Annotated in this window: 49 protein-coding genes (2 of these 49 only partly in view); 7 read left to right on the forward strand and 42 right to left on the reverse strand. The window is 48.8% G+C overall.

The annotated features are described in order from the left end of the window. A protein-coding gene (locus P8S54_RS04885) for an aminotransferase class I/II-fold pyridoxal phosphate-dependent enzyme (RefSeq protein WP_281443457.1) crosses the window boundary here: on the forward strand, window positions 1-754 show its 3' portion. It extends 581 nt beyond the left edge of the window; only the last 754 of its 1,335 coding nucleotides appear in the window; the start codon falls outside the window, past its left edge; the stop codon is at window positions 752-754. 5 nt (window positions 755-759) lie between these two features. Continuing rightward, entirely contained in the window at window positions 760-1,302 is a 543-nt protein-coding gene (rfaH, locus tag P8S54_RS04890; RefSeq protein ID WP_281443458.1) for a transcription/translation regulatory transformer protein RfaH, read from the forward strand. Between the two features lie 11 nt (window positions 1,303-1,313). Here rfaH and rnk read toward each other — a convergent pair whose 3' ends face one another. From rnk to P8S54_RS05015, 25 genes are all read right to left on the reverse strand, one after another. After that, window positions 1,314-1,727 carry a nucleoside diphosphate kinase regulator gene (gene rnk, locus P8S54_RS04895; RefSeq protein WP_009096064.1) on the reverse strand — a complete coding sequence of 138 codons (414 nt, stop codon included), beginning with the start codon at window positions 1,725-1,727 and terminating at the stop codon, window positions 1,314-1,316. 107 nt (window positions 1,728-1,834) lie between these two features. After that, entirely contained in the window at window positions 1,835-3,187 is a 1,353-nt protein-coding gene (gdhA, locus tag P8S54_RS04900; protein ID WP_281443459.1) for an NADP-specific glutamate dehydrogenase, read from the reverse strand. Between the two features lie 327 nt (window positions 3,188-3,514). Continuing rightward, window positions 3,515-4,273 (reverse strand): 3'(2'),5'-bisphosphate nucleotidase CysQ, encoded by a 759-nt coding sequence (gene cysQ / locus P8S54_RS04905; RefSeq protein WP_281443460.1) that lies wholly within the window; start codon window positions 4,271-4,273, stop codon window positions 3,515-3,517. A gap of 86 nt (window positions 4,274-4,359) precedes the next feature. Continuing rightward, on the reverse strand, window positions 4,360-5,214 hold the full coding sequence (locus P8S54_RS04910; RefSeq protein ID WP_281443461.1) for a UTP--glucose-1-phosphate uridylyltransferase: 855 nt from the start codon (window positions 5,212-5,214) through the stop codon (window positions 4,360-4,362). A gap of 23 nt (window positions 5,215-5,237) precedes the next feature. Continuing rightward, window positions 5,238-6,911, reverse strand: coding sequence for a glucose-6-phosphate isomerase (gene pgi, locus P8S54_RS04915; protein WP_281443462.1), 1,674 nt, complete (start codon window positions 6,909-6,911; stop codon window positions 5,238-5,240). Window positions 6,912-7,074: 163 nt separating this feature from the next. Then, window positions 7,075-8,676 carry a phosphoglucomutase (alpha-D-glucose-1,6-bisphosphate-dependent) gene (gene pgm / locus P8S54_RS04920; protein ID WP_281443463.1) on the reverse strand — a complete coding sequence of 534 codons (1,602 nt, stop codon included), beginning with the start codon at window positions 8,674-8,676 and terminating at the stop codon, window positions 7,075-7,077. 108 nt (window positions 8,677-8,784) lie between these two features. After that, the gene (galE, locus tag P8S54_RS04925; RefSeq protein WP_281443464.1) at window positions 8,785-9,780 is read right to left on the reverse strand and encodes a UDP-glucose 4-epimerase GalE; all 996 of its coding nucleotides are present in this window, start codon (window positions 9,778-9,780) and stop codon (window positions 8,785-8,787) included. A gap of 50 nt (window positions 9,781-9,830) precedes the next feature. Then, window positions 9,831-10,778 carry a KpsF/GutQ family sugar-phosphate isomerase gene (locus tag P8S54_RS04930; protein WP_281443465.1) on the reverse strand — a complete coding sequence of 316 codons (948 nt, stop codon included), beginning with the start codon at window positions 10,776-10,778 and terminating at the stop codon, window positions 9,831-9,833. A 223-nt stretch (window positions 10,779-11,001) separates the two neighbouring features. Next, window positions 11,002-12,351: a phosphoglucosamine mutase gene (gene glmM / locus P8S54_RS04935; protein WP_281443466.1), complete on the reverse strand. Its 1,350-nt coding sequence runs from the start codon at window positions 12,349-12,351 to the stop codon at window positions 11,002-11,004. A gap of 130 nt (window positions 12,352-12,481) precedes the next feature. Then, on the reverse strand, window positions 12,482-14,335 hold the full coding sequence (glmS, locus tag P8S54_RS04940) for a glutamine--fructose-6-phosphate transaminase (isomerizing) (protein WP_281443467.1): 1,854 nt from the start codon (window positions 14,333-14,335) through the stop codon (window positions 12,482-12,484). A gap of 10 nt (window positions 14,336-14,345) precedes the next feature. Further along, entirely contained in the window at window positions 14,346-15,401 is a 1,056-nt protein-coding gene (gene pseI / locus P8S54_RS04945) for a pseudaminic acid synthase (protein ID WP_281443468.1), read from the reverse strand. Further along, window positions 15,398-15,937, reverse strand: coding sequence for a UDP-4-amino-4,6-dideoxy-N-acetyl-beta-L-altrosamine N-acetyltransferase (pseH, locus tag P8S54_RS04950; RefSeq protein ID WP_281443469.1), 540 nt, complete (start codon window positions 15,935-15,937; stop codon window positions 15,398-15,400). Before pseH ends, pseI begins: the two co-directional genes overlap by 4 nt. Next, window positions 15,934-17,130, reverse strand: a complete 1,197-nt coding sequence (pseG, locus tag P8S54_RS04955; protein ID WP_281443470.1) for a UDP-2,4-diacetamido-2,4,6-trideoxy-beta-L-altropyranose hydrolase — start codon at window positions 17,128-17,130, stop codon at window positions 15,934-15,936. Before pseG ends, pseH begins: the two co-directional genes overlap by 4 nt. Window positions 17,131-17,141: 11 nt before the next feature. Continuing rightward, a complete protein-coding gene (pseF, locus tag P8S54_RS04960) occupies window positions 17,142-17,879 on the reverse strand; it encodes a pseudaminic acid cytidylyltransferase (protein ID WP_281443471.1) in 738 nt (245 codons plus the stop codon). Beyond that, a complete protein-coding gene (pseC, locus tag P8S54_RS04965; protein WP_281443472.1) occupies window positions 17,876-19,039 on the reverse strand; it encodes a UDP-4-amino-4,6-dideoxy-N-acetyl-beta-L-altrosamine transaminase in 1,164 nt (387 codons plus the stop codon). The genes pseF and pseC overlap by 4 nt, the downstream gene beginning before the upstream one ends. A gap of 1 nt (window position 19,040) precedes the next feature. Further along, window positions 19,041-20,039 (reverse strand): UDP-N-acetylglucosamine 4,6-dehydratase (inverting), encoded by a 999-nt coding sequence (gene pseB / locus P8S54_RS04970; protein ID WP_281443473.1) that lies wholly within the window; start codon window positions 20,037-20,039, stop codon window positions 19,041-19,043. A 10-nt stretch (window positions 20,040-20,049) separates the two neighbouring features. Further along, window positions 20,050-23,958, reverse strand: coding sequence for a hypothetical protein (locus P8S54_RS04975; RefSeq protein ID WP_281443474.1), 3,909 nt, complete (start codon window positions 23,956-23,958; stop codon window positions 20,050-20,052). A 60-nt stretch (window positions 23,959-24,018) separates the two neighbouring features. Then, a complete protein-coding gene (locus tag P8S54_RS04980; RefSeq protein ID WP_281443475.1) occupies window positions 24,019-24,681 on the reverse strand; it encodes an ABC transporter ATP-binding protein in 663 nt (220 codons plus the stop codon). A gap of 59 nt (window positions 24,682-24,740) precedes the next feature. Beyond that, on the reverse strand, window positions 24,741-26,153 hold the full coding sequence (locus P8S54_RS04985; RefSeq protein WP_281443476.1) for an MBL fold metallo-hydrolase: 1,413 nt from the start codon (window positions 26,151-26,153) through the stop codon (window positions 24,741-24,743). A 51-nt stretch (window positions 26,154-26,204) separates the two neighbouring features. After that, a complete protein-coding gene (locus P8S54_RS04990; protein WP_281443477.1) occupies window positions 26,205-26,396 on the reverse strand; it encodes a DUF2283 domain-containing protein in 192 nt (63 codons plus the stop codon). Then, window positions 26,396-26,653: a DUF4258 domain-containing protein gene (locus P8S54_RS04995; protein ID WP_281443478.1), complete on the reverse strand. Its 258-nt coding sequence runs from the start codon at window positions 26,651-26,653 to the stop codon at window positions 26,396-26,398. The genes P8S54_RS04990 and P8S54_RS04995 overlap by 1 nt, the downstream gene beginning before the upstream one ends. Before the next feature lie 124 nt (window positions 26,654-26,777). Next, complete coding sequence (locus P8S54_RS05000) at window positions 26,778-27,875, reverse strand: chain-length determining protein (RefSeq protein ID WP_281443479.1); 1,098 nt, start codon at window positions 27,873-27,875, stop codon at window positions 26,778-26,780. A gap of 3 nt (window positions 27,876-27,878) precedes the next feature. Continuing rightward, window positions 27,879-28,688: an ABC transporter permease gene (locus P8S54_RS05005; RefSeq protein WP_281443480.1), complete on the reverse strand. Its 810-nt coding sequence runs from the start codon at window positions 28,686-28,688 to the stop codon at window positions 27,879-27,881. A 169-nt stretch (window positions 28,689-28,857) separates the two neighbouring features. Beyond that, the gene (locus tag P8S54_RS05010) at window positions 28,858-30,594 is read right to left on the reverse strand and encodes a polysaccharide biosynthesis/export family protein (RefSeq protein WP_281443481.1); all 1,737 of its coding nucleotides are present in this window, start codon (window positions 30,592-30,594) and stop codon (window positions 28,858-28,860) included. After that, on the reverse strand, window positions 30,594-31,004 hold the full coding sequence (locus P8S54_RS05015; RefSeq protein WP_281443482.1) for a DVU3141 family protein: 411 nt from the start codon (window positions 31,002-31,004) through the stop codon (window positions 30,594-30,596). Before P8S54_RS05015 ends, P8S54_RS05010 begins: the two co-directional genes overlap by 1 nt. Window positions 31,005-31,316: 312 nt before the next feature. Between P8S54_RS05015 and P8S54_RS05020 the strand changes: the two genes are divergently transcribed. Beyond that, window positions 31,317-32,642, forward strand: a complete 1,326-nt coding sequence (locus tag P8S54_RS05020) for a UDP-glucose/GDP-mannose dehydrogenase family protein (RefSeq protein ID WP_281443483.1) — start codon at window positions 31,317-31,319, stop codon at window positions 32,640-32,642. Between the two features lie 189 nt (window positions 32,643-32,831). Here the strand turns inward: P8S54_RS05020 and P8S54_RS05025 are convergent, their stop codons facing one another. The 14 genes from P8S54_RS05025 to P8S54_RS05090 all read right to left on the reverse strand — a co-directional run bounded on the left by P8S54_RS05025 (window position 32,832) and on the right by P8S54_RS05090 (window position 48,959). Continuing rightward, on the reverse strand, window positions 32,832-34,040 hold the full coding sequence (locus P8S54_RS05025) for an O-antigen ligase (RefSeq protein ID WP_281443484.1): 1,209 nt from the start codon (window positions 34,038-34,040) through the stop codon (window positions 32,832-32,834). Window positions 34,041-34,265: 225 nt separating this feature from the next. Beyond that, window positions 34,266-35,642, reverse strand: coding sequence for an undecaprenyl-phosphate glucose phosphotransferase (locus P8S54_RS05030; protein ID WP_281443485.1), 1,377 nt, complete (start codon window positions 35,640-35,642; stop codon window positions 34,266-34,268). Between the two features lie 46 nt (window positions 35,643-35,688). Further along, entirely contained in the window at window positions 35,689-36,423 is a 735-nt protein-coding gene (locus P8S54_RS05035; protein ID WP_281443486.1) for a WecB/TagA/CpsF family glycosyltransferase, read from the reverse strand. A gap of 24 nt (window positions 36,424-36,447) precedes the next feature. Then, complete coding sequence (locus tag P8S54_RS05040; RefSeq protein ID WP_281443487.1) at window positions 36,448-37,683, reverse strand: hypothetical protein; 1,236 nt, start codon at window positions 37,681-37,683, stop codon at window positions 36,448-36,450. Beyond that, window positions 37,667-38,695, reverse strand: coding sequence for a polysialyltransferase family glycosyltransferase (locus tag P8S54_RS05045; RefSeq protein ID WP_281443488.1), 1,029 nt, complete (start codon window positions 38,693-38,695; stop codon window positions 37,667-37,669). Before P8S54_RS05045 ends, P8S54_RS05040 begins: the two co-directional genes overlap by 17 nt. Before the next feature lie 1,029 nt (window positions 38,696-39,724). Then, a complete protein-coding gene (locus tag P8S54_RS05050) occupies window positions 39,725-40,981 on the reverse strand; it encodes a hypothetical protein (protein WP_281443489.1) in 1,257 nt (418 codons plus the stop codon). A 72-nt stretch (window positions 40,982-41,053) separates the two neighbouring features. After that, window positions 41,054-41,833, reverse strand: a complete 780-nt coding sequence (locus P8S54_RS05055; protein WP_281443490.1) for a Wzz/FepE/Etk N-terminal domain-containing protein — start codon at window positions 41,831-41,833, stop codon at window positions 41,054-41,056. A 574-nt stretch (window positions 41,834-42,407) separates the two neighbouring features. Further along, complete coding sequence (locus tag P8S54_RS05060) at window positions 42,408-43,541, reverse strand: porin (RefSeq protein WP_281443491.1); 1,134 nt, start codon at window positions 43,539-43,541, stop codon at window positions 42,408-42,410. Window positions 43,542-43,806: 265 nt separating this feature from the next. Next, window positions 43,807-44,619 carry a ProQ/FINO family protein gene (locus P8S54_RS05065; protein WP_281443492.1) on the reverse strand — a complete coding sequence of 271 codons (813 nt, stop codon included), beginning with the start codon at window positions 44,617-44,619 and terminating at the stop codon, window positions 43,807-43,809. 20 nt (window positions 44,620-44,639) lie between these two features. After that, a complete protein-coding gene (locus tag P8S54_RS05070) occupies window positions 44,640-45,179 on the reverse strand; it encodes a dihydrofolate reductase (protein ID WP_281443493.1) in 540 nt (179 codons plus the stop codon). Continuing rightward, window positions 45,176-46,006: a thymidylate synthase gene (locus tag P8S54_RS05075; protein ID WP_281443494.1), complete on the reverse strand. Its 831-nt coding sequence runs from the start codon at window positions 46,004-46,006 to the stop codon at window positions 45,176-45,178. The genes P8S54_RS05070 and P8S54_RS05075 overlap by 4 nt, the downstream gene beginning before the upstream one ends. 106 nt (window positions 46,007-46,112) lie before the next feature. Beyond that, window positions 46,113-46,916 carry a prolipoprotein diacylglyceryl transferase gene (gene lgt / locus P8S54_RS05080; RefSeq protein ID WP_281443495.1) on the reverse strand — a complete coding sequence of 268 codons (804 nt, stop codon included), beginning with the start codon at window positions 46,914-46,916 and terminating at the stop codon, window positions 46,113-46,115. Between the two features lie 55 nt (window positions 46,917-46,971). Next, the gene (locus P8S54_RS05085) at window positions 46,972-47,769 is read right to left on the reverse strand and encodes a sulfite exporter TauE/SafE family protein (RefSeq protein ID WP_281443496.1); all 798 of its coding nucleotides are present in this window, start codon (window positions 47,767-47,769) and stop codon (window positions 46,972-46,974) included. After that, on the reverse strand, window positions 47,766-48,959 hold the full coding sequence (locus P8S54_RS05090; protein WP_281443497.1) for a response regulator: 1,194 nt from the start codon (window positions 48,957-48,959) through the stop codon (window positions 47,766-47,768). The genes P8S54_RS05085 and P8S54_RS05090 overlap by 4 nt, the downstream gene beginning before the upstream one ends. 146 nt (window positions 48,960-49,105) lie before the next feature. Between P8S54_RS05090 and P8S54_RS05095 the strand changes: the two genes are divergently transcribed. Beyond that, entirely contained in the window at window positions 49,106-49,879 is a 774-nt protein-coding gene (locus tag P8S54_RS05095; RefSeq protein WP_281443498.1) for an NRDE family protein, read from the forward strand. Here P8S54_RS05095 and ptsP read toward each other — a convergent pair. Together ptsP and P8S54_RS05105 are read right to left on the reverse strand one after the other, a co-directional pair. Continuing rightward, the gene (ptsP, locus tag P8S54_RS05100; protein WP_281444065.1) at window positions 49,862-52,123 is read right to left on the reverse strand and encodes a phosphoenolpyruvate--protein phosphotransferase; all 2,262 of its coding nucleotides are present in this window, start codon (window positions 52,121-52,123) and stop codon (window positions 49,862-49,864) included. The two genes, P8S54_RS05095 and ptsP, sit on opposite strands and share 18 nt — an antisense overlap. An 84-nt stretch (window positions 52,124-52,207) precedes the next feature. Next, the gene (locus tag P8S54_RS05105; protein ID WP_253501893.1) at window positions 52,208-52,702 is read right to left on the reverse strand and encodes an RNA pyrophosphohydrolase; all 495 of its coding nucleotides are present in this window, start codon (window positions 52,700-52,702) and stop codon (window positions 52,208-52,210) included. Window positions 52,703-52,875: 173 nt separating this feature from the next. On the opposite strand from P8S54_RS05105, the gene P8S54_RS05110 reads away from it, so the two are divergent. After that, window positions 52,876-53,532, forward strand: coding sequence for an HAD family hydrolase (locus P8S54_RS05110; RefSeq protein ID WP_281443499.1), 657 nt, complete (start codon window positions 52,876-52,878; stop codon window positions 53,530-53,532). A gap of 137 nt (window positions 53,533-53,669) precedes the next feature. Here the strand turns inward: P8S54_RS05110 and P8S54_RS05115 are convergent, their stop codons facing one another. Then, a complete protein-coding gene (locus P8S54_RS05115) occupies window positions 53,670-54,644 on the reverse strand; it encodes a malate dehydrogenase (protein ID WP_009096474.1) in 975 nt (324 codons plus the stop codon). Window positions 54,645-54,918: 274 nt separating this feature from the next. On the opposite strand from P8S54_RS05115, the gene P8S54_RS05120 reads away from it, so the two are divergent. Together P8S54_RS05120 and P8S54_RS05125 are read left to right on the forward strand one after the other, a co-directional pair. Further along, window positions 54,919-56,016 carry an efflux RND transporter periplasmic adaptor subunit gene (locus tag P8S54_RS05120; RefSeq protein WP_281443500.1) on the forward strand — a complete coding sequence of 366 codons (1,098 nt, stop codon included), beginning with the start codon at window positions 54,919-54,921 and terminating at the stop codon, window positions 56,014-56,016. Then, a protein-coding gene (locus P8S54_RS05125) for an efflux RND transporter permease subunit (RefSeq protein WP_281443501.1) crosses the window boundary here: on the forward strand, window positions 56,000-57,671 show its 5' portion. It continues 1,427 nt past the right edge of the window; only the first 1,672 of its 3,099 coding nucleotides appear in the window; the start codon lies at window positions 56,000-56,002; its stop codon lies off the right edge, out of view. The genes P8S54_RS05120 and P8S54_RS05125 overlap by 17 nt, the downstream gene beginning before the upstream one ends.

Consider the following 57,671-nt stretch of genomic DNA (forward strand, 5'->3'; position numbering starts at 1 on the left):
TGGCGCCAAGCGCATGTCGTTTAATCATAACGACCCAGAGGCGTTAGATGCCCTGTTAAGCCGCCACCGCCACCAGTTTGAGCGGGTGATCGTGGTTATTGAAGGGCTTTACAGTATGGATGGCGACATCCCCGACCTACCCCGCTTTATTGCGCTAAAGCAGCGTCATCAAGTGTGGTTAATGGTGGATGAGGCGCACTCGTTTGGCGTAATGGGTGACACCGGTCTAGGACTGCGGGAGCACTTTGCCATTGACCCAACCGAGGTGGATATTTGGATGGGTACCATGAGCAAAACGCTTTCTGGGTGCGGCGGCTACATTGCTGGCAACAAAGCGCTAGTCGAAACGCTGCGCTACTTCGCGCCCGGCTTTTTGTACAGCGTTGGCATGCCGGCTCAAGTTGCAGCTCCCTCGTTAAAAGTGCTGGAGCTGATGCAGCAAGAGCCCGAGCGAGTGACTCAGCTACAATCGATTTCCCGCTATTTTTTAGAGCAGGCACAGGCGCGCGGCTTGGATACCGGCCATAGCATTGGTTCGGCAGTAGTGCCGGTGATTGTGGGAAGCTCGCCGCTGGCAGCACACCTCTCTCATGCGTTGCTTGAACAGCATATCAACGTGCAACCTATCCTTTATCCGGCCGTGCCGGAAAAGAGCGCCCGATTACGTTTTTTCCTATCCTGCGAACATACCCAGGAACACATTGACACGACCCTAGATACACTTGTTACCCTGCTTTCTAATCACAAAAGGTAATGACCATGGAAGAAGTATCGGGCCAAGAAGACCCTGAGAGCAAAGAGAACGGTGAACCCTGCTGGTACGTCATACAGTGCAAAGGTGGCGAGTCTTTTCGCGCTGCTGAGCATCTCGCTAATCAGGATTACGAGGTCTTCCACCCCGTACTGGACGTACAGCGCAAACGTCAGGGTAAGCTAACCACAATCACCGAGCCGCTCTTCCCTTACTACCTGTTTATCCGCCTGGACCAAACCGTGAGTAACTGGCGCCCCATCCGCTCTACACGGGGCGTCTTGCGGCTACTTACCTTCGGCAATACCCCCATTGCGGTGCCCAACGCACTCATCGAAACTTTGCTAACGCAGCCACATCGCCAAGAAGGCAGCCACCGTTATTTTAGCGCCGGTGAGAAAGTCACCATTACCGATGGCCCCTTCAAAGATTTAGAAGCCGTCTTCCAACGCTGCAAAGGCGAAGAGCGCGCTATCGTATTGCTTAACGTGCTGCAACGCCCTCAGGATATCGAACTCGCGGTCGAAAGCCTGCAAAAGCGTGGGGGTTAACGCTCGACTCACTAGCGATGAAACTGTTGCTCGCGTTCAGGCTGCCAGAAAATGGCATCGACGCGCAGACGTACTTCAGTGTTGTTGGGTAGCGGCCACTCAATCACGTCGCCTATTTTAAGGCCGATTAACGCCGCCCCGATGGGTGCCATCACCGAAATACCGTCGGGCACGCTTTCCAGCGAGTGCGGGTACACCAGGGTACGAATCATCTGACGCTCACGCGTCAAATCGGTAAAGCGTATTTGGCTATTCATACTTACCACATCCTCAGGAATTTCCTGGGGGTCAAGCACTTCACCGCGCAGCAGCTCCTCTTCGAGTAGCTCTGCCACCATCAAGTCCTTCTCAGCGGCATTATCGATCAGGCGCTGAAGCCGTTCGGCATCAATACGGTTAATAATAATCGGAGGACGCTGCCCCATGGTTACTCTCCTTAGAAAGCAGTAAAAAATAAACCACAAAAAAAGCCCTCCCCAAAAAGGGAAGGACTGTATACAAGCACTATATACGCATTAGGCTGTAAAAGCGATCAGGTCACGCCCTGCTCAATCATCGCATCCGCTACCTTACGGAAGCCTGCAATATTGGCGCCTAGTACTAAGTTATCGGGCTCGCCAAACTCTTCCGCTGTCTCAGCACACTGGCGATGGATATCCGCCATAATTTGCTTCAGCTTCTCGTCAACTTTTTCGAGCGGCCACTGCTCCATGCTGCTGTTTTGCGCCATTTCCAACTGGCTGGTCGCCACCCCGCCGGCATTAGCCGCCTTACCTGGGCCGTAAGCAATCTTGGCTTCCAAAAAGCGGTCTACGGCCTCTTTGGTGGAGGGCATGTTGGCGCCTTCGCTAACGCAGTTAACACCGTTAGCCAACAAGGCGTTAGCGTCTGCTTCGGTCAGCTCGTTTTGGGTAGCACAGGGGAAGGCTGCATCGCCCTCAATGCGCCATACCGCATGCCCATCCTGCGGATAATCCCGCACCGAAATGAACTGCGCGTCCGGATGGTCGTGAAGATAGTTTTCCAGTGAAACGCGCTGTACTTCTTTTAACTGCTTGAGTAAGCCCAAATCGATACCGCTAGGATCGTGAATCGTGCCGGTGGAATCACTGCACGTAACCGGCTTAGCGCCTAACTCGCACAGCTTTTCAATGGTATAGATAGCCACATTGCCCGCGCCCGACACCAAACACGTTTTACCGCGCAACGCTTCGCCCCGGGCGGTTAGCATATTCTGGGCAAAATAAACCGCACCGTAGCCGGTTGCCTCTTTGCGGCCCAGCGAGCCACCCCAGTTAAGCCCTTTGCCAGTCAGTACACCTTCATAACGGCCGGTCAAACGCTTATATTGGCCAAACAGATAGCCGATCTCCCTTGAACCAACGCCAATATCACCTGCAGGTACATCGGAATGCGGGCCAATATGGCGGTGAAGCTCCGTCATAAACGACTGACAAAAACGCATGATTTCGTTGTCAGACTTGCCCTTAGGATCGAAGTCAGAACCACCTTTACCACCGCCAATCGGCAAACCGGTCAGTGCATTTTTAAAAATCTGCTCAAAGCCCAGAAACTTGATGATTCCAGACGTCACACTAGGGTGGAACCGCAAACCACCCTTATAAGGCCCAAGCGCGGAATTAAACTGTACGCGGTACCCTTTATTCACTTGAACGCGACCAGCATCATCCACCCAGCTAACGCGGAACATAATTTGGCGTTCAGGCTCGACGATGCGCTCAATGATGCTGTGCTGATGGTAATGCGGCGCACGCTCAAACAGTGGACGAAGACACTCCAACACTTCTTCAGTGGCTTGATAAAACTCTGACTGTGCAGGGCTACTTTTCGCTAAACGCGTCAGCGTATCGTGGACATAGGGCATAAATAGACACCATTTGCAGTTTTAAAATACGTAATTGGCCGGCCAGAGCTTTCACATATTTAACTGCGAGAGCGTAATCATGCATACCCTATGCCGCTTCGGTATGGGGCAAAAAACCAACAAAAATAGACTAAAGTCTAAAAAAAACTGCGCACTTCTGGTGCATCATGCAAATTGAATAAACTAAATTTAAACGATTAGTGGGCAAAAACGTTAAAATCAAAGACCGGGAAGCTCAGAATGCTGCCATTGTCGCTGATATGAATTGGGATGAGCATCTCCACTCCACAACGAGTCGCCCAAAAGGCGGGCGACGTTGCACTGCGGTTAATACCCCCAAGCAACAAAATGAGGGTTCAATTTTTCAGCTGGATTGGCATAACTGAGTGGTTCGCCTTGCAGGGTTTCTATACGGCCGCCCGCTTGAAGCAAAATAGCGTGGGAGGCGGCAGTATCCCATAAGCAGGTAGGCCCCAGGCGTGGGTAAACATCGGCGTTACCTTCCGCGATTACGCCAAATTTGAGCGAACTCCCCATAGGCTGAACCTGGTGGCGGCCTAGTTTATCCAGCCAGGCTGCTAAATCTGGACTTGGGTGAGAACGACTACCCATGACTCGCCACACTTTATCAGGCGCTGGTTTTCCTGCTGTTTGAATAGCATGACGCTGACCGTTTTCTATCTTAAATGCCCCTACTCCTTCAGCCGCTAAGTAAGCAGTGTCGAGAGCAGGCGCGGTCACCACGCCCAATACTGGCTTTCCGTTCTGAATCAGCGCAATGTTGACCGTAAATTCACCATTGCGCTTAATAAATTCTTTAGTGCCATCCAGCGGGTCTACCAGCCAATAACGGCTTTCGCTGTCTACCCCAGTAAATCCTGCAATATCTTCTTCAGAGAGAATAGGTAACCGCAGAGAAAGCGCCTGCAATCCCTGCATAATCACGTTATGAGCAGCTTGGTCTGCTTCCGTGAGCGGGCTTTTATCGGCTTTTAGCTCAACACTAAAGCTGCGGGCATAAACCGACATAATGGCCTCATTGGCTTTGTAGGCAATCCCTAACACTTGCTCTAGCAAATCGTGCATACCTTTCCTCCATGTGTTGGGCCAAAAAAAAGCCGCTACAGTGATTAGCTGAGCGGCTTTAATGAAACGCACTTATTAAGACAGCATCAAATATCGTAACCTGCTTCGCGGGCGAGCGTGGTATTGGCTTTCAACCAGCCCTCGATGTGCCCGCAGTCGAAGGTGCGGCCGTGCATGCGGAAGGCTTGAACGGTTTTGCCTTCCTGCATCAAGCGGTCAATGGCATCGGTCAGCTGGATTTCATTGCCAGCGCCCGGCGGCTGGTCTCGCAGCAGTTCCATAATGCGATACGGCAGCACATAGCGACCAATGACGGAAAGCCGCGAAGGGGCATCCTCTGGCGTTGGCTTTTCAACCACACCACGCATTGTGGCGCTCTCGCCAGCGACAGGCTCGTCACAGTCCACAATGCCGTAGCGGTAAACGTCTTCCTGTGGAACGGCTTCCACCATGATCTGGGAGGCATCGTTGGCATTCCAACGCGCCACCATGCTGCCCAGGTCACAGGCAGTGCTGCCTACTTGGGGCTTCACCAGTACATCCGGAAGGATCACCGCAAACGGTTCATCTTTATCCAGCAGATGTGCAGCACAGAAAATAGCATGGCCCAAGCCTTTGGCATTGGGCTGGCGTACGCTGGTGACCTTTAGCTGTTTAGGCGAAATGGCAGAAAGCGTTTCAAGCAGCGCATCTTTACCCTTACTTGCCAGCGAGTGCTCAAGCTCGAAATGCGCATCAAAATGGTCTTCAATCGCCGACTTCCCTGCTCTTGTTACTAAAATGATCTCATTAATGCCCGCCGCCAGCGCTTCTTCTACCACGTGCTGAATGAGCGGGCGATCAACAACGGGCACCATCTCTTTCGGGATCGCCTTGCTGATCGGCAACAGCCGTGTACCGAAACCGGCGACCGGAATAATCGCTTTGCGCACTTGGGACATTACATACTTCCTTTTTCGTTAAACTATTCGCGCCACTCAGTTACTTTACGCAGCAGCTGCGCAGTACTTGGGTCTTCGACGTTTTGCTGCTCGACTGGCTTACCCGATAACGTGTGATAAAGGCTGGTAGCCAGCTGCTTACCAAGCTCTACCCCTGGCTGGTCGAAGGGGTTGAGGTTCCACAGCACCGATTGTACAAACACCTTATGCTCGTAAAGCGCCAGCAGCGCCCCAATCGTCCACGCATCCAGCGCTTTGAAGAGTAAAACAGAATTAGGCTGGTTACCGCGATAACCCTGCGCCATATAGCCCCGCAACGCCTGGGGAATGGCATCATCTCCCAGCGCAAACAGCTGCGCTTGGGCTAAGCAGTTTGCCAAGGTGAGCGCTTCCTGAGACTGCAGCGCATGGTTCACTTTTTCAGAGGCTACCGCGGGGCGTGATGCCACAGCAATAAAGTCTGCACTTATCGTGTGGCTGCCCTGATGAAGTAGCTGATAAAACGCATGCTGAGCATTTGGCCCAACATCGCCCCACATAATAGGGCAAGTGGCATGATTAACCGAATGACCATCGCGGCCCACACTTTTGCCGTTAGATTCCATCTCCAACTGCTGTAAGTATCCAGGTAGACTCTTTAAGCGGCCATCATAAGGCAGCACGGCATGGGTCGGTATATGTAGGAACTGACTATTCCAAGCGCCCATCAACGCCATCAACACAGGAAAATTAGACGCTAAGGGTGCCTCAAGAAAGTGCCTGTCCATTGCATGGGCGCCCTCGAGCAACGCGTCGAAGCACGCCATACCAAGCTGCATCGCCACACTGATGCCAATGGGCGACCAAAGCGAAAAGCGCCCGCCTATCCACTCTTTAAATTCCAGTTGATGGGCGCCTGGAATACCAAACTCAGCCATTTTTTCTGGCTTTGATGACACGCCGATTAATTGATAGCGGCAAACGGTATCTTCATCTACCTCAAGCGCATGGCTCAACCACGCCAGTGCCGTGCGCACATTAAACTGCGTGTCGGCCGTGGTGAAGGATTTAGAAGCCAGCACCAACAGCGTCGTGGCAGGGTCGAGTTGCTCCATGAGTGGCAGCAACTGAGAGCCATCCATTGTAGAAACGTAGTGCACGCCCACTTTTGTGCTGCTAGGCCGGTCAGCTAAGGCTTCACTGACAAGTTTTGGCCCTAGATCAGAGCCGCCAACGCCTATATGCACAATATCGGTAATTGCTTGCCCGGTGGCGCCATACCAGTGCCCTTGATGCACACGGTTAACCATATCGACCATGCGCTCACGCTGCTGCTGGCAAAACGTAGCAGCGCTCTCCATACCCACAGGGGGCGTTACGGTGGCAGGCCACCGAGCCGCCATGTGCAGCGCCGCTCTCCTTTCAGAGGCGTTAACCTTAGCGCCCGCAAACAGCGCCTTGCGTTTAGCTTCTAAACCGCAGCTCCGCACCCACTCTACTAACAAATCTAAGGTGGTAGCGGTCACACGCTGCTTGCTGTAATCCACATGCAGCGTGCCAAAGGTGAAGGCTAACGCTTTAGCACGCTGAAGGGTCGCCTCCGAATTACTGCTTAGCAAATCGCTTAACGACTGGGCCTGTATCTGTTCAGCGTGGGCTTTTAGTGCGTTTACAGGTGTGTATAAGCGCTGATTTTCCGCAGAGAGAGACGTGTTCATATCATCATCCTTGAAAGAGTTTTTTCAGCCTGCTGTTTATTAAAAGCAAGCAACAAGCCAACTAGCTCGACCCCTTACACTTATAACACAAAATTACAAAATAGAAACAAAGGCAATGACCAGTGACGCGGTGGTTCGCATCAAGATGCCACTCACCGATTACTTATTCACTGCTTTTCAGCACACCCGCAAGCAGCTTGGTAGCACTTTCGATCAGTTCATCTAAGTGCTGCGGGCCCTTAAAGCTTTCCGCATACACTTTGTAAAGCGATTCCGTGCCGCTGGGGCGGGCCGCAAACCAGCCATTGTCAGTCGTTACCTTCAAACCACCAATGGCTGCGCCGTTACCAGGGGCGTTGACCAATACGGCAGTGATCGGATCACCCGCCAGCATGGTTTCGGTAACGCTCTCTGCGCTTAACTGTTTGAAAGCGGCTTTTTCTTCAGCGGTACAGGTAGTATCTACCCGCTTGTAAAACGGCTCGCCAAAACGCTCGGTTAAGGTGCGGTAATACTCGCTCGGTGTTTTACCGGTAACCGCCAGTATCTCGGCGGCCAATAGGCACAGCGCAATACCGTCCTTATCGGTAGACCACGCCTTGCCATCATGGGTAAGCAGGCTAGCGCCCGCGCTCTCCTCTCCCCCAAAGGCAAGCCACCCCTCGTGCAGGCCATCCACGAACCATTTAAAACCTACCGGCACTTCATAAAGCTCACGCCCGTGGGAGGCGACCACCCGGTCAATCATGGATGAGGACACCAGCGTCTTACCGATCTTAAGTGTCTCTGCCCACTCTGGCCGGTGGGTGATTAAGTAATCTACGCACACGGCTAAGAAGTGGTTAGGATTCATCAACCCGTTGGCGTCCACAATACCGTGGCGGTCGGCATCAGGGTCGTTGCCAAAGGAAAGATCAAAACGGTCTTTAATGTTTAGCAGGTTGGCCATGGCGGCAGCGCTAGAGCAATCCATACGAATTTTGCCGTCGTGATCAGGCGGCATAAAGCTAAAGCTGGCGTCTACCGTGGTATTGACTACCTCAAGATTAAGGCCGTAGTGCTCAGCGACCGCTTGCCATACCGGCAGCGCGGTTCCCCCCATGGGGTCTACCCCTAGCGTAAGGCTGGCGCTTTGAATAGCCGCCATATCCACCACCTTACCCAGCTGCGCTACGTAATGGGCCGTAAAGTCATACTCCTGGGCGTGAGCGAGCGCATCTTCAACCGAAACCAGCGCCATTTCGCCTAACTCACCTAGCAGATAGGCATTAGCACGCTGCTCAATCCATGTTGTAGCGTCGGTATCGGCAGGCCCACCGTGAGCCGGGTTGTACTTAATACCACCATCTTCTGGAGGGTTATGGGAGGGCGTAATGATAAGGCCATCGGCTTTGCCCGTTCCTGGCATCGCCTGATGTTGAAGGCTGTTGTGCTGCAAAATAGCGTGGCTGACCAGCGGTGTTGCCGTGTAGCCGTGATGCTTCTCAACAAATACGGGCACCTTGTTAGCCGCCAACACTCTCAGCGCGGACTCCCAGGCAGGGCGAGAAAGCGCGTGAGTATCAAAACCTAAAAAAAGCGGCCCTTGGTAGTCTTGCGCTTTACGGTAATCCACCACGGCTTGGGTAATCGCAAAAATATGCGCTGCGTTAAAAGTGCGGTCAGCAGCGCGCCCTCGATGGCCAGAAGTGCCAAAGGCGACACGCTCTTTGTCCACGTTGGCATCTGGGGTTTGATCAAAAAATGCGTTGACGATAGCGTCCATTAGCCCTACCTATTTCTTAATTAAAATTTTAATTGCTAATCGGCTTAATACTGGTTTTATAGACGTTGCGAAATAACTTTAAACGCTAACGATACCGAAAATATTTAATTAAGAAAAATAAGACAACTGTTTTTCCCATTCCCACGCATGACTGATAATTGTAGTTAAATCAGTATACTGAGGATTCCAAGCTAACTCAGCTTTAGCAAGCGTTGCATCAGCTACCAAACAGGCGGGGTCGCCTACGCGGCGCGGGCTTTCTTTCACCTTAACGCAACAGCCATCTTCCGAGACTACCTGCTGCACAGCATTTATAATCTCTTGCACAGAATACCCCAAGCCGTTGCCAAGATTATAACCTAAAGCACCCTGCTTGTTACCAGTAACAATTGCCTCTAGTGCTAACGCGTGGGCAGAACAGAGGTCCTCAACATGAATATAATCACGCACGCAAGTGCCATCATCAGTGGGATAATCGCGGCCAAATACCGTAATCGCCTCCCTACGCCCCGATGCCGCCTGAAGAATTAACGGGATCAAATGAGTTTCAGGATTGTGAGACTCTCCAAGCTCCCCTTCGGGGTCAGCACCACAAGCGTTGAAGTAGCGCAGAGTAATAGAGTTTAGGCCATGGGCAGCGTGGTAGTCTTTCAACACCCGCTCAACCATTAACTTGCTTGCTCCATATGGATTAATCGGCAGTTGGGGGTGAGCTTCATTAATAGGCACGTAAGCCGGTTCGCCAAAGGTAGCCGCCGTAGAAGAGAAAATAAAATGTTTAACTCCATGCCGTACCATAGCGTCGAGCAAGCTCAGCGTATTGGACACATTATTGCGGTAATATTTGCCTGGATTTGTCATCGACTCTCCCACCAGACTACAGGCAGCAAAGTTCATCACACCGTCAAAAACCTGCTGGCTGAAAAGCTGGTCTAACAAGGCGGTATCTGCAATATCGCCTTCTACCAGCTCGCCATACTTCACTAAGCTACGAAAACCGGTAGAGAGATTATCCAACACCACCACGACGTGCCCAGCCAAGGTTAGCTGCTTGACCATATGGGCACCGATATAGCCAGCACCGCCCACCACCAAAATATTCATAGGCACTCCATGCGTTTTAATATGAACGTACTGTCTTGGATATGGGCAGATTAGCCAAGCCGCCCCGCGTCTTGCAGCTTTAATACCCCGCTCAGCACACCACTAGCATCTACGACAAGCAGAGAGGTTACTTCGGCCTTGAGCATCATAGTTTCGGCATCCGTAAACATGTCGGTTTCACTCACGGAGAGCGGGGTGGAGGTCATCACATTGACGGCGGTTAAGCCATCAATGCTGTCGTGATTAAATAACGCGCGACGCAGATCCCCATCGGTAATCACCCCTTGCATAGCGCCATTACTCACTACAACGGCAATACCTAATCCACCTTGGGTAATGGTCATAATGACCTCTTTCATACTATCTTGAGGGGCGCAAATTGGCAGTTCTGTATGCATCACATCTTTAACACGTGTCAGTAAGCGCTTGCCAAGACTCCCCCCGGGGTGAAATACCGCAAAATCTTGTGGATTAAAATCACGTTTTTCCATTAGCGCTACTGCCAGCGCATCGCCCATCGCCAATGTTACCGTGGTAGACGTAGTTGGCGCCAAGTTGTTCGGGCAAGCTTCACGTTCAACAGACACATCCAGCACTAAATCACAGTGGCGGCCAAGGGTAGAGTCAGGATTTCCGACCATAGCTATGGTTTTTACACCAAAATGGCGTAGTGAAGGAATCAAGCGAATCACCTCATCAGTCTCACCACTGTAAGAAATCAGAATGACCACATCAGTCGTAGTGAACATTCCTAAATCGCCATGGTAGGCCTCCGCTGGATGAACAGAAAAACTGGGCGTACCGGTAGAAGCCAGCGTAGCAGCTATTTTATTGCCTATAATGCCGGACTTACCCATGCCCGTTACCACCACCCGACCAGGCGTTTCTAGCATCATATTCACTGCTTGAGTGAAAGTGCCATTTAGCCGAGTGGCAGCGGCTTCCAACGCTTGCGCCTGCACCTGAAACACTTCTTTCCCAATACTAACACTCGACATATGCATAATTTCCTTCTGTGTTGTAAATAAACACCTAAACCATTAATTAATGGCTCCAGCTGCTAACATACAAAAACATTCGCCGAGGCCAGCGATCGACGAAAAAAAGCCAGCACGGTGGCTGGCAAGAAAATAATGTTTCTGCATAACGCAGAACCAAAAAAGACTTTAAAATCAATCAATTGCAAGTTAAAAATCTAGCACGGTAAGATGAATTACTTTATCAAGTAAGATATCTATTTATTGCTACTACAACTTTTTGAGCAGCAATTTGTGCATCACGCTTATCTACAGCCTCCACCATCACCCTTACTAAAGGTTCTGTTCCAGAATTTCGAAGCAGTACACGACCATTAATTTTCAAATCAGCTTCAGCCTCTAGCACCGCCTTTTTTACTTCTGGCAAATTCACTACGTTAGTTTGATAACCAGAAGGTAGCTTAACATTAATTAAAACCTGCGGTAATTTTTGCATACCTTGCTTAACTGTAAAGAGAGAAGTGCCTTGTTGAAGCAAACAAGTAAGTACTCGCAAAGATACAATAATTGCATCTCCTGTGGAAGCATAGTCTAAACTCAATAGATGACCAGAGTTTTCGCCACCCAACCGCCACCCTGTTTCTTTCAACAACTCCATTACATACCGATCACCTACTTTGGCGCGCTGAAATGGTATATGCAATGCCTTAAGCGCATGCTCCAAACCAAGATTACTCATTTGAGTACCTATCACACCACCATTATAACCTCTCGACTTGGCATCTTTTGCCAACAAGTAAAGAAGCTCATCGCCATCTACCACAGAGCCGGTATGATCTACCATCATCAAGCGGTCAGCATCACCATCCAGCGCAATTCCTATATCTGCTTTGTGCTCCAACACGGCTTCGCAAAGACTCTGCATAGACGTTGCACCACATTCATTATTAATGTTTAAACCGTCTGGTTTATTGTGAATGCATACCAACTCAGCACCTAATTCACGGTAAACCGCGGGTGCCACTTTATAAGCAGCCCCATTGGCGCAATCCAGCACAATTTTAAGACCGCTCAAACTTAAGTCGCTAGGAAGGTTAGCCTTACAATACTCGGTATAACGCCCAGCGGCATCATCAACACGACGAGCTTTACCCAGCATACCCGAATCCACGCAAGTCATGCCGCCATCCATAGCCACCTGTAACCAGCGCTCAATTTCCTGCTCTTGCTGGTCATTAAGTTTATTGCCGCCTTGAGCAAAAATCTTAATACCATTATCATAAAAAGGGTTATGAGATGCACTAATCACCACGCCTGCATCCGCGCGAAAAGTAGAGGTTAAGTAGGCAACTCCAGGCGTTGGCAATGGGCCAACAAGTGCAACGTTGACCCCCGCCGCTGAAAAACCCGCCTCTAGTGCAGACTCAAGCATATAGCCACTAGCACGTGTATCTTTACCTATTAGCACTTCCTTAACACCTTCAGCACCCAACACTTGACCCGCTGCCCAGCCTAATTTCATAGCAAAATCTGGCGTCATTGGGAATTCGCCAACACGACCCCGAACGCCGTCTGTGCCAAAATATTTACGCATGATTCAATTAACCCGCAATGGTGGATGGTGAATAATTGACTTAAGGTTTTTGAGTAGCCTGAATATAGTGAGCAACTATCGAGCTAAGTAGCGAATACAAACTATAAAGCACACTAACTATTTTATCCCACTACTCTACTGTAACGCTCTTAGCGAGATTACGAGGCTTATCAACATCCGTACCCTTTACCAGGGCCACATGATAGGAGAGCAACTGAAGCGCCACCACATGCAACACAGGAGAAAGCAGCCCGTAATGCTCAGGCATAAGCTGTACATTTACCCCTTCAGTGGGCTTCATCGCACTGCCGCCATCGGCAAACACATAAAGCTGGCCGCCACGTGCACTGACTTCCTGCATATTGGCTTTAAGTTTTTCCAGCATTTCATCATTGGGGGCCACCACAACCACCGGCATTTCTGAATCAACCAATGCCAAGGGGCCGTGCTTTAACTCACCCGCGGGGTAGGCTTCGGCATGAATGTAGGTGATCTCTTTAAGCTTTAGAGCCCCTTCCAAGGCTATAGGATAGTGCCGCCCACGGCCCAAAAACAGCGCATGTTGTTTATTGGAAAAGTGCTGAGCCCACTTCTCAATGCTCGGCTCTAACGCCAGCACTTTATCCACGGCGATGGGCAAGTGACGCAGCTCATCTAAATAGACTTTTTCATCTTCAGCGCTTAAACGCTGTTTAACCTTGGCGAGTAACAATGTTAGCAAAAACAGCGCGCTTAGCTGGGTAGTGAACGCTTTGGTAGACGCCACACCAATTTCAGGCCCTGCGCGGGTGATAAAGCGCAGGGCGGTTTCACGCATGATGGCCGACTCTGGAACGTTGCATATCGCCAAGGTGCAGTTATGCCCCTGAACCTTGGCATGGTGTAGCGCGGCTAGCGTATCGGCGGTTTCACCAGATTGAGAAATCACCACCACCAATTGGTCGGGGTTTGGAACGCTTTGGCGATAGCGGTATTCGCTGGCGATTTCTACGTTACAGGGAATGCCCGCGACCTGCTCAATCCAGTACTTCGCGGTCATCCCCGCATAGCTAGAGGTACCACACGCCAGGATCAGTACCGAATCCACCTGCTGGAAAATCTCAGCGGCTTCCGCACCAAAAATACCGGGCTGCAACTGCCCTGCCCCACTAATCATTTCCAGCGTGTTGCTGAGCGCCTGCGGCTGCTCGAAGATTTCCTTCTGCATGTAGTGGCTGTAATCGCCCAACTCGACCGCGTTAGCGTTCAGGCTAGACGTTACAATAGCGCGTTCGACCATCTGGCCGATACCATCGACCACTAGTACCGCATCGCGGCTCAAACGAGCTACATCGCCGTTTTCCAGATACATCATGCGCTTGGTGACAGAGAGCAGCGCAGAGGCATCGGAGGCGGCGTAGTAGCCATCTTCCGCTACGCCCAGCATTAACGGGGAGCCTTCACGGGCAACCACTAGGCAATCCGGCTCTTCCTCACTAATTACCGCTAACGCAAACGCGCCCTTCAGGTGGACAACGGCACACTGCACAGCAGAAAATAGGTTTTCAGCGGGTTCGCCAATTAGGCCCTTAAAGCAGGCTTGAATCAGATGGACAATGGTTTCTGTGTCGGTATCCGAGGTGAACACATACCCAAGGCCTTGAAGCTGCTCACGCAGAGACTCGTAGTTTTCAATAATGCCGTTGTGCACCAAAGCCAACTTGCCAGAAATATGCGGATGGGCATTGCGCTCCGCGGGAACACCATGAGTCGCCCAACGAGTGTGAGCAATGCCAATATTGCCGCTGAATGTCTGCTGTTTTACCAGAGTTGCCAGTTCAGCTACACGCCCTTTAGAACGTGCCCGTTGCAAACCACTCACACCATCACTGGTTAATAACGCCAACCCCGCAGAATCGTAGCCGCGGTATTCCAACGTTGCTAGTCCTTTAAGTAGAAAAGGAGTGCTATCCTTTGCGCTAACCGCGCCAACAATGCCGCACATAAAAATCTCGTTAGTTAGTAATGGAAGACGCTTTAACTGGTGTATTTAGCTCAACATCACAGGACACCTTCTTACCAATGAGGCTATGGAGGTACTTAGGCGGCAAGCCATAGCCCGGTCTAACACTTCTAATAGAATCTTCAGTAATAATATCACCCGCCTTTAAGTCTTTAACAAAGTAAAGTGAGCGGCGAAATTGGACATTCCCCTGCTCGCTGGACTTCCTGCCGTAGTCAACACTTCCAAGTGCCTGCCAAGCTGTCTTCGTGTCACGACATAGTGCTGCAAGCTCAGCGGGTTCAAGTGAAAAGCTGTCGTCAGGCCCACCTCCATTGCGGTTTAGCGTGAAGTGCTTTTCTATTAGGCTGGCGCCCAACGCTACGCTAGTTATAGCGGTAGTGTTATCAACTGTATGGTCAGAAAGACCGGTGACAAGCCCGAAGCTTTTAACCATATCGGGAATGGTTTTTAGGTTGTAGTCTTCTGGTGGTGCTGGGTAGCCACTGACGCAGTGAAGAATCGCTAGCTCTTTACAGCCGGCTCCTTTTGCCGCGTCAATAGCTTGCTGAATTTCTTCCGCATTGGCCATGCCAGTGGAGATAATCATCGGCTTTCCAGTTCTAGCCACATATTCGATCAGCGGTAAATCAATAGCTTCAAAAGAGGCTATTTTATAGGCTGGTGCACCGAGCTCTTCCAACATATCCACAGCGGTAGAATCGAAAGGCGAGCTGAAGATCGTGACGCCTAACTCTTGGGCATACTCAAAAAGTGGCTTGTGCCAATCCCACGGCATGTGAGCTTCTTCATAAAGCTCATAAAGTGTGCGCCCATCCCAAAGACCACCCTTTATTTTAAAATCGTCGCTATTACAGTTGAGGGTAATGGTATCTGGTCGATAGGTTTGCAGCTTAACGGCATCCGCACCTGCTTTAGCAGCTTCTTCGATGATGCGCATGGCTGTTTCTAGCTTGCCATTGTGATTAGCTGAAAGCTCAGCAATCACATAGGGTGGCTGATCGGCGGCAATACGACGGCCAGCAATCTTAATAACGGGAGTTGTCATAGAACATAGGCTCCTTGATGAGCTTGCCATTCACTACGGAGCAGACCATAGCCAATGACATCGTGGTAGGTGTGTCCATCAAAGTGATGATCGCGTAAGTGGGCTTCTGCGGTGAAGCCTAGGCGTTCGTGAAAACGCCGCGAGCGTTGATTGCTGGCTAGCGCTTCACCACATAACTTGTGCTGGGCTAGGGTACCAAAAGCGTAGGTTAATGCAGCAAGCCCCAACGCCTGGCCACTTCCTTTGGGAGATTCAGGTGCAAGATAAAACCCCCACTCAGCTCTCTTAGCATCGACATCGACTTGTTCAATATTCACGAAGCCGAACGGCTGACCATCCCGTTCTGCTAATAACAGGTGGCGAAATAGATTGACTTGAGAACGCTTAAACCAAGCGCTATGTTCGGCCTCACTAATCTCATGCTGCGTGTACATATAACTGCGAACATCTGGATGGTTGCGCCAAAACCGCACAATGGCGAGGTCTGATTCTATAACCGGCCTAAGCGTTACTGCCAAGCTTGCGAAAGTGTTCATTGCGCTGCCTCCTGCGGAAACATGGCATAACATAAAGTGGCTACACCCTCACCTGCAGTCGCCCTTGCCGCGACATTAGACATGGCTTGCAGGTTGCCAGGTTGTTGAAGGGCAGCGAGCTCGCATGCCAATCCGTCAAGCTGGTCAGGTGTTCCTAGGCAGATAGCAACACCCGCTTTTTCAAGCGCCTGCGCAATGGGTTGTTGATTTTCCGCCAACACTAACATTAGGGTGGGAAGACCCAGGCAGCAACGCTCCCAAGAGGTGCTGCCCGCTGCGCCAATGGCAATATCCGCCTCGGCCATGCGGCGTGCCATATCGCTAACATTCACCACTACCTCGGTGGGCCAGTGCATGCTTTCTGCCTGTTTTTTGACTGTTTCTTGCCAGGGGGCAGTAGCCCCCATTACCACGCTTATTTGAATATCACTGGGTAAATCACACTTATTAAGCGCCTCTAGAAGCTGGCCGGTGGCATTGTCTTTATCCACACCTCCTAAACTGATCAATAACCGCTTAAATCGTGCATTACGTCGACGCGCTAGGCTCCAGCTGCGCAGTTCGGCAAACTCTGGGCGCAGCAAAGCGTAGTGGGCGCCGATCAGCATGCGGCACTGCATGGGTACCAACGATGCATAATCGCTCGACTTACGCCCTAAGTTCTGATCAAGCAGCAGATCAGCACGATGCGGGCGATCAGCCAAATCATCAATCACCAGCAACTTAGCCCCAGTATGGCAACCACTAGGCAGTACAGCATCTTGCCAGCGAGCATCTAGGGCGTAGTGATCCACCACCAACCAGTCTGGCTTAAGCTGCTCTATCAGCGGGCGGGAGGCCGCGGCATCTTGCTGCCAGCTAGCCCCTAGCCACTGAGCATGGGAGATATCCCCCGCTTGCGGCTCAGATACAGCGCCATTCTCAAGTTCGTTTATTGGCAAGCGATGTACCACTATATCGCGTGCTGTAATCGCCTCAATTAAATGACCTTGGTGTTCACGGCATATAAAGTGGCATTCTACTCCCCTTTCTACAAGGGAATCGGCTAGCGTTAAGCAGCGCATAATATGCCCACTACCTATATCCAGAGAGGCATCTGCGCGAAAGACAACCACACTAGCAGGGGAATGAGGTATGGAACTATTGTTACTTATCTTTTCTCGGCCTAACTCGTTCAGGCTTACCCCTTTCATGCCTGATCCTTTCATATATGACCCTTTTGAGCCGCCTGTTTCTCAGCCTGCCAAGCTTTGAACAGCCATTCGGCACGATGCCAGTCTTCTGGTGTGTCTATGTCCTGCACCCGGTGGCGTGGCAGCGCTACAGGTACTGCACGTTGGCTGAAAATGGGGGAACCACGTTGCCATGCGTCGGCGCGCCCCCAGTAGAATTGACCGGCATCGTGCCACGCTTCGTCAAGATCCTGGGAGCGGGTGGTGAAGTACTCCGGCTGAAACATAGCAATCCGCCCTTCGCTGGTGAGGCGCAAGGCCCGCTGAATAGGAAAAGCGTAGCTGGTTACGGAGAAGGCATAGTCTACATCGTTCTCTTGCAGTGCCTTCATGCCTGCAAACAGGTCTTCAGGCTGTACAAAGGGTGCCGTAGCATAGAGACAGCATACGGCTTTTGGTGCTTCTCCCTGTTCCGCCAGCCATTCAATTGCATGGGCAACTACTGGGATAGTGCCCGTATAATCGTCGGAGAGCACGGCTGGACGACGAAACGGTACGCTAGCGCCTTGTGCTTCGGCCATTGCAGCAATTTCATCGTCATCGGTGGAAACAATCACCCGCGAAAAACAACCGCTCGCCAATGCGGCCTTTATAGACCAGGCAATCATTGGCTTGCCTGCAAATTCGCGAATATTTTTGCGCGGAATACGCTTACTACCGCCTCGAGCGGGAATTATTGCCACTGCATCATTGGGGGCAGTCGTTGTCATACCTGCTCCAAAATTGCCTGAAGTACTGAGACTACTTGCTCCTGCTGCCCTTCATTCATTGCAGGGTAAAGAGGCAAGCTGATTGCTTCAGCGTAATAACGTTCTGCCTCTGGGAAATCACCCTCACAAAAACCTAACTGCTCATAGTAGGGCTGCGTATGAACTGGGATATAGTGCAGATTAACACCGATACCTTGCTCGCGTAGCGCTTCAAACACCTGCCGATGCGTTAGTCGGATTTCATCACACTTTAACCGAATAACATAAAGATGACGGCCAGAATAGCTGTCTGGATGCTGGCTAGGAGTGATAACGGGTAGCTTAGCAAGCGCAACATCATAGCATTCAGCCAATGCGTTGCGACGGGCAACATAATCATCTAGTCGGCTTAGCTGAGAAAGGCCTAATGCACCCTGTAATTCAGTCATTCGGTAGTTGAAGCCAAGATCAACCTGTTGGTAGTACCAGGGACCATCAGCTTCGCGGGTCATTAGAGCAGGGTCTCGCGTTACTCCATGACTACGCAGCAGGTCCATATGGCGGGCCAACTTCTCATCATTAGTAAGTGCCATACCTCCTTCGGCGGTAGTAATGATCTTCACCGGGTGGAAGCTAAATACTGTAATATCGCTGTAGCGACCATTACCTATGTACTCGCCTTGATACTTACCACCAATAGCATGAGAGGCATCTTCAATAATACGAAAGCCATAGCGCTGGCTGAGGTCGTGGATTGGCTGCATCTCACACGGTTGCCCGCATAAGTGAACCGCAACAACCACTTTAGGCAATCGCCCTTCTTGCTCGGCTTGTTCGAGCTTGACTTCAAGTGCTTTAGGGCAAAGGTTGTAAGTGCAGGGGTCTATATCGACAAAATCAACATTGGCGCCACAGTAAAGGCCACAGTTAGCAGAGGCCACAAACGTAACCGGCGAGGTCCAAAGCCAGTCACCTTTATCTAAACCTAATGCAAGACAGGCAATGTGCAAGGCAGAAGTAGCGCTATTGACTGCTAATGCATGTTTTGCACCCACATGTTTTGCAACTGACTGTTCAAATAGGGGCACTACCGGCCCCTGTGTTAAAAAGTCAGAAGTCAGCACATTAATAACAGAATCAATGTCATCCTGAGTGATGTCTTGCCGACCGTAAGGTATCATTTTAGATAGCTCCAATTTTATCTCGGTTATATTCAATCCACTCTGCTAAAGCCTCATCCGACATCCATTGTGTATTATTATCACTGGAATATTCAAAGCCTTCAGCTACCTTCTTACCATTTTTAATTCGGTGCTCACAGGAGCCCCAATTATTAATCGTGGGCAGAATTTTAAAGTGCTCGGAATATTCGTAGGTATAGTACGAGTCTTCTGGACTGATCATCTGCTCATGGAGTTTTTCACCCGGGCGAATACCAACCACCTCTTGCCTAGCTGCAGGAGCTACGACCTTGGCAAGATCCGTTACTTTCATAGAAGGTATTTTTTTAACGTAGATTTCGCCTCCTTCCATATCTTCAAAGGCGTGCCACACTAATTCTACACCTTCTTCTAAAGAAATCATGAAGCGGGTCATACGCTCATCAGTGATGGGTAATACGCCTTTATCACGAATAGACATGAAGAAAGGAATCACTGAACCCCTAGACCCCATTACGTTACCGTAACGAACGACGGCAAAACGAGTATCATGACCGCCAGCGTAGGAGTTACCAGCTACAAACAATTTGTCTGATGTAAGCTTAGTAGCACCGTATAAGTTAATCGGGCTGCTCGCTTTATCAGTAGAGAGTGCAACTACTCGTTTCACGCCTTTATCAATACAGGCATCAATTAGGTTCATTGCGCCCATTACATTCGTTTTTACACACTCAAATGGGTTGTATTCAGCGGTAGGAACAATTTTAGTAGCAGCGGCATGTACAACATAGTCAACGCCGTCTAGTGCACGGTACATCCGGTCACGGTCACGGACATCCCCAATAAAGAAGCGGACTCGCTCATCTCCGTTAAATAGCTTCGCCATTTCCCACTGCTTCATCTCATCACGCGAGTAGATAATAACTTTTTTAGGGTTATATTTCTCAAGCACCATGGGCACAAACTTATGGCCAAAAGAACCAGTACCACCTGTAATAAGGATTGTTGAATTTTTTAACATTTTCTAACTCCTAAAGACTTGGTTTAATTTCGAATTTCTCTACAACTTGGTCTGCAATTCTTTCCATAGCAACATCCCCATGAATTAAAAGATTGTTCATTTTCTCCTTTCGCCACTTAGGAATTCCAATGCCATCATTTGTAAGCGGCCTTAGTGAATATTGATTGATAGTTGACACTTCTTCTGTACCTAAATAACACATCAAAAAAGCTGATTTTTTTCGTGTTTCATGAGCAGGCGACAAGTAATTGCCATCTAAAAGATATTGTTCATAATTACTTCTTGAGGATGGGTAACAAAGGTCAACAGGGTAGTCGTAACGTCCAAAATAGGAAGTTAACATTACTGGCACACCTTGTGCAGTCAGCTCTAAAGCACTTGAACCATTATATAATAGCGCAAGATCAAGGTAGGGGGCTAACGCGTGTCCGTTTATATCCTTATGCCCTAAAACTAAAACATTTTCTGGAATATCCACCTTAATTAAATCAGCAAATGTTTCTACCAAATCAAGCGCTATTTCAGGCCTAAGCTCATGAGGATGTGGTTTAACAAGCAATAAAATATCATTTGATTTAGCTACCACTTCAACAGTATGAGTAATCCAATCTGCCATATCTTGATGTGCTGGACCGCCATCGTAGGGAACATTCAAATCCACTGGTACTTTTCCAAAAGCACAAACTATTTTTTTACCTTCTTCTTTTGCTCGTCGAATAACATCTAAGACTTCTAGCTCTTTAACATCATCACTAGACCCAACACGATTAACTTTAATGAGCGAACTTGCCTTTTCTAAATACTCAGCATTATCCTTATTCTCATCATACCAAATATCAAACTTATCCTTTCGAGCCATAAAGGGAGCCCTAATATTGGGATAAAGAGTCATATCAGTGACACACATCGTATTAGCAAATTTACTTCCCAGATTTGAAAAATAAGCTTCATACGCCACGTTGCAGTTTATAAAGCTCAAGTTAGGATCATTCTTCTCTCTTGCAAAATCTCGCATAACGCAATAAGGAACAACATGACTATTACCAGACACAAGAGCGACTGGAATACCTTTCTTCACTAAAGAAGTATAAACATCATCACACACTTTTAAATACAAATCACACTGATATAATCTTTCAACGAAAACACTATGAATACTAGGAACATTTATATCCACAAAATATCTTCTAGAGTGATTTGATAAATTCTCATAAAACCCTTGATAAAAATTAATCCCATTTGCCATTACATTTTTTTTCTCCCAATCTACAAGCCAGTCATAGTGGAGATCAAAATGATTAAAGCTCATGGGAATAATACCTGAAAATCTATCGATAGCCTCTATGCCGGTAGGCTGATTTTCCGTCATACCACTGGTGAGATTAATGATAGCATACCCTTTCTTCTTAAGCTCAATATAGCTAGGCAGCATCATTGCCAGCGTATTAAAGCACGTATGAGAACCAATAATAACAACGCCCTTAGGTATTTTAGGCTGGGGTATAGAGTTTAAATAATCGCTAGATTGAATACAAAAATTTACCTTATCAAGGTTTAGCCTAGTACCCAACTTTTTAACAATAGTGCCAGGTTTTTTTTCTAACACCCGGTACTGCTCACACGACTCAACCAATAAACCTTTCTCCCTTAAAAAAAGAGCATTAATGCCTATGACTCTTGGGTCATTTTTTAAATCATTACTAAGCAAATCATAGTACTTATAAAACTCGCCTGCATCACCTTCAAACTTTCTCAACTTCAACTCAAATAGAGCCAATGAAACCTTGCCTTTAACCTTAAATAGCGACAGGAATTTTTTAGCTATATCAACCTTGCCAGAATTAGCCACGATATCTGCAAGATAAGTTAAATGATTCAACCTTTTTTTGGAAAATGAGCTTATCTTTTCACCTTCTGCATGAACAATGTTAGCTATTTTATGAATATCCTCAATATTACTTTTAACACCAAAGTAATTACTGCGAGAAAGATCTACCAAAATATTGTTCAAAACAAAGTCAAGATTCGTTCGAAATTTTTCATTGAGATCTGCTCCATACAATGATGCTACTCTTTCTAAGAGTCTATGCCTAGCAACGTAATCTCTTTCTGACCTTCCAGGCTTCACATTAAGCGCAGTTAGCATCTTTTTAAGCGCACCCTGATTAAACTTAAAAAAGAATTGATGCTTAATCTTATCTTCAAGATCTTTAGCTGGTAATAAAATGTTATTTTCGCATCGCTTGTTTTGATAAACAGCATCCAACAAACTTTCTGCTTGACCATACTGTAAGTTTGCTATTAGGCATTTAAAATAATTTACTAAAATATCCTCTGAGTTATCAGAAAAAATAATACTATCAATTAACTCAAGATTTATATCCGGAATTTGAGAAAGAGGCCTGCCACGTGTTCTATAGATCACAATAGTTAATGCATAGAAAAAGCTACTAATTAAAGCAATATCTTTTTTATGAAAATCTATATTTACAGCAATATAAGTAAGGCATCGATTAGTATATTCAACCAAACAGCTATAATTTGCTGAATTTAATAGAATAACGCTAATCTGGCTATATCCGTACAAATAAGATTTTCCAACCACACCAGCTTCAATAATGCCCATTACTTCTTCGACATTAGCAGCCGAGAAAGCATCTGTATCCACAATATACTTAAGAACCTTAAACGAAACACTCAGCTGTCTACTACCTGCGCTTTTTAGTGCATTCCGATAGAGCTTGTTATTTTTAAGATCAAAAATCCGCTCGTGCTTTAAGCTCTCAACTAAAAACTCACTTATCAAATCTTCAAACTCTATAAAACTATCTGTCTCCAACCCCATATAACGAGGATAAATGAAATATGATATATAAAAGATTTCTTCAAGACTTAATTCTTTATTACGCCTATTGATTACTACTTCATCATTAGTCAGCCCCCAACCAGAGTAAAATGGAGCCCCAAAAACCTTAACATCCAAACCAAAAATGAGGGCTTCAAAGCCGCTCAAAGAAGAAATAGTATAAACCGTATCTACCTGTTCGAAAACTTCATACAGACTAGAGTCAGGCGGAATTATTGCACACAATGATAGAAGTTCTTTTTTTATCTTCTTACCTTTTCTTGTACCATAATAGTAATCTGGATGAGGCCGGTAAAATATATCTGAATTCGGATTTTCCTCAACAGCTTTTGCAATCAAACTAGCGTTGCTTTTCACTTTACTCGCACTATTTAATACAGACGCATCATCTTCAACTTGCCCTAAAACAAGAACTGCGTGACGTCGTTTTTTTTCAAAACCATTTTTTTTATCATAAGGCTTAGGATTGTAATATTTTGTAAGCCTGGCATTTTTAAATAAATCTAAAAAGCTTTCTGCCTTTTGCAACTCCTCATCTGAAAGGCTATATTCTTTTAACAAACACTCAAGGTCAGTTTCAACACGGGAGTCAAAATGCATGCCTTTCCAGTCGACTGCTAAAGAACATGGCTTAGTATGTAGCAGGCCGGAACCAATAGAACGTAAGAAACCATCTTCAATATAACCGACTTTTATTTTTTTTCTTGCCTTTCTCTCTTGAAATTTTGAATAAAGATAGTAAGTCCTAGGTAATTTTTTACTCCATCCTATAAAGGCTATTTCCGTATTTTCAGGCAAATAATTTATAAAGGTCTTTTTTACTCTAAAGAAGGAGGACTTCCCCTTTACAAAGGCTGTTCTGTACTCTTTTAAGTATTGGCTTGCATATTGACGTTTCCAAGGGTTAAATCCATACAAAATAGCGACGGGCAAATCCGGCCTACTAGTCCAATTACTTCCAACCAGCTCAACTGACATATTATTTTTGGTTTTTAAATCTGTAAAAGAGTATACATCCTTTGCTAACTTTATAGCTTTCTTGAATCTTTTCAAAACACACCTCGTTAATACTAAAATTTATTTTCAACAGCATTGATAATGCCATTCTAACTTTCATTTAATATCAGTATGATATGCTTTTATTGCTTCAAAAACATTATCGTACCAAATGCACTTTTTATTCTTTAAATATATACCCGCCTGACAAAGATCTTTCAATATTCCCTCTGAGTGAGACACCATTATTAATGAAGAACTAGAAATCTTATCTTGAAATATATTTTTAGCTTTTTGTTTAAAAGCCTTATCTCCGACCGCTGTTGCTTCATCAGATATAAATATGTCAAAATTAAATGCCAGTGAAAGCCCAAATGACAACCTAGACTTCATACCAGAGGAGTAAGTTTTTACTGGCTCATCAAATGCCTTACCTATTTCAGCAAAATCTTCAACAAAGGAAATAACCCTTTTAATTTCTTCTGCCCCACTGCCCTGAACCCGGGCGACAAACTTGACGTTTTGTCGACCAGTCATATTGCCTTGCATTCCACCGGAAAGGCCCACGGGCCAGGAAACACGACTATGCCGAATGACTTCACCGCGCTCGGGGGAATCCATCCCAGCGATCAGGCGAAGTAGCGTTGACTTTCCAGCGCCGTTGCGGCCAATTAGCCCAACACTCACCCCTTGAGGAATCGTTAGGTTAATATCTTTTAGTACCCAATCACTTCCGTGGTGATTGTGATAACGCTTATAGAGGTTCTTTATTTCAATCATTTGTTTATGAATCTTGAGGTGTGAGTGGTGAATCGTGAGTAGTAAGTTGTGAATGGTGATTACGCCTCGCTCACTACTCTCACGTCTTTGCCTTTGCGCTCATAGAGGCTTTCGAGTTCACCTTTTAGCGCTATGCGGGCAGCTTGTTCACCGTGCACCAAATGAATCGTGCTGGGCCAGCGGCGCATGCGTTTGACGAAGTTGAGCAGGTTATTTTGGTCTGCGTGGGCGGAGTATCCACTAATAGTAGTGACACCTGCTTTTATATCAAACCGTTGGCCGTCTATTTCTACCCAGCCGCCCCGGGGGCCGTATTGTTGAATAGCGCGGCCTGGGGTGCCTGCACCTTGGTAGCCGACGAACAGTACTTGGTGGCGTTCATCGCCTAGCATGGCTTTTAGATAATTCATGATGCGCCCACCTGCGCACATGCCGCTGGCGGCAATAACTACCGCTGGGCGGCCGGTTTTCGCAAGGTACGCCACGGTTTGCTCATGAGCTTCGTGGCTTTCTACTGTATAGAGATTTTCAAAGTTAAGCGGGTGGCGGCCACTGCCCAGGCGGCGCTGGGCTTCATTATCCCAGTAGGGTTTTAGCTGGCGGTAAACCTGGGTAAAACGGGCGGCAAGTGGCGAATCGACGATGATTTCTAACGCTTTCCAGCGGCTGGGTTTGGATTTTGCGCTGGCTTCAAAAATGATGCCTTCCAGCTCGTAGAGCAGCTCTTGGGTACGGCCAATGCTGAAGGCGGGTACCATCACCGTGCCGCCGTTAGTAAGCGCTTGCTCTATAGCGTTTTTAAGCGTGGCACGGCGGTTACGGCGATTTGGATGTAGCCGGTCGCCGTAGGTGCTTTCCAGCACTAACTGTTCGCAGCCGTAGGGTGATTGCGGTGCGGGTAACAGCGGTGCATAAGGGGCGCCTAAATCTCCACTGAACACAACTCGCTCTTTTTCGCCGCTGGCATCCTGGTGGGCTACTTCTACATAGCTAGAACCAAGAATGTGCCCTGCCCGCTTGAGCTTCACTCTAGTGGTAATGCCGCCTTCGCCGGATTTTTCGACCACGTTATGCCATTTGCCGTAGGGCACACTAACGATTTGGGTTTCTAGCTGGGCTTGAAAGCGTTCAATAAGCTGGGCGTTGCGGGTAAAGCCGATTTTGAGCGCATCTTCAATTACCAGCGGCAACAACACGGCGGAAGGAACAGAGCAAATAATAGGCCCTTTAAAGCCTGCAGCCAGCAGGTAAGGCAGTCGCCCTACGTGGTCGATATGTACATGGGTAATGATGAGGGCTTTTACAGTGCTGATATCGAACTCGATTTGCAGCTGCTGGAAGCTGTCTTGCGCTTCGTCTTCGCCCTGAAACAAGCCACAATCCACTAATAGTGAGTGTTCACTGCTGAGGATAAGCTGATGGCAACTGCCGGTAACGCCAGCGGCTCCGCCATGGTGGATGATGTTGAGCATAGAATTCCTTTTCTTGCGCAAGGCTAACAGCGCGGAGCGGTGCCGGGGTTGTTAAGCGGCTTGGCTTTTTAAGAGTGGCCATGCACCTTGCTTTGAGGCTTCCAGAATGACGATTTCGTTAATCGTGCCATCCTCTGCGTAACTAATATGTGTATTCCAATCTTGAGAAACCTCCCTAACGGTAGGCTTTTCTGATAGGTGTAGAACTAGGATATCATCTGCTTCATCATACGTAGTTCGCATTACTTATCCTCCCACTCAAAGTGATGCATGACTGTTTTAACCACCACTTTATCTTCTAAAACTGCTGCTATAGACAAGAGATTGTCTTGACGGTTTTCAAAATGACGCGCTATCCAAAAACGCGTAGAGTCTTTATATTTCACTGCTCCCCGCTCTATCAATTCTAGCTGTTCACTTTCCGTGATATTTCGAGTGACCATGCGCTCACGGGCATGACGTGTTATGTGAATATCTACCATGAAACGGTGACTATACATATTTACCTTCTGCACTTGTGTGCCGACGCCCTCCGTGCCGGGCTGCCGCTGCAGGTGCGTTAACGCTTACGCCACGCTACGGAAACCCTTCACCCCTCACACTTCCCCCGTCACCAATCTCACATCAATCCCGATGGTCTTTCACAATCATAATGATCATGCTGAGGATGAAGGCCAAAAAGATGGTAATGATGGCAAACACGCTGCTGTTATATAAGCGGTTAGGCTCGGTTGGGTATTCTGGGTACAGCGGGCTTTGCAGTACGCTTACTTGCTTGAGCTGGCGGGCGGCTTCTAAGCGGGTGTTTTCTAATGCGGCCAGGGCGCTGGAGTAAGTTTCTTGAGCAAACTGGGCTTGTAGCTCCAGGGTTTCGTACTCGGCGGAGATGCGGTTAAGCGAGTCCCCTGCCGCTTGGGCTAGGCGGTCGCGCTGCTCAATGATTTGGTCGCGAAGTGCTTCAATATTGCGCTCTACTTGGCGCATCTCGGAAGATTGTGCGCTTTGGAAGCTGGCAAGTGCGTTGCGCTGGGCCTGTAAGCGGGCAAGATCGCCTTCTAGCGTAGCAACCACTTGGTTAATGCTTTCCACTGTGGACGTGGGCGATACTAAGCCGTACTGGTTTTGAAAGTCGAGTAGCTCTGAACGTGTATCTCTAAAACGGTCTTCCAGGCGCACCATTTGATGCTCTAGAAAACGTACTTGCTCGTCTGCTAGGCGGTGCCCCATTTCATTCATGTGGTTTTCGCCAGCTTCCAGCAATAGCGTTGCCATGCTGTGGGCGAACTCTGGGGTGTAGCCTTGCACACGTATGTTGAGCACTCCTGCATACTCGTCCAACTCCACTTCTACCCGGCGTAGGTAGTATTTATGTAAATCTTCAATGGGGGCGTTTACATCGCGCAACCTGGCAAAAAAATCGCCATGCTGGCTATAGTGCTGGCGAATACCTAGCTGGTCGTTTAGCAACCGCAACATATCCACTGATAATAAGTGCTCACGGAGCAGTAGAAGATCTGCCGTGTTACCCCCACCGCCCCCCATTAATGATGAAAGGCTGAATTCAGGCGTGGCGACCTGGGGGCTTTCTAGAACTACTGTGGTGCGGGATACATAAAGCTCTTCTGCCCAGAAAAACCAATAAAAGGACACCAAGAGTATAGCAACACATGCAACAGCCCACTGGGGAGACTGTTTAATATAACGAATGGTGGAACCTTGCATGGATTATTTCGCCTTTAAACGATCAACAAAACGGAGGTGCATTAGTAGCCCTAGTGCATTTAAAAAAAGTGTCACTAACCAAAAATAGAGCATACTAGTACCGTGAATAGTTTTATAGTTTTCAAAAAAACCTAAACGCAGCGTTTCTAACGCATGGGGAATCGGGTTAAGCATTAAGTAATCCAGAAGCCAATGTGGCAGCTGGTTTAAAGGCAACATTACCCCTGAGATAATTAGCAGCGGCAAAGAAAGCATACGAACTACTTTACCAACCTCGGGCACTAGCGTTGCCGCAACGGAAGTGACAAGACCCAACCCTAACCCGAGGCTCCATAGTGATAACCATGCCGCGATTACTTTCACGGCGTTATCCGGATAGATATCCAATCCCAACATTAAGCCAAACAAAATAAAAAGTAAAAACACAAAAGTTCGCAGCATGCCTTCTAGAAAATTACGTACGACCACTGGGTCCACGGGCTGTACTTGGCGGTAGGCGAACAAAGCGCTATTAGCTTCAATCGCTCCCATCCCGCGAATCATACCTTCCCGAACAAGAAAAAAACCCATTAGCCCTGCTACCATCCAAGGTATGAAAGATGCGTTAACGATGAGCCTATCGCCGCGAATGAAGCTGCGAATACCCACCATGATAGTTATAAAGGCCAGAGGCTCAAAAACCATCCAGAACCAGCCCATGCGATCGCTCATGGTGCGGGAAATGGCTTCCCGCATAAACATGGCGTACCACACGCTGCGGGTAACTTGCCAAGGCGTGCGGGCGCCTTTCGGCGCCCCTTTTACATTAGCCATAGCGCTACTTTTAAATTAGTGAGGTGTGAGGTGTGAGGTGTGAGGTGTGAGGTGTGAGGTGTGAGGTGTGAGGTGTGAGGTGTGAGCATTGTGTCTATTCAGCACTTACCACTCACCATTAACTACTCACCCCTCACCATTAACCACTCACCACTCACCATTAAAACGCTTACAGATCCAAGGCTACACGGGTGGTAACGGCGATTTGGAACAGTATTTGCGTAAGCGTGGACGCTAACTGTAGATTGTGGGTGGGCGCTTTGGGCATGATGAGAATCTCATCCCCCGGGCGTAACGGCGAGTTGCGGGCATGCTCCACTGCGCCGTTTTGGCGCACCAGCAGAATTTGGTCTTTATCTGCACGTTCGGTAAAGCCACCAGCGCTTTCCACGTAGTCGATAACGCTCATGCCTGGGCGATACACCGCGGCCTGGGGCACAAGAATTTCCCCGCTGATGAGTACTGAATCGCTAATTTCGGGAATGGTGATTACATCACCATCCTGTAGGCGAATGTCAGAAATACCGTCCTTTGAAGCAACCACTAAGCGGCCGCTTGGCTCCAGCTCACTGGCACGTTCAATAAAGCGCTCAATGAGTTCGGCTTCTTGAAGGCGTATCTGCGCTTCTTGGTCGGTACGCGACGAGGCACCCAGGTAGGTGGTTTCTAAGCGGCGCAGGCTATCTTGAAGCGACTGCTCCTGCTGCTGGCGAACGCTTTCCCGCTGTAGTGAAATGCTTTCAACGGCGGTCATATTTTCAGGCACTGCGATGGCATCCAGCAATTCGCTTAAGCGCGCATTGCGGGGAAGCGCGAAGCGCGATGGGCCGTAATAGCTGCCTTCCACTTCCACCACGATGGTTTCGCTGCGCTGGTCGGCGCTAAACAGAACTTCGTCGCCGCTGCGAATCGTTTGGCCGTAAAACATATCGATGGGGAAGTACTGAGCGATGGGGCCATCTTCACGGTCGCCACGTAGAAGCACATGCGATACGCCGCTTCTTAAGCGCGCCAAACTGACGATTTCAGCCCCACTCAGCAGGCTGCCCGTTAGTTCGTAACGGTGTTCGCGATGTACATCTCCACCTACTGCGATGGCAGGGCCGCGTTCTTCTACCACAATGGTGTCGCCATCTTGAAACTGTGGGCGGGCAATGGTGCCGTTAATCAGAAAGTCATAAAGATCGACGGTAGCTACGGTGCTGTTGTTACGCATCACACGGATCTGACGGTAGCTGCCTAGGTCTTGATCGATACCGCCGGCTTGGTCGAGGAAATAAAGCAGCGAATCGTTAGGGGTGCCTGCGTAGCGGCCGGGGTTTTCCACATAGCCGGTTACAAATACAGCCACGGGCTGAACGCCCTGGAGGTTGGTGTATACCTCTACGTTATCCGGGTATACAGAAGTAATCGCGCTACGCACGCTGTTATCTACTTGCTGGCTGTTTTGACCTTGTACATTCAGCGGGCCAGAACCGGGGATAAAAATGTTGCCTTGGGCATCTACGGGCAGAACGCGATCCAGCTCAAAAGCCCCCCAAGCGCGCACGGTGACCTGGTCACCCGGCTTAATACGGTAATCCGCATTTAGGCCATCGCCCATGGCACCACGAAAGCCACCGGTAAAGAGGTTTGATCCAAAGGGTGGCAACGCATCAGGATTTTGCATGGGCAAGGTGACGGGGCCATAGGTGCCGCTGCGCCAGTCAGCCCGCGGCGTGTCATCTACTTGCTCTTGCTGTTGCCCGCTTTGCCCACTTCGTGCGCTCTGCTCGGGCAGAATGGAATCAGCAAGACTAAGCGATTGCGCTGAGGCGGGGCCTGCTACCAGCGCACCTATCATCAACGTCACGGCAACCACGCTGTGTTTTAGCGAAATACGCGGCATCGGCAGTAAAATTCTCATTAGTAGCGCCCTTCTACGGCCTGGGTCACAAGTCGCTGGCTCACCCAGCCATTTGGCGTTTCACACACTAGCGCGGCTTGGGCATTGCCACCCGCCGCTACCACGCGCAGCTGGCGGCATGGGCGACCACTGGCGGCTAGGTAGGTTGAGTCGGCGATGATTTCGACGTTATCACCCCAGGGGCTGCGTGCCATGCTATGTATCCCGCTGGCAGGCGCCTGCGACAAGAAGCGGTTTAGCGCTTCATCTTCCAGCGGCTTAGCGGTGTCGTTAGTGAGTACGTACTGAGCGGATTGCTGTGAGGTGCCAGAGGGGTAATTGGTGGCACAGCCGCTTACCACGGCAACGCTTAGCGCCGCCAGCAGCATGCGCGCTGGCCGCGATAGGGAAATAGGGGTATTTAGTAACATAAGGATTTCCATTAAAAAGGCACGCTACCGCCCAGGGATTATACGGGCGTGTTCCCTTGCCCTACGCTGTACGGGTGAATATTAATTAACCTGTGCTATTAAAATGCACGCGCCATTGTAAGGTATTCGCTTGGCAGGCTCTACGTTGATAAGCCTTATATAGCAGAAACATTCTAGTTATCTGTTACACAACAGCTGTACACAGAGTAGCGTTTCTATTCATACGTTTTGAACCTGATGTTAGGAAAGCGTGGCCTGCTATACGCCTGTGGTAAGCTCCGCAGCATAGATTGTTAAGTGAGGCGCAGCGTGATGAATATTACTGTGTTTGGGACAGGTTATGTGGGCCTAGTGGCGGGTGCTTGTTTGGCAGAAGTAGGCCATCAAGTCACGTGCATGGATATAAACCCTGAACGGATTGCACGCTTAAATGCAGGGGAAACCCCTATTTTTGAGCCCGGTCTGAGCACTATTTTGCAGCAAAATAGAGCCGCCGGCCGCTTACATTTCACCACCAACACTGCGGATGCCGTTGCAAAGGGTGATTTGCTATTTATCGCCGTCGGCACCCCACCCGATGAAGATGGCAGTGCTGATTTACGCTATGTGCTTAATGTTGCACGCAGCATTGGCGAACACATGGCTGGCTATAAACTTATTATCAACAAATCGACGGTACCCGTTGGTACCGCCGAGAAAGTGGCCGGTGCCCTTAGAGAAGGCCAGGCGCAAAGCGGCACTGACCACCCCTTTGATGTGTGTTCAAACCCTGAGTTTATGAAAGAAGGCGCAGCGATTGAGGACTTTACCCGCGGCGCTCGTATTGTGGTGGGGACTGAAAGCGAGCACGTAAAGGCGCTAATGCGGGAGTGCTACGCGCCTTATAACCGTAATCACGATAAGCTCATGTTTATGAGCGTTCGCGCCGCCGAGCTCACTAAATATGCTGCTAATGCCATGCTGGCCACTAAAATCAGCTTCATGAATGAAATCGCCAACCTCGCCGAGCGGCTTAACGTCGATATTGAAGAGGTACGCAGAGGCATCGGCAGCGACCCTCGCATTGGCTACCACTTTATTTACCCTGGCTGTGGCTATGGCGGCTCCTGCTTTCCAAAGGATGTCCAGGCCCTAGAGCGGATGGCCTATGAGCTAGGCATCGAGCCTCAGCTGCTATGTGCCGTAGAAGCGGTCAATACGCGGCAGAAGCAGAGCCTTTTCGCTAAGCTTTCCGCCGAGATGGGCGATTTAAAAGGCAAGACAATTGCTATCTGGGGTCTTGCCTTTAAACCAAATACCGACGATATGCGTGAAGCCCCTAGCCGAACGTTAATGGAGGCTCTCTGGAAAGCGGGGGCAAAGATACAGGCTTATGACCCTGAAGCCATGGCCGAGTGCCGGCGCATTTATGGCGATCGCAATGATTTAATGTTGGCTGGAGATCGCATTCAAGCCGTTAAAGGCGCTGATGCGTTGGTCATTTGCACCGAATGGAAAGCCTTCCGAAGCGTAGATTTTGAATGGCTTGCAAGCCAGCTTAGTGAGAAATTGGTAGTCGATGGCCGCAATCTTTACAACCCAAGCGCACTGAATGACGCCGGAGTTCGCTACATTGGCGTGGGTCGCAGTAGCTCCTAAAACTTAAAGCGCTACTACCCAGGCACCTTAAGGCGCCTGGGTGGCTTTGATATAGTATACTAATTTTGGATAGTGGCTTGTATAGAAGGCTTGACCGCTGAATGTAAATCTCACCATGAAAGAATATTTACTTAACATATATCAAAGAACTTCTTAATCCCTAAGCTAAGCGCTAAGCGTTCTGAAAGATCAGTTAAGCTTAGTGCGCACAGAAAAACACCCCCACAACACTGCTAACCAGAACACAAACATCATTACTCCACTATTATGAGTCAAAAATGCCTGCGAAAATCCAAAGTCAATGTAAGCTACTGGTAATAAAACGCCTGCTACTGCCAGCGAACGTAACTCCAAGTCAGGACTATTGAGCTGGCGAGAGAAAAATCTCATAGGGATCAAGTAAAGTGCTAGCAAAACCACTAAACCAATTAAACCCCGTTTAGCCCAGGCATCAAGAAACTCATTATGAGGATGCTTATAATGAACAACATTGGGATTAATTTTACCATTATAAGCCAAAGTTTCTATCCCTTCTTGATAGCCATTGCTTCCCCACCCAGTAAAAGGCTTTTCTAAAATCAACTGCGATGCTCCCCTCCACATTTCAAAGCGAGCCCCAACAGAGTTACTTCTATTTTCGCCAGAAGCATAGTTAGCTATATCATCAAACGCCTGATGAACTCGTTGTTGTACACCAAACTGCGGCACCGCATATATAGTTGCCGCTGCAACTATTATACCTATCCCCACCACTCCCTTAGCTAATTTTGAAAAAGAGTATCCATAACCGCGATATAGCACTAAAAGTACAAAAGGAATACCGATCCATCCACCACGGCTGCCTGAAAATAGCGAGCCCAAAAAACCCATGAATGCCCCAATCAACATCAATGTCAGCCAAGACTTTCGACGTGGCTGCAGCCAAGCCCAACCCAACCCAGCCAAACACAGGATACCCATTAGCATACTCAAGTTTCCAAACTGAATAACTTGTGTGTAACCCGTCGCTCGCCATGCATTTTCTACTAGCTTCTGCCAGCTCGCCCAACCCCCAGCCCCAATAGCTCCGAATGCCAAACCAACCCAAAGCCAAGAAAGGCGCGGAGGATAAGCCATGACCATTAGCAAAGCCGGTAAAGCAAGCAAAAAACGAATAGGCTTATCGAACCCACTCACCCCCTGTTGATCCCACAAGGCTTCCAGCATACTAACAAGTGTGTAAGCTAACACAGCGCAGATTATCAACCAGTCCTGATGAGACAAATTCATGGCTGGACGCTTAACAAGCAAAACAAGACTACCTATCAAAAGCATTGCAGAACCCAATGAATAACCAGAAGGTATAATCAATGCAAAAGTGCCTAACAGAAAGACCGCAACGCTGTTATATAAACGCAAAAGAGACACTCCCTAAGTCGAGTGGTAAAAAATGATAGCAGTCATCGGGCATCCAAAATAAAAACTAGAGGGCTAGAACAAGAATAAAGTAACATATGGTAAAGTTTTTAATCGGGGATTACGCCAATACAATCACAACAACAGATTGAGGCAAAGTCAAACTGAAGACAGTTACTTGATTAAATATACGCCTATGGCCAGTTTAACTTGGCTACTAAAGGCAACTCAATAAGCATTAGGATTAATAAAGCCTTTAAAAATCGTAAGTGCGATAATGCGTAAATCTAACCAAACTGACCAATTATCTATGTACCATAAATCATACTCAACCCGTCGCTCCATCTTATCAAGCGTGTCAGTTTCACCGCGAAAGCCATTAACCTGAGCCCAGCCTGTAATTCCCGGCTTAACCTTGTGACGACGCATGTAAGACTCTACAAGATCTTTATAATATTCGTTATGTGCCAATGCATGAGGACGAGGTCCGACGATTGACATTCGGCCTTGCAAGACATTATAAAACTGCGGCAGTTCATCTAACGAGGTTCGACGCAGGAAAGCCCCTAGCTTGGTCACCCGAGGATCACCCTTCCTAGCTTGTGTGACGCCCTCCTCTTCATGAATCTCCATTGAGCGAAACTTATATACCTTGAAACACTTACCATTATTGCCAGTACGATACTGTTTGAAAAGCACCGGCCCTGGCGAAGTTAACTTGATACAAATAGCAATCCCGACACATACGGGAAAAATCAATATGCAAATCAGCCCCCCTATCACAAAGTCTTCTAAACGCTTGATTACTTTCGCCATGCCGCTCATCGGAGAAACACTGAGGTCGATTGCATAGTGACCAGCTACTTCACTGATACGGTGATTCAGTAAACTCATATCACGGAAAGCAGGGAAAAAGCGAATCTCAACAGTATGATTGCGCAAAGCATAGAAGATTGAGCGAACGGTAGTTCCCATTTCTAATGGTACACAGATCCAGACCTCTCTGGCTCCTAAGTCTGTTACCCTCCTAGCTAGACGTTCAAGCCAAGCATCATCTGGCATACGAGATAGACGCTCGATTCCCGCAATTGAATAGCCTTCCCCCGGCGAAGAGCGCATACCATGAGCCACTCTTACCAAATGTTCTCCTGGGCCTACCAAGAATACCAAGCGACGAGCTCTTCCCCTCAAACGCGCTCCTCTCAGTACTGACTGTATTGCTATACGTACGCTGCTTGCCATTACAAAGGACAGCAGTAAAGTACCTCCAATCCAAAATCTTGAATACCGTTGTGCGGCGTCAGCAAAATAGATTATTGACGTAGCCAATAACCCAACCACTAACCAAACTAACAGTAATCGCCCCAAAAGCTTCAAATTACTTGTAATACGCCAACGCGTGTAGCCACCGAGAAGACTATTAAGCATTACTACCAACAATGCCATAATAACCATAGCCAATATTACACGCTCTGGTAGTGGAATATTTCCAAAACGCCAGAAGTGTGCAAGCCAACCACCCGACAAAATCGCACACGCATCAATAAATGGGATTATTAACTGCGCAGGGTAGCGCTCAGCTAGTCCTTTAGTATTGTTAAGCATTCAAGCACCGTAAACTAAATTATGAAATCACACACATGAAAAACAACTATTTCCTAACGTCACATAAAGACGAAATTATCACATCATAAGTAAAAAGAAGTAGAAATTTCGGATAATCTAATAAATAGCGACGAATTAGCTTAGGCTCGTCAAAAATACGATAAAGCCAACGTAAGTTAAGATAATTCATCCATTTGGGATAGTATTGAGTTCCCCCACTGGCAGTTTGATGAAGAAAACCTCCACAAGTAAATCCTAAACCTCTCCAGCCAGATGCACTCAAATCAAACAGAAACTTTTCCTGTAAAGGAGATCCCATTCCAACAATAACAATATCTGGATTCTCCTCAGCAAGCTGCTTGATAAAAAGATCTCTATCATCGCTATTTTCAAAAAAACCATGTCTAAAACCGCTAACTAACAATGTAGGAAATTCCACTTTTATCTTTTCTATGGCTTCATGCGCGACACCAGGCTCACTACCGATAAAGAAAATACTTTTTTTATTTTCACAAGCATCATGAAAAACTACAGGAGCTAGAGAAGTCATATCAAAGCTTATTCTATAACATTTTTTACCGATACACTTCATTGCTAATACTAGCAAAAACCCGTCGTAACATATTGTATGAAAACGATCAATCAGCGCAATATTTTTTCTAGCTATTAAATATGAATAAGGGTTTAAAAAAGTAACTAATTGACTTTTCTCTTCATAGGCTACACTGGAGCGCTTATTTTTTAAAAAACAAACGAGACTGAGATATTTTTTTTCCTTCATATTCCCTTCCTTTTAACTAAAGTATCATAAAGAAACTTTACCGAAAATCTTGAAATTAGCTAGCTCGCTATAATTAAGGGCGATTCCGGCAATAATGCCAAACACAATCACAACTTGATAAAAATAGAAAGGATTAGCCAATTGCAGAAAAAACTGTGGAGTCATTGAAAAAAAGATAACTATCAAAAAACCACACCTATCTATTTGGCCAGCCTGCCACTTATAAAAAGACAAAACCAAGTACGATAATCCATAGGCCATATAGATTAAGAATAGAATTAAACCAAATTCTGATAAAATCCATAACCATTCGAAATGTGGCGCCACACCTGGAACAGATGTAACACTCTGAAACCAAACATGAAAGTATCCTAAGCCAAGCCCAAAGAAAAGATTACCAGCATCTAAATGCATAAAGAAATTATCTAAAATGAAAACACGGAAAGAGCTAGAACCATCTAGCTCAGCATCATTCACAGTACTCACGATTCGTTCCCAAACCCCTACATCTTGCAAAGCAATAATAGCTCCCCAACCCAATAGTGGTGTAACAGCCAGCCATAAAAAAGTCATTCCCAGCTGCAAACGAAACACTATTAGCAACCACATCACTAAAAAAGACATTGCACTAATCGAACGAGTAGAGGTCATGAGAACAACCCATACCAAGCCTAACAAAAGAAGAAACTTGAGCCTACCACCGAGAAGAACCCAACAATAACCAAGGCCGCATAATAGCGTGAAAGCTAAAGAAGCGAAACCAATTGGACTGGTAATACTTCCATAATAGCGAACAGCATTATTCATAAAAATGCCACCGCCTATGATAACCTCGTAAAAAGTTTGAACGACAATAAAAAAAGAACACCAACCTAAAAATATAGCAATCGCCCTCTGAGTAAAATGCTTATCACTTTTCAGAAAATTATAAACCAACAAAGAAACCATCAGAAATAAAAAAAGCCTAAAAAAAGGAGAAAAAATTTCTATTATATTCCCCCTTAAAACCCCAACTATCGATCCGTACAACATAAAAAATACTAATAAAATATGAAAAAAGCCGATATTTTGGATTTTTTTAATAAAAACAAGACTTATAAAAAAAACAAGCAGTGAGAATGCAATTATTGCAATTGCCCTAAGCTCTGAGCTATGATCTAGAAAGGACTGTTCTACATACCCTGAAAACGACAACAATAGCGCGGAAAAAAACAAAAAAAATGTGGAACGCCAACTTCTATTTTTACCAAGAGTCATCATATAACTCCTCGCAGTCACAAGTATACTGTGTGAAAAGTGTTTGCAAGTTTGGACCAAGTAATAATTTTTGCTGCGCCAAACGCGGTAACCAACTGCAAAAATTAATAGCTCGAACGTTAAACATCATGCTTGCAGTCAACAATGCTCCCGAATTTACGCCAGCAACAGCTGCATAACGATGTTGAATGAGATGTACTTCGGCGGGCGCCTGAGTATTCACGACACATCCAGGCTCAACCAAATGCTCATAAACTTGCTGGTCTAGTGGGTGTGGCTTTATATATAGCATTTTCCCCCTATGTTTTAAAAAAGTTCGGATTTTAATTATTAACTCTTCATTCTCTTGATTATTCAGTAACCCAAGACATACTAGAGGAGAGGTGAAAAATAAGACCCCGTCGGGCACTGACGACTCTCCCTCTTCAGCATATAAATTTCGTGCAAGCTCAGTAACAGCTAGAGTATGCCAATAACGAACATTTTCATTATCAGCAGAATTTAGCAAGCCCCATCGCTGATCCAAAAATAACTTTGTAGCCAATAGTCGCTTCAGAAAAAACTTAACCATATAGAAACGCTTACCCTCTCTTAGCGACACTTCACGTTCCTGCGTCAAAGTGTGGTAACTACCGATGCCCTCTTCAAATGCAAAGGTCTTGATGTGTGGCGCTGTTGATTTACTTAAATATTTCAATACTGTAGGCTTAAAGTATGTATGATGTCCTAAAAAAACTGAATTCTCAGAATTTTGGCTCCCTTTAGGCATCCAGCGACGTAAAAGGGAACCAAAAACCCCAAGCCCAATGCTTCGCTTCGTTTGGTGAACTAATTCTACATGGACGCCCGACAGCGTCATAAAGCTACATTCTTTCAGAAGATATTGGCCATGCATTGCTGGCACAATATGTAGTGTTATAGAGTCATTAGCTGACGACTGATAAAGGCAATATGAAAGACTACTAATTGCATGAAAAGGTGAAATAACATCGAAAGCATGATAGGTGTTAGGCATAATAAAAACCATAATTTATAGAAAATTTGCAACTTTTTTTGATACATTATAAGCAAGAGAGCAGAGCCATGTTAATCTCTTCGAAAGACTAAGATACCCCGCTCAAAAAATAAAAAACTTTCTACAAGCAGGTCGTCTGTTTTTTATATAACTAATGCACACAAAAGCAACTGTGGATTGAAGCTTTGCTTTCTGAACCTGCATAATATGAAAAACTATCGTTGGAACCATAAACGAATCAAACGAATTAACTACGTCTTAAACTTTAATTTTCACATAAAGCCAAAGAAATATTTAATCTTGATGCGAACTAAGTCTCTAGCGGTGCCCACAACGATTAACAATTGCTGGTTGTATTTATGCATGACCAGACTCGTGATGGTCGACGCTACCGCTTACTGAGCGTGATAAGTATGTTGGTGGATAGCTGTTTTCTTACAAGGTGAGTTATTGGGACACTGGAAAACATAATTGAATAGGATTGTAAGCCTTTCTCTGTTCTCTGTTCTCTGTTCTCTGTTCTCTGTTCTCTGTTCTCTGTTCTCTGTTCTCTGTTCTCTGTTCTCTGTTCTCTGTTCTCTGTTCTCTGTTCTCTGTTCTCTGTTCTCTGTTCTCTGTTCTCTGTTCTCTGTTCTCTGTTCTCTGTTCATTGTTCATTGTTCATTGTTCATTGTTCATTGTTCATTGTTCATTGTTCATTGTAAATATATTATCGATAAGCTATTAATATAGGCGAGAGATGGCATCAAGGTTTAAGGATAATCTTTATCACCCAGCAGAGCAAAGCTGTATACCTATTTAAATATTACAATCAGACTACGCGCTATAACTGATTTTTCCGATGTCTGTTTCGAAAACGCGAAAAAAGATCCAAATCACGTTAATCGTTAGCTTTGGCACTATAATAACGAACGCCCTAATTTTTGTCTTGGAAAAATCAACTCACAAAGTAATTTTTTTGTTATAATCTCAAATCTATTATTAAACTCTCTAAAACGGTGGACTACCAAGCTTACGATGCCAGCAGGATCATTTGGACCAACGATCGATTGCTATTCTTTTAAACCTAGAATAAGCCATACTTTTATATACAAGCATAATAGCAAAAGCACAACATAATGCTAAGGGTATGCCGTAAATTGGAAGAAGTATTGAAAACAAAGCCGCAAACATGAAGAAGCTTATAAACGCAATTATATGACTTATTATAATATGTCTATCGACTGACATAGCATACAGTCCGTAATGTGGAACCATGCTCATAGCAAAAAATATAATGGCTATTAAAAGCACATAAAGAATATTTACGTTCAGAGTATATATTTCTTTTTGCAGTAAAAAAAGCATAGGGTGAATAAGCAATGCTGCTAAAACACACAGTATAAAAGTTACTAACAAAGTTTGCCGAAGCAAATTTTTCATCCCATCGTTATAGCTTTTAAGGTCTTGCTCTTTATAAGCTCGTATGATTTTCGGATATAAAAAAACAAATACTGCCGCATCCAAGAATGACATCACTGTATTAGCCACACCTGCATACAGGACATATGCTGCAAGTACATCTGTTCCCGAAAGATTTTGAACCCAATATCGATCAATTGTAAACATACCGCGAAGTGCTAGCGTTGCTACTAGTAAAGGAAAAGCCACTTTAATTCCACGACTAATCCAATTCCAATTAATCGACTTACTTAAGCATCTTCGGTCTAGCGCCAGCAACGCTGTTGAACCTAGCAAACACGCCACCAGTGCTCCTAAACACCATGCAATGAATACAAAATCAAGAGATTGAGTTTCAGGTAACAACCAAAAAAAGATAGCAACAATGAAAGCCCAAAGCCCAGATCGCAAAAAAAGCACTATGCTGGCAAGCAGCTGGCGAGACATGGCTACCAACAACCTATTCAACTCTTGAGCGAGATGTTCCAGTACAAGTATGGCAAAAAACCAAGGTGCTACTGACCAAGGCAAAAGCTCAAAATAAAAAATTAAAAAAAGTAAAGGCAAGACGGCAAGATAAATTCCTACAAAGAATACGCCTTGATCACGTAGCAATCTAGCCCACTGCTTTTGCGAACTACCGATTAACTCTCGTGTACTATAGGAGTAAAAATCAAAGCCTAGACCATAAAGCGAATAGCCAATGGTAGCTACCAACAAGCCGTATAGCGCCACTTCAGCTGGTTCAAGAAAAAATGCTAGAAAAAATAGCAACGAAAATTTAGCTAATAATGTGCTAGCACGTAGTCCAAGGTTAATTAATCGCTCTAAAGGGAATGCTGGCACAAAGCTTATCCCATATAAATACAAGAGATGAAAGGGAACGCGACATTTCTTTTGTCTACTTCAGCAACTATCTTAGGAAGAATCCTTCACCATACTTTCCCTGACCAATGCAATAAACTGCGATAAAAAGGCTGCCATAACTGATACCATACCTCCCAGCATGAGTGCTAAGGCCATCATCAGACTACGGTTTATACCCGTAGCCTCTAGGCTCTGTACCGACACTTGCACTATTTGGCCTTCTCTTAACTGAGAAATACGCTGCTGTATATCAGCAATAAGCTTAATGCTATTTACGACCTGATCACTGGCCCTTTCTCCACTCGATTGTTCTGCAGCTTGCAATACATTTTCAGCATTCTGCAGCTGCTGTTCAAGGCTGGAGCGATACATAGTAACGCGCTCTTTTTGATCTTCTGCAACTTGAGCCAAGAGTGATTCGTGCATTTGCATTACTAGCCCTGCATTTTCTGCCGTCGCTTCTGATCCCAAACGTATCAACAGTGTATCACCTGGGTTAGTGACCCTAACCTCAAAGGGCAGCCTCTCTAATGCTTCCAATTCTCTTTGCTCACGTGTTACCGGGCCTATATAGAGGTTATTAATCTTAGCAACTACTGAATTTGGTGCTTCTAAAGCACTTCCTGGTTCTTTCTCTGCAACCTGATAAATTGATACATACTCATAGGTACGCTCTTTCAACATTAAGTAGGTCAAGGTGCCAAGCACCACAACTAAGAACATGATCAACATGATCTTCCAGCGTTTGATGAGTATCTTAGCAAGATCAACCAATGTGATTTCGTCTTGCGAAGAGTTGTAATGTGGTTCATAAGGAGGAGACTGATTCATACTATTTCGCCGATAAAGAATGAAAGCTAGAGACACGCTACCGCCCGGGGATTATCGGACGCATTCCCTTGCCCTGAAATACTCAATGCGCCACGACGCTATGATGAGCCTGGCACTACAGAGGCTATAAGAGCAAGGTTTTATGAGCGCTTAATAATACTTAATTAGCTGCAAAAAGTCCATGCTATCTACTGAACAAGCCATCAATCCACTGCTGTCAAAATTACAGCAGGATGTATGTTAGCACTTTTTACTCTAAACATTTTCGCAAATTTAGGTAGGAATTATCTAGTCGTGAACTGCGCCTGCGTAAACATAACACGGGGTTTTGCTAACAGTGGCGTATAGTAAAAACGAAACCAGCGTCGATGGATATTTGCAATTTTGCAAAACAGGCTTGCAGAAGCGCACACTTAAAATCTTAATCCATTGATTTATGAATATATTTTTATGATTGGAGTTATCATAATACTCAAAATTTGAGCATATATTCTAAAAAAAACCGGCCTCAAAGAGACCGGTTCTATTACTGCTTTTAGCGATTACTGCTTAAAGCGAAGCGTTTTAGCCAGGCTTAGAAGTGGTAACGAGCGCCTGTCAGCCAGTAAACGTCGTCGCCATCGGCGCGATCAACACTGATACCATCGCCGCCACCTACAGTAATATCAACTGACTGCTGATCAGCCTGGTGTAGCTCGGTAAACACGTCAAAGTTGCTGGAAACTTTGTAGTAGGTACCCAGCGCCCAAGCAGTGCGGCTGTCAGCGTTATCACGATCTACATTGTAGATATCGGCATTAAATGCCCAAGGACCAGTGGTGAAAGTACCACCCAGACCTACAGTGTCGAAACCGCCACCACGCGTGCTGTTGTCATCACGAGTTTCATAACCCAGGCGGGCAGAGAACTGGTCAGTAATAGCGTAAGAACCGATTAGGCCGTAACGCATTTCACCGTTACCGCCGTCGCCACGCGCTACATCTTCAACAAAGCCCAGACCAACTGTCAAAGGGCCTTCAGCGTAACGAACACCACCTTGGGCTGCTACTAACGATCCTTGCTCAGTAGTCTGAGGGGCAGCAGCACCACCTAGGTTGCCCTCATTACGCAGACCACGCTCACTGAAGTGCTTCAGCTGCAAGAAGGCAGTGAAACCTTCCAGATCAGGCGTGTAGTAACCGATAGAGTCGCCACGTGACTGGGTCGGGTGACCAGCGAACTCTAGACCACGGTCGATGTAAACATCGAACGGCAGAGAAACAAACTGGTTGTACATAGAGTCAAAGTTACCGGCTTGGATTGTACCAAACTGGTCGCTTTGCAAGCCTAGGTAAGCTTGACGAGTTTCAGAGAAGGCTGAGAAATCGTTACCGTTACGGTTGCCAGACTCATCAGCACGGAAACGCCATTCAACACGACCAAAAGCAGTCAGGTCACGAGAAACTTCCTGGCTCATGCGCAGACCAAGACGAGAGTAAACGTCTACAAACTCAGCGCCATTGTTGACAGAAACATTTTCGCCAGCGCCAGCAGCTTGCTCGGCATCTGTAGAAGAGCGGTAGGCAGGGCCACCACCGGCGATACCGACTGCGATACGGCCATAAACGTCAAGTTTGGTGCCGTCTTGGTCGTATACGGTAGCTGCTTGAGCGGCAGCAGAGGCACCGAGGGCGCCAATGATAGCAGTCGCTAAAAGTGTCTTTTTCATGATGTAGGTTCCTTAACTAGCTTACTGTTTCGATCGTTTTTACAAGCTTTCAAAAATGAAGCCTGCAGTTGGCTTGCGGGTCATGCTCTTGTTCCATCCTCCGGTTTTTCCCGGTGGTATGTGGCATGTCCTCAGCTAAACCTTGTTATATTCCAATGCTCGCAGGTCAAACTCTATACCGTGAACCCAATGAACGCAATAGAAAAAAACAGTGTTTTTTTACGATTTATGCTTTTTTGGGGAACCCAGCTAGACTTGCCCGGTCTCAGTGGCCTTCAAATTTCTGCTGAAGACCTTTTAGTTTTTCTTCTAAACTTATCGGCTTTGCTTTACTTCCTTGCGAGGGGAGCAGCCCAGCATTTTTATCGCCATGCTTATTAAGCGGTTGCGCGGTAGTTCCGCTATTTTCTGCTGAAGCTACCATTGTAGCGGCGTTTTTCGGTTTCGCCGCATTTTTCTGCGGGTCTATAGCCGACTCATCAGAGGGCCGCTCTTTTCGCCGCTGGCGGGCGTGTAAAGAGGCTTCTTTATCAACCTTTCCCACTGGATTACCATCCAAGTCGAAGCGCTCTACGCCCTCACGCATTGATTTTACGTAGCGTGGTAAATTCACGTAGTTAGCAAGCGCTCGCCGAATTAATTTACCCGACCAAGGCTCCCGCTGAGCAAGGTCGTGATGAATACCAATCTTAAGCGGTTTGGTGTGCCCTTTAAAAAAGGCCTTCGGATAACGTTGGTACCACTGGTTTAGAAGCGCTTGGGGTGAAGGTGCTTCCGCTTCTTTTGCAACTTCGTGCACAGTTTCTTGTGCAGCTTCTTTTGCAACTTCACGCCCTACTGTTCTTTCTGCAGCGTTACTCTCGCCTGCCTCCGGCCCTGGCTTTTCGTGTTGCTGGGGGATGCTTTCTGGCGCTTCCAAAGACGCTTCAGGGGCGGGTGTAGTGTCATTGGGTTTGCTTTGGGCAGCCAGTTGCTGCTTGAGCCAGGCATTCTCTTGGCGAAGCGTTTTTAGCTCGGACGTTGTGCGCTCAAGATGCGCCTCTAATGATGCTAATAAGTGCTGTACGCTGGCGGCCATGCTCCCCTCCTTTGTCCTAATCAGTCGTTGAAGCGCTCGTATACGACGAAATCATAGTGGGGCTGCCCCTCCGCTGGGCTTCCTGCCACCCGCTGCACTTCGCGCCATTCCTCCAGAGAGAACTCTGGGAAGGACGCATCGCCATCAACATCAATGTCTACTTCAGTAATATAGAGGCGTTGCGCAAAAGGTAGCGCCTGACGATAAATCTCACCGCCTCCCATCACCATGATCTCTTCAGCCGCTTCAATGGTGGCCTGCTGATCAGCTAGCTCCAGCGCCGTCGGCAGATCATGGCATACCCGCGTGCCAGCTGCCTGAAAATTTGTATCTCGCGTTACCACGATATTAAGCCGGTTAGGTAGCGGCTTGCCAATAGACGCATAGGTTTTACGCCCCATGACCAGCGGCTTCGCTTGGGTCATCCGCTTGAAGAACTTTAAATCTTCAGGCAAATACCAGGGTAGTTTGCCATTCACGCCAATGACACGGTTTTTCGCCATGGCAACAATCATAGCGATCGGTACTAGCGAGTCGAATTCGCCCTCTTGGGAGCTCATACGGCCACCTCCGCTTTTATATGGGGATGTGAATCATACCCGGTGATCTCTATATCCTCGAAGGAGAAATCAAATAAGCGGGTTACCTGATCATTAAGCGTAAGCTTAGGCGCCGCCAGGGGCGTACGTGTTAGCTGCTCTTGGGCTTGCTCCAAATGGTTGCTATATAAGTGTGCATCGCCGAGCGTATGAATAAATTCACCGGGTTTTAAGCCCGTTACGTGGGCGACCATACTAAGCAGCAGCGCATAGCTTGCAATATTAAACGGCACGCCTAGAAAAATATCCGCACTGCGCTGATAAAGCTGACAGGAAAGGCGCCCGTTAGCCACATAGAATTGAAATAGGCAGTGACACGGTGGCAGCTTCATTTCATCTACCTGGGCGGGGTTCCAGGCAGACACAATCAACCTACGCGACTGGGGCGACGTGCGAATTTGCTCTAACACATTGGCAATTTGATCTACGCTGCCACCCTTAGGGTTTGGCCAGCTACGCCATTGATAACCGTAAACAGGCCCTAAATCGCCGTTTTCATCCGCCCACTCATCCCAGATGCGCACGCCATTTTCTTGGAGGTAGCCAATATTGGTATCGCCTTTCAAAAACCACAGCAGCTCATGGATGATAGAGCGTAGATGCAGTTTTTTGGTCGTTAGCAGCGGAAAGCCACGAGAGAGGTCAAAGCGCATTTGATGGCCGAAAATTGAGCGCGTGCCGGTACCCGTCCGGTCGTTGCGATCAACGCCTTCCTCTAACACAGTGCGCATTAAGTCAAGATAAGGCTGTTCAAGCGCTTCTTTCGGCGTGGGCGTTGTTGCAGTCACAGAATTTCCAGATTGTCAGGCAGTGTGGGAATGTATTCTATACATGGAAGCCATATGCGGCCAGAAGCTATGTGCGACCTGGGAGTCGCACATAGCTATTCACCGCTTACGATTTACTTACGTCAGTTTTGGCGTCGACAGGGTTATTGCGTGACCACGCAATCAAGTAGAGGCCAAACGCGATCATTGGTAGCGTTAGCAGCATCCCCATGGTGAACCAACCGAAAGCAAGATAACCAATATGCGCATCGGGCATGCGTACAAACTCCACCATAAAGCGGAATACGCCATAGCCCAGCAGGAACAGCCCCGACACAAAGCCGCGCGCACGAGGCTTGGAAGATACCCACCAGAGAATGACAAACAGCACAACGCCTTCTAACAGCGCCTCATAAAGCGCCGAAGGGTGGCGTGGCTCAGGCCCCATACCTGGGAAAGGCATCCCCCATGGCAGCGACGTTACCCGCCCCGGCAACTCATAATTGATAAAGTTGCCTATACGCCCAGCGCCTAACCCAATCGGCACTAACGGCGCTATAAAGTCGGTAAGGGTAAAAAACGCCAACTGCTTGCGGCGTGCAAACAGCCAAGCGGCGAGCAGCACACCCAGCAGGCCGCCGTGGAAGCTCATACCGCCATCCCATACCCGGAAAACCCAAAGGGGGTCTGCCGCCCACTGCTCCAGGCCATAAAATAGCGCGTAGCCTAAACGCCCACCGGCCACTACGCCGATGGCACAGTAGAACAGTAAATCGCCAATATCGTCTTTCGTGAGCCCTATGCGCGGCGCTCGCTTACAGCCTAACCACCAGGCAGCTACAAACCCGACCACGTACATTAAGCCATACCAATGAACTTGCAGCGGACCCAGTGAAATTGCAACCGGGTCAATTGTTGGGTAATTGATCATCAAAAATCTCTAAGCGAAAAGAAGTAAAGCGGCCAACACGTGAGCCGAAAAGCCATCATGCCAAAATGAAGCGAAGCCCTACGACTGCAAGCAGCGCTGCAAATGAGAACCGTAGCGCTTGGGCTGGAAGCACATGGGCAAGTTTCACCCCTAACCTTGCAAAGGGCACGCTGGTTAGCACAATCCCTAGAAAGGCTGGCCACATAACAAACCCCGTGGCCCAAGGGGGTAGCAGCGGATTACCCCATCCGACGATGATAAACGTAATAGCGCCTACCACCGCGATGGGCAGCCCACAGGCAGCTGAAGTGCCTACCGCCTGGGTCATGGAAGCACCACAGCGCGATAACCAAGGAACCGTCATTGCCCCGCCACCAATCCCAAATAGTGCAGAAATAGCGCCTACGACACCACCGGCTACTGTCATCGCGGCCTTACCAGGCAACCCCACCCCCGGTTTAGGGTTAAGGCCTAGCACCATTTTGACTGCCAACAGCAGCACAAAGATACCAAACAGAGTACCCAAAACAGTGCCCGACAAATTACCGGCAATAAATACACCGCCAATCGCCCCCAGCATTAACCCAGGTAGTAACGCCATAAACCAGGGGCGGTGCACACTTCCCTTGCGAAAATGCCCCAGCGCTGAAGAAGCGCCGGTTATCACGATGGTAGCCAGCGAGGTACCCACCGCCAAATGCATCGTGATTTCAGGTGCAATGTTTTGCAGGCCGAAGGCAAATACCAGCGCAGGCACAATGATAAGCCCCCCGCCAACGCCAAATAGCCCCGCCATTGTGCCTGCTGCCGCCCCTAAAACTAAATAACTTGCAATAATAGCCACTACTGTCATGAGGTAGGTGTCTCGTTGTTTATATTAGGTACCCATTTGGTAATCATGCCCACGAGCGTTTCGGGCTGATAGGGCTTAGCAAGCACATCGTCTAACCCGGCGGCCTCACAGGTATCACGCCTGGCATTATCAACATTTGCGGTTAACGCGACCAGCACGCTGCGCGGGCTATCATTGTCATGCTCATAGTCGCGCCAGCGTTGCGCAGTTTCAAACCCGTCTAAGGTTGGCATAAAAATATCCATGAACACCAAATCATAAAACGTGGTTTGTTGTCGCTCTAATGCCTGCTCGCCGCTGCTTACCCCTTCTACATAAAGCCCTTGGGCCTCAAGCATTTGCCGCGCCAGCATTAAATTTACGGGGCCATCATCCACCACTAGCACTTTAATCTGCCGTTTGGTGCTGGCTGGCAACGCCTGATCACCTCCTGCTTCGCTAGCACTTTGCAGGGCAAAATTAGCCAGCAGAGCACGAATATCAGCCAGCCGGTCTTGCACGTGGCTAATGTCTTGATGGCACTCTTTACACTGGTCTTTCTGCATTAAGTCATCCAGATAAGCAAACAGATTATCGGCTTCCCGCTGTAGAAGTGTTAAGTAGCCTGATTTCAATCGTGATTCTTCTCGCGCACGGTCTCGCCCCGCCATAAGGTGCTTAAGCTGTTGTTGCTGTTGATGTAAATTTTCAAGCAGCGCTGGATCCTGCTTGGGTTGCTCAGCCGTTGGCGGTATAAATGGCGCTTTGTCTTGAATACTCACTAGCTTGGCAAGTATCTCGTTGACGTGTGCCACCCGCTGTAGCGGCAAAAGCGGCTCAGTGCCCATGGGCGTAATTGGCTGTTCACCTGATGGCGGGTGCGCCAAGGTATGGCTAAGCGCCTTGGTATGACTAAGTGCCTTGGTGTTGCGCTCAAGTACTTTTAACTCATGCATGAAGAGCACATCTATCCGCTTGGCCCGGCTTTTAAGCAGCATAAGGAAGGCAGCCACGTTCATGCAGCTACCTAATAACAGGGTAAGGGTAAGCCAAAGCGTTGTGCTCCATGACGTTTGATTTGGCGACATCCCCCAGATAACGAGTCCCACTGACACACACAGCATGACCAGTGCGACTTGCACAAGCAGCAAAGGCCAAAGAATCGGCCATGTAACGGCATTCCAAAAGTGCTCTCGCTGATAGGATTGCATGTTCAGAGTCCTGAGTTGCGGTCAAGCATCGGTGGTCAAACATCCTGTTCTAAGGTTAGTGTACGTCTACACACCAACGCTGTCATTCCGCTCTTGTAGAGGTTGACGCTGTTGCTCACTGAATCTAAAGGATGACAGAGTTCGCGATGTGCTTAATAACCTTTGCCTGGCACCCAGGCAGCACCCAACCGCTTCGCCTAGCGGCGAACCGCGATGAGTTTCACGCACGCCCCACGGCGCCTTTAGCCTTTTGGGATGAACCCCATGGGCTGATCGGCGGACGGGATTTAGAAGCGGGGGGCACTTGGCTGGCGGCGAACCAGCAGGGTCGGGTAGCCGCACTAACCAATGTACGCGACCCCCGTCTTGCTACGCCGGCCAACGCACCTAGCCGGGGGGAACTGGTGGCGAGTGCCCTTCAATGTAGCGACATTGATGCTTGGCTGATAGAACTGGCTAACACCGAGGCGAAGCACTACGCCGGATTTAACCTGCTCGTCGCTACAACAGAACGCTTATGGCATCTGCATAGAGGTTACGATGGCACTCACCTGACCGAGATCGCCAGCGGGGTGCATGGCCTTTCCAATGCGACGCTAAACACTCCCTGGCCAAAGTTAACCGCCGTAAAGCAGGTTTTAGCCCATAGCCACCCTGATAACTGGCGCCACGCTACTCAAGAGGCCTTGCACAGCCCACGGGTAGCACCTGACACCAGCTTGCCCGATACGGGAGTTGGCTTATCGCTTGAACGCCAGCTTTCTGCCGCCTTTATTATCGGTGAACAGTACGGTACTCGGGCGACAACGTGGTTAACGCTCAATCAGCAGGGGGAAGTGGCAATGACCGAGCAGCGCTTTGGGCCGCTCGGCCGTTTTGAAGGGGAAACGACACTCTCAAGTTCAGTCTCGCGGGGGTAATAGATGCGAAAGCTGCCATTCATCCATGCGCATATTTAAATGGGCATGCACTTGAGCGGGGGTATCCTGCTGCATAATTTCTTCAAGCAGCTGCTTTGCATCCGTAAAGCTTACTCGGCGAATCGCCGCGCGTACTTTAGGCAAACTGGGGGCGTTCATGGAAAGGCTCGTGAACCCCATGGCCATTAATAACAGCGCCCCGGCAGGGTCCCCTGCCAGCTCGCCACACAGCGAAATAGGTTTATCCAGCCGCTTGGCATCTTGGGAGAGCTCTTGCAGCGCACCGAGAAGCGCTGGGTGCAGCGCATCGTAAAGGCTTGATACTCGCGGGTTGTTGCGGTCTACCGCTAGCAGATATTGCGTTAAATCGTTGCTACCCACTGAGAAAAAATCAACCCGCTTGGCTAACGCATCCATTTGATAAATGGTCGCGGGTACTTCGATCATCACACCCACCTGGGGCCGGATTACGGTGGTACCCTCCTCACCTAACTCGACAATAGCACGATCCAGCAGGCGCAGTGCCTCATCGACCTCTTCTACATTGGTGATCATCGGAAAGAGTACGTAGAGGTTACCCAAATCATGAGAGGCTTTAAGCATGGCGCGCAGCTGCACCATCAATACTTCGGGGTGATCCAGGGTTACCCGCATGCCGCGCCAACCCAAAAACGGGTTAGCTTCCTCAATAGGGAAATATGGGAGGTCTTTATCGCCACCAATATCCAGGGTGCGCATTACCACCGGCAGCGGCGCAAAGCCTTCGAGCTGCTCGCGATACATCCGCATTTGCTCTTTTTCACCGGGAAAGCGCTCGGTAATCATAAACGGCACTTCGGTACGGTATAGCCCGACGCCACCAATACGACTTTTAAGCAGCGAACTGGCATCGACGGCTAAGCCCGTGTTGACCATCAGCGGCATAGAGTAGCCATCAGGCGTTTCGCTGGGCTGGTCTTGCTCGTGCTCCAGCACTTCACTGAGGGCTTTCTCTTCGGCGATTAAATTGGCGTAGCGGGTTTTCAGCTCTTCAGCGGGCCGCACAAACAAGCGGCCACGGTGCCCATCCAGCACAACGGGGGCGCCGTTTAAGCGCGGCAGCGGTAAATCCACCATCCCCAATACGGTGGGAATACCCATGGCGCGGGCCACAATAGCCACGTGAGAGGTGCTTGAACCGCGTACCGACACCAGGCCTTTCAGCTTATCCCGCGGCACTTCACCCAACATCGCTACGCTGATTTCGTCACCGACTAAGATGGCGTTATCAGGGTAGGTTTCAGGCGTTGAGGGCGTATCTTCCTGCAAGTGCGACAGCACGCGGCGGCCCAGGTCGCGAATATCCGCCGCCCGCTCGCGCAGGTAGTCATCATCGACACGCTCTAAGTATTGCACATGGCGGCGCACCACATCGGCCAACGCCCCAGGTGCCCACTGCCCTTCACGAATACGTTTCTCTACCTCTTCTGAGAGCGCTGCTTCACCAAGCATTTGCTGGTACACATCAAAGAGAGCAAGTTCCTGGGCAGAAATACGGCTTGCCAAGCGCTCACCCGCAGCGCGAATCTCACTGCGCGTTTTGCCGATGGCCTCTTTTAAGCGAGCAACTTCGTAATCCTGATCATTAGGGATCAGGTCGGGGACGCTATTGAGATCAGCAGGCGGGGTAATGACTACCGCTTCGCCCATGGCCATACCGGGGGATGCCGCCACGCCTTTGAACATGGCTTGGCCACCTGGCAGCGCAGGGCGGGAAAGATTACCCGTGGCTAACGCATGGGCTAGCACCCCTGCCAGCTGAGCAGCCATAGTTACCAAAAAGGCTTCGTCTTCATCATCGTACTGGCGTTTTTCAGCCTGTTGAACCACTAATACGCCAAGCATGAGGCGCTGGTGAATAATCGGCACCCCCAAGAAGCTTGAGTAGCGCTCTTCACCCGTGGCCTCAAAATAGCGAAAATGGGAATGCGCCTGGGCGTCTTCCAGATTAAGCGGTTCACTGCGCTTGGCGACTAGCCCCACCAAGCCTTCTCCCAGGGGCAGCACCACGCGGCCCACCGCCTGGGTACGCAAACCAATGGTTTCCATCAGCACTAACGACTCAAGCTCTTTATCGTAAAGATAAAAAGAGCATACGTCGGTTTGCATGGCCTTGCGTATGCGGCGAACCATGGTTGACAGCGCGGCATCGAGGTTTCGAGCGCCATTCACTTCCTGAATGACGCGACGTAGCACCTCAAGCATGGAGGTTTTACTTTTCACTATTATTTGCCTCGCTGAGGGATTTCCGGCTGGCTTTGCTGCCCCATCCTAGGCAGCAAAGCGCAATTACCCTTCGTTATCTTGTGCTAGGCGCTGTACACGCGGAGAAAGTTCTCGTAACGCGCGTCGATATACCTCTCGTTTAAACGGCACCACCTGCCCCAGCGGGTACCAGTAGCTTACCCAGCGCCAGCCATCGAATTCGGGCTTGGGCGTAGCCGTCATGCAGATTCGGTTCTCTTGACAGCGAATCCTAAGTAAAAACCACTTCTGCTTCTGGCCGATACAGACCGGTCGCGAGTGGGTACGAATCATGCGTCGTGGAAGACGGTAGCGCAGCCAGCCCCGGGTGCAGGCGACAATATCAACATCGTCGGCGGTTAGGCCGATCTCTTCGTGAAGCTCACGAAAAAGCGCTTGTTGTGGAGTCTCGCTTGCTTTAATGCCTCCCTGGGGGAATTGCCACGCATTTTGTCCTACACGACGCGCCCAGAGCAGTTGCCCCTGGCTGTTGGCAATAATAATGCCAACATTGGGGCGAAAGCCGTCAGCGTCGATCACGGACATCACCTTAATAAATTTTCAGTTATGTCCATTTTTCCACAAGGGAGACAGCCGTATCAATACAATATAACGCTAAGTGGTTAAACCAGGGCGACTCTGCGATAATCCGCCGCTTTGTGTCCCGCGATTAACACGCTATCAACCATCACATTAACCATAAGGGGAGCGCCGTGAGTCTGGCCATTTTCGATTTGGATAATACGCTGCTATCCATCGACAGCGATCACGCCTGGGGTGAATTTCTACTCGAACAGGGCGCCGTTGATCCTGTTGCTTACCGAGAAGCCAACGAACGCTTTATGGCCGATTACAACGCAGGCACCCTGGATATGGCAGCGTTTCTGGAGATGGCACTGAAGCCGCTTGCGGAAAACACGCCGGAACAGCTAGCCGCCTGGCATCAGCAGTTTATGGCCAGCAAAATTGAGCCGCATATTCTCCCCAAGGCCGAAGAGCTTTTGGCCCGCCACCGCACCAAAGGGGATACGCTGCTGATTATCACCGCCACCAACCGCTTTATTACTGCGCCAATTGCTGAGCGCTTGGGCGTTGATGATTTAATCGCGGTTGATCCTGAAATGATCGATGGACACTATACTGGGCGTGTGTCAGGGGTGCCGAGCTACCGCGAAGGCAAAGTCACTCGTTTAAAGCAGTGGCTTGAAGATCAAGACTTAACCATGGATGGCGCTTGGTTTTACAGCGACTCCCACAACGACCTGCCGCTGCTTGAGCAAGTCGAGCACCCCGTCGCCGTCGACCCCGACGATACGCTCCGAGAAGTCGCCGAAACGCGCCATTGGCGGATTATGAGTTTGCGTGATTGAGAGTGGTGAGTGGTGAGTGGTGAGTGGTGAGTGGTGAGTGGTGAGTGAAGCGTAGATGGTCAAAAAAGCCCTGCAAACTGAGTTTGCAGGGCTTTTGCGTTTGCTAGGCGCTCATTTAAGAGCGCCAGCGGGCGTGCTTAGCCGAGCAGGTGCTCAACGGCAGCGCGCTCTTCACGCAGTTCTTTCTCGGTGGCTTGCATCTTCTCTTTGCTGAACGCGTCCAGCTCGAAACCTTGAACGATTTCGTACTTACCGCCCTGGCAGCGCACCGGATAAGAGTAGATGATGCCTGCGTCGATGCCGTAGCTGCCGTCAGACGGAATTGCCATGCTGACGATGCCGTCACAACCCAGCGCCCAATCGCGCATGTGGTCGATAGCTGAAGAAGCGGCAGACGCTGCAGATGACGCACCGCGTGCCTTAATGATCGCCGCGCCGCGCTGCTGAACGGTGGGGATAAAGTCGTTTTCGTACCAGTCGCGCTCAACCAGATCAAACGCCGCTTTGCCATCGACTTTGCACTGGGCCAGATCCGGGTACTGGGTGGCACTGTGGTTGCCCCAGATGATCATGTTTTCAACGTCGGTGACGTGCTTGCCGGTTTTCTGAGCCAACTGGGTCAACGCGCGGTTGTGATCCAGGCGCGTCATGGCGGTGAACTGACCCGCGTCCAGGTCCGGCGCGTTGCAAGAGGCAATCAGCGCGTTGGTGTTGGCCGGGTTACCGACAACTAGCACGCGCACGTCGCGGCTGGCGTGATCGTTTAGCGCTTTGCCCTGCACGGAGAAGATAGCAGCGTTGGCTTCCAGAAGGTCTTTACGCTCCATACCGGGGCCACGCGGACGGGCACCTACCAGCAGGGCGAAATCCGCATCTTTGAACGCGACGTTGGGGTCATCGGTTGCGACAACGTCTTTGACCAGCGGGAAGGCACAGTCGTTGACTTCCATCACCACGCCGTTCAGGGCGTCCATCGCCTGAGGGATTTCCAGAAGCTGAAGAATGACAGGCTGATCCGGCCCCAACATGTCGCCAGCAGCGATGCGGAAAATAAGAGAGTAGCTGATTTGGCCTGCGCCGCCGGTAATCGCAATACGTACTGGATCTTTCATCATTGCTCCTTGATGGTTTGCCGAGTGTAAGGGCTCGCCTGAGGGTGGTTCGACAGAAATTAAGACGACAAGATGGTATGCCCAGCCGGGCAAAAACTCAATCAGACATGAGGCTAGTACCCTTCCCGCCGCTGCTTGGTACTCGCTGAGAAGCTCGGGTTACGCTATGGTGTGACAGGCTGCGCGCCCCGCCTTCAGCAGGGTCTTTAATGTACAGCTTTAACGTACAGCTTAAATATACGGTTTTCTGGGCTTATACGGATATAGCAACCCCATGCGACGAATCCCCTACTCTTACGCCCTTGCCAGCTTGCTGGTTCTAGCGCTGGTAATATGGCTTGCCTTTGGCGATTTTCAGCGCTTTCAAACCGACCCACCCGAGAGCAGCAGCACGGAAAGCGAGGCGCTTCCACGGGTAGAGGTGATGGTTCAGCAAAGCACCCCTTTTGTTCCTCAGCAGATTATTCAAGGCCAATTAACCGCCCAGCGCGAAACCATCTTACGCGCTAGCGTGGCTGGCTTCGTAGCGGAAAAGCCCATTACCCAGGGGGCGACAGTGGCCCAAGGCGATACCCTGCTGGTGCTGGATAATGAAGCCCTACCCGAGCGTTTGCAGCAAGCAAGGGATGAGCTTGCCGTGGCAGAAGCTGAGTTTTCCGGGGCGCAGAACCTACGCCGCCGGGAGCTCATTTCACAGCCAGAACTGCTGCGCCTACAGAGCGCGTTAAGCGCCAGCGCTGCCCAGGTTGCCCAGTTGGAAAAACAGCTAAACGACACCCGCCCCACCGCCCCGTTTGAGGGCGTCCTTGACCGGGTACAGGTTGAACTAGGCGATTTGCTGCAGTCCGGCGAAGAGTGGGGCCGCTTAATTGACGACCGCCGTTTAACCGGAACGGCTTGGGTATCTCAACAGCAGGTTGGCGAACTCAGCGTTGGCCTACCGGTCACTGCGCGGCTGTTAAACGGGAGCGCGCTAACCGGCGAGATAACCCATATCAGTAGCCGTGCTGAAGAGGCCACCCGTACCTTTTATATCGAAGCAACCCTGGACAACCCTGACCGGCAACGTTTGGCAGGGGGCAGCGCGGAGTTCACCATTACCCTGCCGCCGCGCCATGTACATACGCTCTCCCCCGCGCTTTTTAGCCTGAACGAACAGGGCCAGTTGGCGGTTAAGCACATCGTCGATGAAAACCAGGTGGCCCAAACAGCCATTGAACTGGTGAGCGCCGATATTGAGCGCGCTTACGTGACGGGTATGCCGGATCCGCTGCAACTGATTACCCTTGGCGCTGGCTTAGTTGCCCCGGGCGATACCGTCACGCCGGTGCCTGCCAACCGCCAGGAAGGTGGTTATGCGCCAACTCATTAATGCGGCGCTTACCCATACGCGCACCACGCTACTGCTGCTCGCTGGGTTACTGCTAGCGGGCATGGCTGCCTGGCAAACCATTCCTAAGGAAGCAAACCCCGACGTCACTATCCCCATTGTTTACGTTTCGCTCTCTCTGGAAGGGGTTAGCCCCGAAGATGGGGAGCGGCTTTTAATTCGCCCCATGGAGCAGGAGCTGCGGGGGATCGAAGGGCTACGCAAATTTACCGCACAGTCCAGCGAAGGCCATGCCGCGGTAACCCTTGAGTTTGACCCAGGCTTCAACCCGAATACAGCCCTCTCTGATGTACGCGAACGCGTGGATATTGCCCGCAGCAGCTTGCCCGCTGAAGCCGAAGAGCCGCGGGTAATGGAAGTGAATGTCTCCGAATTCCCTGTGCTTACCATTGGCCTTTCCGGGCAGTTAGATACCCGCGAGCGTATTACGATTGCCCGGCGCCTCAAAGAAGAGATTGAGGGCATCGCCAATGTGTTGGAAGTGGATATTGCCGGGGAGCGGGAAGACCTGCTGGAAATCGTCGTTGATCCACTGGTGCTAGAGAGCTATGGCATTGATTTTGACGCGCTGTTTAATCAGGTATCGCGCAACAACCGCCTCGTCGCCGCCGGCAGCCTGGACACTGGCGCTGGGCGTTTAGCGCTGAAGGTACCGGGCATTATTGAATCCCTAGATGATGTGATGCAGATGCCGGTGAAAGTAGAAGGCGACCAAGTGGTCACCTTCGGCGATGTGGCTTGGATTCACCCCACCTATAAAGAGGCCGAAGGCTTTGCCCGTATTGACGGCGAGCCCGCGGTGGTGCTGGAAATTTCCAAGCGCGCCGGGGCCAATATCATCGCCACTATCGATGCCGTAAGGGAACGCTTTGCCCAGGCAGGCGACCTGCTACCGGAACAGCTCAGCGTTACCACTATTTTGGATGAATCGGTCACGGTGCAGAACATGCTCTCCGAGCTGTTAAACAACGTACTGACCGCCGTCGTGCTGGTGCTGATTGTGGTCGTGGCGGTGATGGGCTGGCGCATGGCACTGCTGGTGGGTTTAACTATTCCGGGGGCATTTTTAACCGGCATTCTACTGGTGTGGGCCTTTGGCTTTACACTCAACATTGTGGTGCTGTTCGCGTTGATCTTAGTGGCTGGCATGCTGGTGGATGGCGCCATTGTGGTGAGTGAACTGGCCGACCGCCATTTACATGAAGGGCAGTCGCCCCATCAAGCGTGGCTGAACGCAGCGTCGCGGATGAGTTGGCCGGTCATTGCCTCTACGGCAACGACGTTGGCGGTGTTTGTACCGCTGCTGTTTTGGCCAGGAATGGTGGGGCAGTTTATGAAGTACCTGCCCGCCACGGTGATCTTATGCTTGCTGGCATCCCTGGCCATGGCGCTTATATTTCTACCTACGCTTGGGCGGCTGGTGACCCGCTCTGCCAAACCGGCTTCTGAGGCCCTCGCTTCAAGTGAAGAAGCCACCCACGAGGGAACCGCCAACCCCGAAAGCACAGCCCTTGGGCGCCACTACCGCAGCCTGTTAGCGCGGCTGCTGCAACACCCTAGCTGGGTACTGCTGTTCGCCCTGCTACTGATCGCCCTGCTCTACACCGGCTACGCACGCTTTAATCACGGGGTGGATT

It is taken from the genome of Halomonas sp. M1, from assembly GCF_029581375.1.
Taxonomy (GTDB): Bacteria; Pseudomonadota; Gammaproteobacteria; order Pseudomonadales; family Halomonadaceae; genus Vreelandella.

Excerpts from the sequence above, each read along its gene's own strand:
- rfaH (WP_281443458.1), top strand. The coding sequence starts at position 760 with ATGGAAGAAGTATCGGGCCAAGAAGACCCTGAGAGCAAAGAGAACGGT.
- rnk (WP_009096064.1), bottom strand. The coding sequence starts at position 1,727 with ATGGGGCAGCGTCCTCCGATTATTATTAACCGTATTGATGCCGAACGG.
- gdhA (WP_281443459.1), bottom strand. The coding sequence starts at position 3,187 with ATGCCCTATGTCCACGATACGCTGACGCGTTTAGCGAAAAGTAGCCCT.
- cysQ (WP_281443460.1), bottom strand. The coding sequence starts at position 4,273 with ATGCACGATTTGCTAGAGCAAGTGTTAGGGATTGCCTACAAAGCCAAT.
- P8S54_RS04910 (WP_281443461.1), bottom strand. The coding sequence starts at position 5,214 with ATGTCCCAAGTGCGCAAAGCGATTATTCCGGTCGCCGGTTTCGGTACA.
- pgi (WP_281443462.1), bottom strand. The coding sequence starts at position 6,911 with ATGAACACGTCTCTCTCTGCGGAAAATCAGCGCTTATACACACCTGTA.
- pgm (WP_281443463.1), bottom strand. The coding sequence starts at position 8,676 with ATGGACGCTATCGTCAACGCATTTTTTGATCAAACCCCAGATGCCAAC.
- galE (WP_281443464.1), bottom strand. The coding sequence starts at position 9,780 with ATGAATATTTTGGTGGTGGGCGGTGCTGGCTATATCGGTGCCCATATG.
- P8S54_RS04930 (WP_281443465.1), bottom strand. The coding sequence starts at position 10,778 with ATGTCGAGTGTTAGTATTGGGAAAGAAGTGTTTCAGGTGCAGGCGCAA.
- glmM (WP_281443466.1), bottom strand. The coding sequence starts at position 12,351 with ATGCGTAAATATTTTGGCACAGACGGCGTTCGGGGTCGTGTTGGCGAA.
- glmS (WP_281443467.1), bottom strand. The coding sequence starts at position 14,335 with ATGTGCGGCATTGTTGGCGCGGTTAGCGCAAAGGATAGCACTCCTTTT.
- pseI (WP_281443468.1), bottom strand. The coding sequence starts at position 15,401 with ATGACAACTCCCGTTATTAAGATTGCTGGCCGTCGTATTGCCGCCGAT.
- pseH (WP_281443469.1), bottom strand. The coding sequence starts at position 15,937 with ATGAACACTTTCGCAAGCTTGGCAGTAACGCTTAGGCCGGTTATAGAA.
- pseG (WP_281443470.1), bottom strand. The coding sequence starts at position 17,130 with ATGAAAGGGGTAAGCCTGAACGAGTTAGGCCGAGAAAAGATAAGTAAC.
- pseF (WP_281443471.1), bottom strand. The coding sequence starts at position 17,879 with ATGACAACGACTGCCCCCAATGATGCAGTGGCAATAATTCCCGCTCGA.
- pseC (WP_281443472.1), bottom strand. The coding sequence starts at position 19,039 with ATGATACCTTACGGTCGGCAAGACATCACTCAGGATGACATTGATTCT.
- pseB (WP_281443473.1), bottom strand. The coding sequence starts at position 20,039 with ATGTTAAAAAATTCAACAATCCTTATTACAGGTGGTACTGGTTCTTTT.
- P8S54_RS04980 (WP_281443475.1), bottom strand. The coding sequence starts at position 24,681 with ATGATTGAAATAAAGAACCTCTATAAGCGTTATCACAATCACCACGGA.
- P8S54_RS04985 (WP_281443476.1), bottom strand. The coding sequence starts at position 26,153 with ATGCTCAACATCATCCACCATGGCGGAGCCGCTGGCGTTACCGGCAGT.
- P8S54_RS04990 (WP_281443477.1), bottom strand. The coding sequence starts at position 26,396 with ATGCGAACTACGTATGATGAAGCAGATGATATCCTAGTTCTACACCTA.
- P8S54_RS04995 (WP_281443478.1), bottom strand. The coding sequence starts at position 26,653 with ATGTATAGTCACCGTTTCATGGTAGATATTCACATAACACGTCATGCC.
- P8S54_RS05000 (WP_281443479.1), bottom strand. The coding sequence starts at position 27,875 with ATGCAAGGTTCCACCATTCGTTATATTAAACAGTCTCCCCAGTGGGCT.
- P8S54_RS05005 (WP_281443480.1), bottom strand. The coding sequence starts at position 28,688 with ATGGCTAATGTAAAAGGGGCGCCGAAAGGCGCCCGCACGCCTTGGCAA.
- P8S54_RS05010 (WP_281443481.1), bottom strand. The coding sequence starts at position 30,594 with ATGAGAATTTTACTGCCGATGCCGCGTATTTCGCTAAAACACAGCGTG.
- P8S54_RS05015 (WP_281443482.1), bottom strand. The coding sequence starts at position 31,004 with ATGTTACTAAATACCCCTATTTCCCTATCGCGGCCAGCGCGCATGCTG.
- P8S54_RS05020 (WP_281443483.1), top strand. The coding sequence starts at position 31,317 with ATGAATATTACTGTGTTTGGGACAGGTTATGTGGGCCTAGTGGCGGGT.
- P8S54_RS05030 (WP_281443485.1), bottom strand. The coding sequence starts at position 35,642 with ATGCTTAACAATACTAAAGGACTAGCTGAGCGCTACCCTGCGCAGTTA.
- P8S54_RS05035 (WP_281443486.1), bottom strand. The coding sequence starts at position 36,423 with ATGAAGGAAAAAAAATATCTCAGTCTCGTTTGTTTTTTAAAAAATAAG.
- P8S54_RS05040 (WP_281443487.1), bottom strand. The coding sequence starts at position 37,683 with ATGATGACTCTTGGTAAAAATAGAAGTTGGCGTTCCACATTTTTTTTG.
- P8S54_RS05045 (WP_281443488.1), bottom strand. The coding sequence starts at position 38,695 with ATGCCTAACACCTATCATGCTTTCGATGTTATTTCACCTTTTCATGCA.
- P8S54_RS05055 (WP_281443490.1), bottom strand. The coding sequence starts at position 41,833 with ATGAATCAGTCTCCTCCTTATGAACCACATTACAACTCTTCGCAAGAC.
- P8S54_RS05060 (WP_281443491.1), bottom strand. The coding sequence starts at position 43,541 with ATGAAAAAGACACTTTTAGCGACTGCTATCATTGGCGCCCTCGGTGCC.
- P8S54_RS05065 (WP_281443492.1), bottom strand. The coding sequence starts at position 44,619 with ATGGCCGCCAGCGTACAGCACTTATTAGCATCATTAGAGGCGCATCTT.
- P8S54_RS05070 (WP_281443493.1), bottom strand. The coding sequence starts at position 45,179 with ATGAGCTCCCAAGAGGGCGAATTCGACTCGCTAGTACCGATCGCTATG.
- lgt (WP_281443495.1), bottom strand. The coding sequence starts at position 46,916 with ATGATCAATTACCCAACAATTGACCCGGTTGCAATTTCACTGGGTCCG.
- P8S54_RS05085 (WP_281443496.1), bottom strand. The coding sequence starts at position 47,769 with ATGACAGTAGTGGCTATTATTGCAAGTTATTTAGTTTTAGGGGCGGCA.
- P8S54_RS05090 (WP_281443497.1), bottom strand. The coding sequence starts at position 48,959 with ATGCAATCCTATCAGCGAGAGCACTTTTGGAATGCCGTTACATGGCCG.
- P8S54_RS05095 (WP_281443498.1), top strand. The coding sequence starts at position 49,106 with ATGTGCTTAATAACCTTTGCCTGGCACCCAGGCAGCACCCAACCGCTT.
- ptsP (WP_281444065.1), bottom strand. The coding sequence starts at position 52,123 with ATGCTTGAGGTGCTACGTCGCGTCATTCAGGAAGTGAATGGCGCTCGA.
- P8S54_RS05115 (WP_009096474.1), bottom strand. The coding sequence starts at position 54,644 with ATGAAAGATCCAGTACGTATTGCGATTACCGGCGGCGCAGGCCAAATC.
- P8S54_RS05120 (WP_281443500.1), top strand. The coding sequence starts at position 54,919 with ATGCGACGAATCCCCTACTCTTACGCCCTTGCCAGCTTGCTGGTTCTA.